The sequence below is a fragment of the Pseudomonas sp. TJI-51 genome, from assembly GCF_000190455.2.
Lineage (GTDB): Bacteria > Pseudomonadota > Gammaproteobacteria > Pseudomonadales > Pseudomonadaceae > Aquipseudomonas > Aquipseudomonas juntendi.
Genome location: NZ_AEWE02000131.1, coordinates 1 through 52,234, shown reverse-complemented (window position 1 = coordinate 52,234; position 52,234 = coordinate 1). Strand labels below are relative to the sequence as shown.

Below are 52,234 nucleotides of genomic sequence, written 5' to 3'. Positions count from 1 at the left end.
GCGCGGGCGGCGCTCGATCTCCCAAGCGCCGAGTCTCCAAAGGCGAACACCTATCAGCCCAAGCACGGATCCCCCGCTTAAAACCCGACACACCGCGACATATTGTCGGCTTGACTTTGCCTGTCCTCGCTAAATTGCTGTAAAGTTGACGTTCAGGTCAGCTTTCTGCAAGCCAGGCCCAGAATCAGAAGAAAGGGCAGACCCTCGACTGCCCAGAGGATCAAGCATGTCCAACCGTGATATTTCCAGGCGCGCCTTCCTGCAAGGCGGCCTGGTCGCTGGTGTCGGTGTGACCATGGCGCCACTTGGCAGCCAGGCGTTCGCCGCGCTGATGGAGGAACGCGTCACCGCTTCGCCGCAGAAGTGGATGAACCATGACGGCAAGGCGCGTTTCCGTAACGATGCGTTGTCCAAGGTCTGCGGCGACAAGGTGTTCGCCCGCGACATCCGTGCCAAGGACATGCCGGGCTGGCCGGTGCAACAGGGCCATGCCTTGTTGCTCAAGGCCACCAAGGCTGACCGCATCTATGCCGGGCATGACCTGAGCCTGCTGGGGGCAGACCTGCAACCAGACCGTGTCGTCACCGCCGCCGACCTGGAACAGGACGGCATCGCCTGGCCCGAAGCGCACTCGCCCGACCCGCTGCTGCCGCCTGGCAAGGTACCGATGTTCATCGGCCACCCCGTGGCAATCCTGATCTGGCACGATTTCGAGCGTTTCCGCCAGGCCAAGCGCAAGCTGCAGTTCAACGACCAGGCGATCCGCTACGGCGCCCAGGCGCCGCTGTACCAGCGTGACCCCTATGGCAGCTTCCGCTTCGTGCGGGTGGGCGGCGCCACGCCGTTCGACGACGATGAGTTCTCCAGCCTGAAGAATTCCATGCTGTTCCCCACCATCCTCAACCGCAAGCCGGTGTGGTCGAAACAGCCCAACCAGCATGGTGACCTGACCGAGCAGGGGCTGTTCTACGCCAACCGTATGGCCGAACAGCTGGACAACCCGCCCGAGGACTGGCTGGTGTTCGACGAGCGCTACAAGACGCCGTCCATCGAACCTGCCGCGCTGGAGCCGGACAACGGCAATGGCTGGTACGACCGGGCCAGCGGCACGCTGCACTTCGTGGTTGCCACCCAGTGCCCGTTCGAAGTGGCGCAGGAATGCGTGCACATGATCAAGCCGTCGCGGTTTGCCCTGAACACCCTGAACATGCACCCCGGCTACACCGTGGGCTACGGCTCCAAGGACAACAACATCTTCGTTTTCTACGCTGCCGTGGCTGCGTTGTACGGCGACGGGGTACCGGTCCGCCTGGCCAATGACCGCTACGAGCAGTTCCAGAGCGGCATCAAGCGCCATGCCTTCGATATCCGCTACCAACTGGCGGTGGACAAGAAAGACAACAGCTTCAAGATTTTCCGCGCCGACATGAGCTGCGACGGTGGCGGGCGCATCAACTACAGCCCGTCGGTGGCCGCAGTGGGTGCGACCGCAGCGCAGTCGATCTATTACATGCCGCAGAACGACCTGTCGGTGACTGCCTATTACTCGCGTGGCGTGGAGGCGGGCTCCATGCGCGGCTATGGCACCCTGCAGAGCATGGCGGCGACTGAAATGATGGTCGATGAAATCGCCGGCCGCCTGGGCGTGGATGCCATCGATCTGCGCCGTGCCAACGCGCTGAAGTCGGGCATGAAGAACACCCAGGGCGCGGTGCCGGCCGGCGCCCTGCGCCTGTACGAAATTCTCGACAAGGCCGCCGTGCACGACCGGTGGCGCAACCGTGACGCACGCAAGCAGCAGATGGATGCCAAGGACCAGGATCACTGGTACGGCGTGGGTTTCGCCATCTGCCAGAAAGACTTCGGGACGGGCGCGGAAGCGCCGATGGCCAGCGTCGAGTTCAGCCGCGACGGGCGCATCAGCCTGCGCCACATCGGTACCGAACTGGGCACTGGCATGTCCACTTCGCAGGCCCTGGTGGTCAGCGACTTCCTTGGCCGTTCGGCCGATGAGGTGCGCACTGCCGTTACCGAGTGGCCAGAGCTGCAACTGACCACCAGCGGCAACCCGTACCTGATCAGCCAGCCCGAACAGGACGCTGCCCTGCGTAACCCGCGCTGGGTGGGCAAGCTGGCGTCGCCATCGTCGGCGACCAACTCGGCGTTCTATTTCAGCCACGCTACCCGCGAAGCGGCACGTGTACTGTTCAACCACGGCCTGTGGCCGGCGGCCATGGCCATCTGGCGCCAGGGGCCTTACGGCGGGCAGGCCAACCCGCTGGTGGTGCGCCGCGAGAACGCTGTCTGGGTCAATGGTGAGCTGACCGGCAACGGCCTGGCTCCGATCCCGTTCGCCCAGCTGGCGCAAAAGGCCCATGACATGGGCCTGGTCACCGGTGTGAGCGTCCACGGCTTCAACCGCTGGAGCTGGGCCGAGGCCGACTTCGTCATCGACGGTGTGCGCGAGCGCTTCCCGCTCGACGCCGTGGCCGTGAAATACGGCGACGGCGCGGTCAACGCCAAGAAAGCGCAGATGAGCAGCCACGGTTATCACCTGCTCGACCGGCAGAACGCGGCGTACCCCGATACCCAGCTGAACAACGCCATGGTCACCTACTACAGCCCGGTGGCGACCATTGTCGAAGTCAAGGTCAACAAGGGCACCCACGAAGTGCAAGTGCTCAACCACCACAGCTGGGTCGAGTGCGGCCGGGCGCTGGTGCCGGAGCTGGTCAAAGGCCAGCTCGAAGGTGGCATCGCCATGGGTATCGGGCACGCCCTGACCGAAGAAATGCCAATGTACGAGGGCGGGCCCGGGGAGGGCGACTGGAACTTCAACCGCTACCGCCTGCCGCATGCGCGCGATGTGGCGGTGTGGCAGCAGACCAGCGAAATTCTGCCGCCGCTGTCACCCACCGACCCGTCCAAGGGCATTGCCGAAGTGGTGATGATCCCGGTCGTCGGTGCCATCGGCAATGCCGTTGCGCATGCCATTGGCAAGCGCGTGCGCGATCTGCCCATTACCCCAGCCCGTATCAAGGAGGCCCTCAATGGCTAACCGCCCACTGCAACTGACCCTCAACGGTCAACCGGTCGGCCCGGTCGAGGTCCCCGACGACCTGGCGATGCTCGACTACCTGCACGAATACCAGAACCTCACCGGTTCGCGCCTGGGCTGCGGCCAGGGCATCTGCCACGCCTGTGTGGTGATCGTGGACAACCCGGACGGCACCTGCGAAGAAGTGCGCACCTGCATCACCGGTGCCCACTACTTTGCAGGCAAGAAAGTGCGCACCATCGAAGGCCATGCCAGCAAGGACGAGGCCGGCAACCTGACGCTGAACCCGATCCAGCAGAAGTTCGTCGACCTGTTCGCCTTCCAGTGCAGTTACTGCGCACCAGGCTTCGTCAACGCCGCTACCGTGCTGGTGGAAACCGCCCAGCGCCAGCCGCTGAACAAGAGCGAAGTGCAAGACCGCATCGAGGCCAGCCTCGGGCACCACATCTGCCGGTGCACAGGCTACGTGCGTTACTACGACGCCACCCGCCAGGTGCTCAACGACCTCGGCCTGGTCAAGGAGGGTTGAACATGGGCTTCGTACGTAGCGCATTGGCGCTGGCGTTGGGTGTTGCCGTCAGTTCGGCGGCCCTGGCTGCCGATGAAGCGCAGGTCAAGCGCGGTGAATACCTGGCCCGCGCCGCCGACTGCATGGCCTGCCACACCGCCGAAGGTGGCGCACCGTATGCCGGCGGCCTGCCGATCCATTCGCCGTTCGGCACCATCTACGGCAGCAATATCACCCCGGACAAGCAGTACGGCATCGGCAACTACAGCGCCGACGAGTTTTTCGCAGCAGTCACGCAAGGCAAGCGCAAGGATGGTGCCAACCTTTATCCCGCGATGCCTTACACCTCGTACCACCTGATCAAGCGCGAAGACTCGGACGCGATTCTTGCCTACCTGAAAACCGTACCGCCGATCAACCGCCCGGCCCCGCAGACGGCGCTGCGCTTCCCGTTCAACGTGCGCATGGGCCTGAGCGGCTGGAACCTGTTGTATGGCAAGAGCGTGCAGCTGCAGCCAGCCGAGGGCAAAAGCCCGGCCTGGCAGCGTGGCCAGTACCTGGTCGAAGTCATGGGCCACTGTGGCGAGTGCCATACCCCACGCAATGCGATCGGCGCACTGCAGCAAGACCAGCGCCTGAGCGGCGGCCTGCTGGCGGGTTACCTGGCGCCCAGCCTGCTGGCGCAGGACCTGGCTGAGCGGGGCTGGACCCAGCCAGACTTGACCACCTTCCTCAAGCACGGCATCAGCGCCCAGGGCAGCATGTTCAACGAGATGTTCCCGGTGGTGCACCACAGCACCCAGCACCTGGAGGACGCCGACCTGGCGGCCATGGCCACCTACCTGCTGGGCGACCAGCCACCCGCGGCCAAGGTCATCCAGCCGGTTGCCCTGGCGCAGATGAGCGACAGTGCCCAGCGCGGCCACCAGCAGTACCTGAACGTTTGCGCCGGCTGCCATGGGGTCGACGGCGAGGGCAAGCCACACGTCGCCGTGGCCATGCAGGGCAATACCGTGCTGCGCCAGGCCGACTCGCGCAACCTGGTCAAGGTCATCCTCGAAGGCATCCGCGAACAACAGTTCACCGGCTTCGAGCGCATGCAGCCGATGCCTGGCTTCGCCGGTAAGCTGGATGACCAGCAGGTGACGGACATGGTCAACTACCTGCGCCAGGCCTGGGGCGGATTGCCCGGTGACCTGAAGGTACAGCAGCTCGCCGAGCTGCAGGCGGAGTAACCGGTGCAGCATCTCGATCTTCAGGTGATTCGCCAGGCCTTGCAGTGGTCGTGCAGCGGTCAGCAGGTGTGGTTGTGCACGGTACTCGCCACCTACGGTTCGGCGCCGCGTGCACCGGGGTCGCTGCTGGCGGTCAACGCCAGCGGCCAGTGGCTGGGTTCGTTGTCTGGTGGCTGCGTAGAGGACGACTTCCTGCACCGTGTGGCCTTGGGCGAGTTCGCCGAGCCGGTCACCCTTGTGCGTTACGGCGATGGCAGTGACCCCCGCTCGGGCATTCGCCTGCCGTGCGGCGGGGTGCTGGAAGTGCTGGTGGAAAACCTGGCGGCCGAGTGCGACGTGCAGGGCCACCTGCGCGAGTTGCAAAGCGCATTGCTGGGGCAGCGCCGGTTGTTGCGCGAAGTGCGCCTGCCCGACGGCAACCGCCAGTTGGTGCCTGACACCAGCCAGGGGCCGCGGGTGCAGCGTGAGCCCACCCATGTACGCCTGCGCGTCGGCGCCGCCCAGCGCCTGCTGCTGGCGGGCTATTCCAGCGTGGCGCACTGTTGCGCCGAGTTCGGCAAAGGCCTGGGCTTCGAAGTGATTCTCTGCGAGCCACGTGATGAAGTGCTCGACGGCGTGCACCTGGACGGCATCGAGCTACGCCGCGAGCTGCCGTCGGAATTTATCGCCAATGGCGGTTGCCATGCCGACACGGCGGTGGTTGCATTGACCCATGATCCGAAAATCGATGACCTGGCCATGCTTGAAGCGGTGCGTACAGAAGCGTTCTACATCGGCGTGATGGGCTCGAAGGCCACCTCTGACAAGCGTCGCGAGCGCTTGCAGCGCATCGGCGGCCTGAGTGGCGACCAGTTGGCGCGTATCCACGCGCCGATCGGCCTCAACCTGGGTAGCAAGACACCGGCCGAAATCGCCCTGGCGGTACTGGCCGATATCTTGCGCCTGCGCAACGGGATTGGGCGGGCGGCGCTGTGAGTGTGGTGGCGTTGGTGTTGGCGGCTGGCAGCAGCGTGCGCTTCGGCGGCGACAAGCGCCGGGCGCTGATGGCGGACGGTCGCAGCCTGCTGGTGCACAGTGTCGAACGTGCCTGCGCGGTGTTCGATGAGGTGCGGGTGGTGTTGCGCGCCGGCGAACGGGCAGAGGCGCTGGGTTTGCCATCGGCGTGCCGGGTCATTTCCAGTGTCGATTGCGCACAGGGCATGGGCCATAGCCTGGCAGCCGGCGCCGCCTCGCTGGCAGATTGCGAGGCGCGGGCGGTAGCGGTGGTGTTGGGCGACATGCCCTGGGTGGCGCCCGCCACGCTTGGCTTGCTTGCACGCCAGGCCGGTGCGTCAACGATAGTCCTGCCTTGGCATGCCGGGCGGCAGGGCCATCCGGTGTTGTTCGGCCGTGATTTCTGGCCGGCGCTTGCCCAGTTGCAGGGTGATGAAGGGGCGCGGTCGGTAGTGAAGGCTCATCCAGAAAGTTGCGTAAGGGTGCACGTGCAGGACGTCGGTGTGCTGCAGGATGTCGACAGGCCAGAGGCGCTGAGCTCGCCCAGCCCACCTGCAGAGGGTTCATAATCCCCCCTTAATCCCTTCATAGTGCAATGCCAGCCACACCACTGGGAGCCCACACCATGCACGTTCTGCTCTGCGAGGACGACGACCTGATCGCCGCCGGCATCTGCGCCGGCCTTACCGCCCAGGGCCTGACCGTCGACCGGGTGGGCAACGCCGCCGCTGCGCGGGCCATGCTGCAGGCGGCGCAGTTCGACGTGATGGTCCTCGACCTGGGCCTGCCCGACGAAGACGGCCTCAAGCTGCTGCGCCGCCTGCGCGAAAAAGGCGAGACCTTGCCGGTACTGGTGCTCACCGCGCGCGACGCCGTCACCGATCGCGTCGATGGCCTGCAGGCCGGTGCCGACGATTACCTGCTCAAGCCCTTCGACCTGCGCGAGCTGGCTGCACGCCTGCACACCCTGCTGCGGCGGGTGGCGGGGCGGGCGGTCAATGTGATCGAGCACGGCCCGCTGCGTTACGACCCCAGCAGTTGCGAGGCGACCCTGGCCGGCCAGCAGGTCGACCTTTCCCGCCGTGAACAGGCGCTGTTGCAGGCCCTGCTGCAAAACCCCGGGCGGGTGTTGTCCAGCGAGCAGTTGAAGGACTGCGTGTATGGCTTCAGTGACGAAGTGGAAAGCAACGCCCTGAACGTGCATATCCACCACCTGCGGCGCAAGCTCGGCAACGGTATCGTCGAGACCGTGCGCGGCCTGGGCTACCGCCTGGGCCCGGCGCAGGCACCGGAAGAGGCCGCACCATGAGCCTGCGGGTACGCTTGAGCCTGATCCTGGGCAGTGCCTTCATCATCATCTGGGTGCTGGCTGCGGCATGGATGCTGCGCGACCTGCGCCAGCAGATGATGTTTTCCCTCGACCAACGGCTGGTCGCCTCGGCGCGCATGGTCGCCGGGCTGATCGACCAGTTGCCGCAGCCATTGACGGCCAAGGGCGGCGAAGCGCATTTCTCGGCCGACCAGTTCAGCGTGCCGGACGGCATGGCCTGCCAGGTCAGCTCGCTGCGTGGCGAAATCCTCGCCAGCAACCACAAGCACGATGGGACCATGGATGACGAGCGCAGCGGCTTCCGCGACCAGACCATCGACGGCGCTTCGTGGCGCACCTTCACCTACAACCATGGGGATGTGCGCATCACCACCGCCGACCGGCATATGGAGCGTGAAGCGCTGAACCAGTCGATCCTGCTGGCGGCTTCGGCGCCGGTGCTGATGGCCCTGCTCGGTAGCCTGGGGTTGTTGTGGATCGGCCTGGGCAAGGGCTTGGAACCGCTCAACCGCATGCGCGATGCCTTGCGCCGCAGGCGCGCCGACAGCGTGGAGCCGTTGCAGGTGGCGGGCCTGCCCAGCGAGTTGCAACCGTTGCTGGACACCCAAAACCAGCTGTTCCTGCGCATTGCCCAGACCATCGAACGCGAGCGGCGCCTGACCGACGATGCTGCGCACGAGTTGCGCAGCCCGTTGACCGCAATCAAGACCCACCTGCAGGTGGCGCGCATGACCGATGGCGCCGTGCGCGAGCAGGCACTGGAGCATGCCGAGCAGGGCGCCGACCGCATGCACCGTACCCTTGAGCAGTTGCTGATGCTGGCACGGGTGGAGGGCAGCCTTTCGTTCGAGGATGGCGTGCAGTGCAGCGCCGAGCAGGTGGCCCGCCAGGCCGTACAGGACGCGGGCGGGGGTGACAACCGGCGTATCGTGTTGCGCCTGCCTGAAGAGGCCACGCAGATCTACCTGGGCATGCCGGCGCCGCTGGCAGTGGCCGCGCTGCGCAACCTGCTGGACAACGCCCTGCGCCATGGCGGCGAACAGGCAGTGGAGTTGGAGGTGCAGATGGCTGACGGGCAGGTGGGCTTCATGGTGCGTGACCATGGGCCGGGGATTGCCGAGGCGGATCTGGAACACCTTACCGAGCGTTTCTGGCGCAGCGGGCAGAGCGGTGGTTGCGGGCTGGGGTTGGCGATCGTGCAGGCGATCGTGCAGCGGTGTGCCGGTAGCCTCAGGTTCGACAGCAGTAGCGATGGCTTGCGGGTGTGGTTGCAAGTGCCGGCGCGTTCGAGCAGTTGATTTTCACTGCCTGTGCCGGCCCTTTCGCGGGCTTGCCCGCACCCACAGGTACTGCACAGGGCCTGACCCTGTGGGAGCGGGCAAGCCCGCGAAAGGGCCGGCACAGGGTGAGTAAAATCCAGTAACAACCGCTAAATCCTCCCAGCACTCAAGCGTTTTCCAAGCGACGAACACCCGCACTTTCGCTCGCTTGCGAGGATTTACCCATGTCCACCGCTTCCAGCCTTGCCCAGGTCCCGCCGGCCAGCGTGTCGCAGGCCCTGTACGAATTCACCGACTCACCGTTGCTGCAACGCCAGCAACAGCAGGAGTCCAACGCCCGCAGCTACCCACGGCGCATCCCGCTGGCGCTCAAGCGCGCCAGGGGTATCCACGTCGAAGACGTCGAAGGCCGACAGTTCATCGACTGCCTGGCGGGCGCCGGCACCCTGGCGCTGGGCCATAACCACTCGGTGGTGATCGAGGCGATCCAGCGTGTGCTGGCCGATGAGATCCCCTTGCACACACTCGACCTGACCACACCGGTCAAGGACCGCTTCGTTCAGGACCTGTACAGGATCCTGCCCGAGGCCCTGCGCCGCGAGGCCAAGGTGCAGTTCTGCGGCCCGACCGGGACCGACGCCGTGGAGGCGGCCCTCAAGCTGGTGCGCAGCGCCACCGGGCGCAGCACCGTGTTGGCCTTCCAGGGTGCCTATCATGGCATGAGTCAGGGGGCGCTGAGCCTGATGGGCAGCCATGGTCCCAAGCAACCGCTGGGTGCCTTGTTGAGCAGCGGCGTGCAGTTCATGCCATACCCGTACGACTACCGCTGCCCGTTCGGCCTGGGCGGTGAGGCCGGGGTCAAGGCCAACCTGCATTACCTGCAAAACCTGCTGCTCGATCCGGAAAGCGGGGTGCCACTGCCGGCTGCAGTCATCCTGGAGGTGGTGCAGGGCGAGGGCGGGGTGATCCCGGCCGATATCGAATGGCTCAAGGGCGTGCGCCGGATCACCGAGCAGGCGGGTGTGGCCTTGATCGTCGATGAGATTCAGAGCGGCTTTGCCCGTACCGGGCGGATGTTCGCCTTCGAGCATGCCGGCATCGTGCCGGACGTGGTCACGCTGTCCAAGGCCATTGGCGGCAGGCCGCCGGTGGGNNCCGTGGGCGGCCCCCTGCCGTTGGCGGTGGTGGTGTATCGCGACTGGCTGGACACGTGGAAACCGGGGGCGCACGCCGGCACCTTCCGCGGTAACCAGATGGCCATGGCGGCGGGTTCGGCGGTAATCGATTACCTGGTCGAGCATCGCCTGGCCGAGCATGCCGAGGCCATGGGGCTACGGTTGCGTGGGCACCTGCAGCGCCTGCAGCGGGACTACCCGCAGTTGGGTGATATCCGTGGCCGGGGCTTGATGCTGGGCGTGGAGCTGGTCGACCCGCAAGGCCAGCCCGATGTGCTGGGCCACCCACCGGCTAACCGCGACCTGGCGCCCAAGGTGCAGCGCGAGTGCCTCAAGCGTGGCCTGATTCTGGAGCTGGGAGGGCGACATGGTGCGGTGGTGCGCTTCTTGCCGCCGTTGATCATCAGCGGCGAGCAGATCGATGAAGTCGCGCAGCGCTTTGCCGAGGCGTTGATCGCGGCGGTCTGACTGATTGGCGGGGCCACAAAGCGGCCCCGCCAATAGCCTATCCATCACCGTCGCCGCTTCTCCAGCCACCAGGCGTGAAACCCACTGCTGGCGCTACTGATCTCTTCCCGCAGGGTTTCCATTCATAACCGCATGACGTCACCGTAGGCCAAGTTCGGCGCACGCATTTGAAGGCGCCCGGCCGCGCGGCTGCAGGGGCTAAATCGGCCTCGCGCAGTTTCGTCCTTGTGGGATGACTGGACCCTCTGGTCCCGCTTCCTATTGCTAAGGACGCATCGCATGAATGCCGAAGATTCGTTGAAACTCGCTCGCCGCTTCATTGAACTGCCGCCGGAAAAACGCCGTTTGTTCCTGGCCGCGCTGCAACGAGAGGGGGTGGATTTTGCCGTGTTTCCGATCCCGGGCAATGTCGCCGAGGCCAGCCGTGACCGGCTCTCGTATGCACAGCGGCGCATGGCGTTCTTGTGGCAGCTGGACCCACAGGGCGCGGCCTACAACCTGCCCATGGCCGTAAGGCTCAAGGGCGAGCTGAATCTTGTCGCGCTGCAAGCTGCGTTCGATCAGTTGGTGGCCCGCCACGAAAGCCTGCGCACACGCCTGCGGGCCGACGCCAACGAATGGCTGCAGGAGGTACTGCCGCCCGCTGCAGTGGCCATCACCCGCCACGACCTCAGCCTGCTCGAGGCCGGCGAGCGCGAGCAGCAGGTCCTCACGCTCGGCGCCGCCGAGGCGCAGGCGCCGTTCGACCTGGTGCAAGGGCCGCTGCTGCGGGTGCAACTGGTGAAGTTGCAGGCGCAAGAGCATGTGCTGATGTTGACGCTGCACCACATCGTCGCCGACGGCTGGTCGCTGAATGTACTGGTCGACGAGTTCGTGCAGCTGTACGACGCCGCGTGCAGCCAGGTACCGCTGTCGTTGCCGGCCTTGCCCATCCAGTACCGCGACTACGCCCTGTGGCAGCGCAGCTGGCTGGAGGCGGGCGAGCAGGAGCGGCAAATGGCGTACTGGCGCGACAAGCTGGGCGACGACCATGCGCCGCTCGACTTGCCGTTCGACCACCCGCAGCAAGCGCTGCCCAGCTTGCGCGGCAAGCGTGTGGAACTGCAGCTCGAGGCGGACCTGGCAGCGCGCCTGGCCAGCCTGGCCAAGGCCCATGGCGTGACCTTGTTCATGGTGCTGCTGGCCTCGTTCAAGTTGCTGCTGCAGCGCTACAGCGGCCAGCGGGCCATTCGCGTCGGCGTACCGGTCGCCAACCGCCACCGCAGTGAAGTGGAAGGCCTGATCGGCTGCTTCATCAATACCCAGGTGCTGCACACCGAGATCGACCCGCTGATGGACGTGGCGCAACTGCTGCTTCGGGTCAAGGACACCGCGTTGGGGGCCCAGGCCCACCAGGACCTGCCGTTCGAGCAGTTGGTCGAGGCCCTGGGCGTGCCGCGCAGTGCCAGCCATACCCCGTTGTTCCAGGTGCTGTTCAACCATCAGGCGGCCATCGCCGATGCAGGGCAGATTCAGCTGGTCAGCGGCCTGACCCTGGAAAAAGTCGCGCTGGACAAGCACAGCGCACGTTTCGACCTGTCGCTGGACACCTACGAGAGTGCCGGCCGCCTGCACGCGGTGTTCACCTATGCCGTGGACCGCTTCGAACCGCACACCGTGGCGACGCTCAGCCAGCACTGGCTGCGCCTGCTACAGGGCCTGACCGAGCGTGCGCAAGGCCCGGTGGGCGAGCTGGTGCTGGGCGATGAAGCGCCCTTGGTCGTGCCCCAGGCGTTTGACGCCCCCGCGGCGGTCCACACGCTGATCGATGCCGCTGCCGCACGCGATCCGCAGCAGTTGGCGGCAGTCAGTGGCAGCCAGCAGATCAGCCATGGCGCCCTGCAAACCCGCGCCGAGGGCCTGGCCCGGGTGCTGCTGGGCGCCGGCGCGCAGCCCGACGAGCGGGTGGCGGTGCTGGCCGATCGCTCCATCGACATGCTGGTCGCCATCCTGGCCGTGCTCAAGGCTGGTGCTGCCTACCTGCCGCTGGAGCCGGAGCAGCCTCAGGCGCGGCTGGATTTCATGCTGGCCGACAGCCAGGTCAAGCGGGTACTGGCCCCGGCGGGGCGGCTGGAACTGGCGCCCGGCATCGAGCGTATCGACCCCACGGGTGATTACCCGGCGGCGCCGTTGCCGCGCGTGCCTGTGCACGCCGACAACCTGGCGTACGTGATCTACACCTCCGGTACCACCGGCACACCAAAGGGCGTCGCCATCAGCCATGGCGCCCTGGCCAACTATGTGCAAAGCGTGGGCGAACGCCTGCGTATCGACGAACTGCGCAGCCTGGCGATGGTCACCACACCGGCGGCAGACCTGGGGCACACCATGCTCTTCGGCGCCCTGTGCAACGGCAAGACCTTGCACATGCTGGCCAATGATACGGTGCTGGACGCCCAGGCCTACGCGCACTACCTGCAACGGCATGCCATCGACGCGGTGAAGATGGTGCCCTCGCACCTGCAGGCGATGCTCGCCGCCGGCAGCGATGCCCTGCCTCGGCGCTGCCTGGTGGTCGGCGGTGAGGCCATCAGCCCAGCGCTGATCGCGCGCATCGCCGCGCTGGCACCTGGGCTGCGGCTGCTCAACCACTACGGCCCGACCGAAACCACGGTCGGTGTGCTGACCCATGAGGTCCACGGCCAGGCCTTGCTGGGGCGCCCGCTGGGCAACCTCAGCGCGCAGGTTTTCGACGCCTGCCTGCTGCCGGTGCCCGCTGGCGCGCGCGGCGAGTTGTACCTGGGCGGTGCGGGCCTGGCCAGGGGCTACCTGGGGCAGCCGGCGCTGACCGCCGAGCGCTTCGTGCCCGACCCTTCGGGCCAGGGCGGGCGCCTGTACCGCAGCGGCGACTGGGTCCGCCGTGATGGCCACGGCCAACTGGCGTTCGCCGGGCGCATGGACGGCCAGTTGAAGATCCGTGGCTATCGCGTGGAACTGGCGGAAATCGACAACTGCCTGCGCCAGTTACCCGAGCTGGACACCGCCGTGGTGCGCGTGGTCGGCGAGCAGGACAACCGGCAACTGGCCGCCTACCTGGTGCCCAGGGCGTGGCCTGCGGACGAGGCGGGCCGGCAGGCCTGCATCGACGCCACCCGCCAGGCGCTGCGCCAGACGCTGCCCGAGCACATGGTGCCGCGGTACCTGATGCTGTTGCCGCACCTGCCGGTGACAGCCAACGGCAAGGTCGACCTGCAAGCCCTGCCGCAGGCGGTGACCACCCAGGTGGACTACCGTGCCCCGGTAACCGCGCTGCAAGCGGAGGTGGCGGCAATCTGGGCCGAGGTGCTGCAAGTGGACCAGGTGGGCCTGGACGACAATTTCTTCGCGTTGGGCGGCCACTCGTTGCTGGCCACCCAGGTGGTGTCGCGGATCCGCCAGCAGTTGCAGCGGGAAGTGGCCTTGCGCGTGCTGTTCGATACCCGTGACCTGGAGGCGTATGCCCAGGTACTCGAAGGCCTGGAGCAAACCGGCGGCGGCGCCATCGCGCTGCTGGACCGCAGCGAGCGCCTGCCCGTCTCCCATGCCCAGTACCGGCAGTGGATGTTCTGGAAGCTCAACCCCGACAGCACCGCCTACAACACGCCACTGGCGGTGACCTTGCGCGGCGCGCTGGACCTGGGCGCCCTGCAGGCCGCCTTCGATGCGCTGGTCGCGCGGCACGAAAGCCTGCGCACCGTGTTCGCCGAGCACGATGGCCTGCCCTGGCAGGTGGTGAAACCGGCCGCGCCGGTGCTCATCGAGTCCCAGGACCTGATCGGTCTGTCACGCGATGCGCTCAAGCCTCACTTGGACCAGCTGTTCGCCAGCCCCTTCGACCTGGCCCAAGGGCCGCTGCTGCGCGTCGCGCTGTGGCGCACTTCCGCGCAGGAGCACCTGCTGGCCGTGTCGTTGCACCATATCGTCTCCGACGGCTGGTCGATGAGCGTGATGGTGCGCGAGCTGGCCGCCGCGTACAACGCCCGCACCCAGGGGCAGGCCGACCAGCGCCCGGCGCTGGCGGTGCAGTACGCCGACTATGCCGGCTGGCAGCGCCAGCGCCTGGCCGAGGGCCAGTTGCAGGCGCAGCTGGCGTTCTGGAAGGCCAACCTGGAGGACGATTTCGCGGTGCTGGAGTTGCCTGCCGACCGCTTGCGTCCACAGCAACAGAGCTACCGCGGCGGGCGCATCGACGTGCAACTGCCCGCCGAACTGACCGGCCAGCTGCGGCGCCTGGCGGTGGCAGCCAATGCCACGCTGTTCCATGTGTTCCTGGCCTCGTTCGCCCTGCTGCTGTCGCGCTACAGCGGGCGGCAGACCCTCAACATCGGTATTCCCGTCACCAATCGCAACCGCCTGGAACTGGAAGGCCTGATCGGCTTTTTCGTCAATACCCTCATTGCCCGGGTCGGCATCGTGCCCGCGCACACCTTTGGCCAGTTGCTGGCCGCGGTCAAGGAAACCACCCTTCAGGCCCAGGCCAACAAGGACATCCCCTTCGACGTGCTGGTCGAGCAGCTCAAGCCGGAGCGCGGCCTGGGCCACAACCCACTGTTCCAGGTGATGTTCAACCACCTGCTGGATGTGGGCGAGAAGGTCTCCAGTGACAGCGTGCAGGGCTTGCACGCGGAAGAAGTGCAGTGGCTGGAGCAGACCACCCAGTTCGACCTGTCGCTGGACACCCTGGAGCGCTCGGACGGTGTGACCGCGACCTTCAACTATGCCACCGACCTGTTCGATGCCGAGCGCATCCAGCGCCTGGCGGGGCACTGGCTGACCTTGCTGGCCAGCCTCGGTCAGGCCGAGGTGGCTGTTGCCGAGCTGCCGATTGTAGATGCCGCGCAGCAGCGCCAGCTGGTCCAGGACTGGAACCCGCTGCCCACCGCCACCGCACTGGCGCCTGACACCCTGCAACTGATCGAAGCCCAGGCCCAGGCACGGCCGCAGGCCACGGCGTTGGTGCTCGACGCCCAAAGCATGACTTACGGCGAGCTGAACCGCCGGGCCAACCGCCTGGCGCACCGCTTGCGCGAACAGGGCGTGGGCCCCGACGTGCGGGTCGGCATCGCAGCGCAGCGCAGCCTCGAACTGATCGTCGGCCTGCTGGCGGTTCTCAAGGCCGGTGGCGCCTATGTGCCGCTGGACCCGTCCTACCCGCGCGGGCGGCTGGTGCACATGCTCCAGGACAGTGGCATCGAACTGCTGTTGAGCCAGGCCGAACTGGCGTCGAGCCTGCCAGACCTGGCAGGCGTGCGCCGCATGCACCTGAGTGCGGCGCAGGAGGCATTGGCGGGCGGCAACGAGGGCAACCCGCAGCCGCTGACCGTGGCAAGCAACCTGGCCTATGTGATCTACACCTCCGGCTCCACCGGCAAGCCCAAGGGCGTGGCCATCGCTCGTGGCGAACTGTCGGCGTTCTGCCAGGTGGCCGCGGAGTATTCGCGACTCACCCCTGAAGACAAGGTGTTGCAGTTCGCCACCGTCAGCTTCGACGGCTTCGTCGAGCAACTGTACCCGGCGCTGTGCGTGGGCGCGCAGGTGGTGATGCGGGGCGAACAGCGCTGGGACATCGAGACGCTGACCGACACCATCGTCCGCCAGGGCGTGACCGTGGCCGACCTGCCCACCGCGTACTGGCGGCTGTTCGCCGCGCACATGCGCGGTGCGTCGTCCTGTGGCGCCCTGCGCCAGGTGCACGTGGGCGGCGAAGCCATGCCGCCCGAAGGCCTCAACGACTGGTTTGCCTCCTGCCTCACGGGCGTGCGTCTGCTCAATACCTACGGGCCGACCGAGGCCACGGTGGTGTCGACCGTGTTCGACTGCTCGGCCAGCGCCTTGCAGGCGTTGCCCAAGGCCAGCGTACCGATCGGCACGGCCATCGGTGGGCGTGCCACCTACCTGTGCGACAGCGGCTTCACGCTGGCGCCCGTGGGGGTGGTGGCAGAGCTGTTGATCGGCGGCAACGGTTGCCTGGCGCGGGGCTATTTCAACCGGCCGGCGCTGACCGCCGAGCGCTTCGTGCCCGACCCCTTCGACACCAGCCTGGCAGGCGGTGGGCGCCTGTACCGCACCGGTGACCTGGCGCGGTACCGCACCGATGGTGTGCTGGAATACAGCGGGCGGATCGACCACCAGGTCAAGGTCCGCGGGTTCCGGGTGGAAATGGGTGAGATCGAGGGCCACCTGCTGGGCCACGCCCTGGTGCGCGAAGCCGTGGTGCTGGCGCAGCCGACCGCCAACGGCGTGCAACTGGTGGGCTACGTGGTGCCTGCCGAGGCTGGGCAGGCCGGCGACCTGCAGGCCGAAGCGGCGCTGCGTGACACTTTGCGCGATGCGCTCAAGGGCAGCCTGCCCGAACACATGGTGCCGGCGTTCCTGCTCATCCTTCCGGCATTGCCGTTATCGCCCAACGGCAAGCTGGACCGCAAGGCGCTACCGGCGGTCGATGCCAGTCTGCTGCAACAGGCCTACCAGGCCCCGGCCAGTACCCTGGAGGCGCAGGTCGCCGACCTTTGGGCGCAGGTGCTCAAGCTGGACCGCGTGGGGCGCGCCGACCACTTCTTTGAGCTGGGCGGCCACTCGTTGCTGGCCACCCAGATGATCTCCCGGGTCCGTCAGGCCCTGAGCATCGACCTGCCGCTGCGCAGCGTGTTCGAGGCCCCAGTGCTGGCCGACTTCGCCGCGCTGGCCGGGGGCGCGGCGCGCGCAACCCCGGGCGGCATTCCCCAAGTGGACCGTGACCAGCCTCTGGCGCTGTCCTACGGCCAGCAACGTCACTGGTTCCTCTGGCAGTTGCAACCTGACAGTGCGGCGTACCATGTGCCGGCCGTGCTGCGCCTGACGGGGGCACTGCATGTGCCCGCCCTGCAACGCAGCTTCAATGACCTGATCGCGCGCCACGAGCCGCTGCGCACGACCTTCTGCCAGGACGGCGACCAGGTGCGCCAGGTCATCCACGCCAGCCTGCCACTGGCGTTCGCCGTGGAGGATGCGCAGGCCTGGGACGATGCCCAGGTGCAGGCGCGCATCGACGCGGAAATCCAGTGCCCCTTCGACTTGCAGCACGGGCCGTTGATGCGCGTGCGCCTGCTGTCGCGGGGCCAGGCCGAGCATGTGCTGATCGTCATCCAGCACCACATCGTCACCGACGGCTGGTCGGTGCCGATCATGCTCGACGAGTGGGTGCAACTGTATGAGGGGCACCGCCAGGGGCAGCCCGTGACACTGCCGGCGCTGGCGATCCAGTACGCCGATTTCGCCCAGTGGCAGCGCCAATGGATGGCGGGCGGCGAACGCGACCGCCAGCTGGCCTACTGGCGCGCCCAACTGGGCAGCGAGCAGCCGTTACTGCAACTGCCTACCGACCGGCCACGGCCCAACGTGCAAAGCCACGCTGGCGCACGCCTGGCGCTGCAGCTCGACGCACCGCTCACCCAATCGTTGCGGGCGTTGGCATCGGCGGCCGATGCCACGTTGTTCATGGTGTTGCTGGCGGGTTGGCAAAGCGTGCTGCAACGTTACTCGGGCCAAGCCGATATCCGTGTCGGCGTGCCCATCGCCAACCGCACGCAGGTGGAAACCGAGCAGTTGATCGGCTTCTTCGTCAACACCCAGGTGATGAAGGCCGAATTCGCCCCCGACACCACCTTTGCCGGCTTGCTGGCCCAGGTGAAACAGGCCGCCCTGGGCGCGCAGATGCACCAGGACCTGCCGTTCGAGCAACTGGTGGAGGCTTTGCAGCCCGAGCGCAGCCAAAGCCACAGCCCGCTGTTTCAGGTCATGTTCAACCATCAGGGCCAGGCCCAGGGCGACCGCCGCACGCTGCCGGGGCTGAGCCTGGAGTTGTGGCCGCATGCCCATGGCACCGCGCAGTTCGACCTGACCCTGGACACCGTCGACAATGGCACCACCCTGGCGGCGTCGCTGACCTATGCGACCGAACTGTTCGATGCCGCGACCGTCGAGCGCCTGGGGCGGCACTGGCTGCGGTTGCTGCAAGCGGTCGCCGCTGCGCCGCAGCAGGCAATCGCCCGGGTGGCGTTGCTCGATGCCGACGAACAGCGCCATACCGTGCAGGCCTGGAACCCGCGCACCGCGCACTATCCACAAGGCCATTGCCTGCACCAGCTGATCGAGCAGCAGGTGGTGCGCAACCCGCAGGCCATCGCTGTAACCCTGGGCCGCCAGCACTTGAGCTATGACCAGCTCAATCGCCGGGCCAACCGCCTGGCGCACCGCCTGCGCGAGCTGGGCGTAAGGCCGGATGTGCGCGTTGGTGTGGCGCTGGATCGCAGCCTGGAGATGGTCGTCAGCCTGTTGGCCATTCTCAAGGCCGGTGGCGCCTACCTGCCGCTGGACCCGCATTACCCGAGCGAACGCCTGGCCTACATGCTGGAGGACAGTGGCGTGCAGTGGGTGCTGACCCAGCCGCACCTGCAGCAGCGGCTGTCGGCCGGCCCGGCGGTGCAGTGCCTGGAGGTGGGCAGCGGCGAGGGCGCCTGGTCGGCCTACAGCGAGGCCAACCCCGACAGTGGTGCGCATCCGCAGAACCTGGCGTATGTGATCTACACCTCCGGCTCCACCGGCAAGCCCAAGGGCACCTTGCTCGCGCACCAGAACGTCACGCGCTTGTTCGCGGCGACCCAGGGCGATTTCGGCTTCGACGCCGGGGATGTCTGGACGGTGTTCCATTCCTACGCCTTCGACTTCTCCGTGTGGGAGCTGTTCGGCGCGCTGCTATATGGCGGGCGGGCGGTGATCGTGCCGCAGGACGTGGCACGCTCGGCCGAAGATTTCCATGAGCTGCTGGTGCAGGAGCGGGTCACGGTGCTGAACCAGACTCCTTCGGCGTTCAAACCGCTGATTCGCGCCGCCTGTGCCGGCGCCCGCGAGGGCAAGGCACTTGCCCTGCGCTATGTGGTGTTTGGCGGTGAAGCGCTGGATGTGGCCAGCCTCGCACCCTGGTTCGACCAGTTCGGCGATGCCACACCGCGGTTGATCAACATGTACGGCATCACCGAGACCACGGTACACGTCACCTACCGCCCGGTGACCCGCGCGGACTTGCAGGGCGGTGTGACCAGCCCGTTGGGCCGGGTCATCGACGACCTGACCTGGTACCTGCTGGACGAAGCGTTCGAGCTGGCGCCACAGGGTTGCCGGGGTGAGCTGCATGTCGGCCGGGCCGGCCTGGCCCGGGGCTATTTCAACCGCCCGGCGCTGACCGCCGAACGCTTCGTGCCCGACCCCTTCGACACCAGCGCGCAAGGAGGCGGGCGGCTCTACCGCACGGGCGACCTGGCCCGTAGCGCAGGCAATGGGGTGATCGAGTACAACGGCCGTATCGACCACCAGGTCAAGGTGCGGGGCTTCCGCATCGAGCTGGGGGAAATCGAGGCCCGGCTGGTGGAGCAGGCGGTCGTGCGCGAAGCCGCGGTGCTGGCCCAGGAAGGGCCGGGCGGCACGCAGCTGGTGGCCTATGTGGTGCCTGCCGAAGCGCTGCCCGGCAGCCTGGAGGCCCAGCAGGGCCTGCGCGACAGCTTGCGTAGCGCGCTCAAGGCGGTGCTGGCCGAGCACATGGTGCCGGCCCATCTGCTGTTTCTCGCCAGCCTGCCATTGACCGCCAATGGCAAGCTCGACCGCAAGGCGTTGCCGCAGCCACAGACCGACCGCCAGGGGCATGCCTATGTCGCGCCCGAGGGTGAGCGCGAGCAGCAGGTGGCGGCGATCTGGGCCCAAGTGCTGGACGTCGAGCGGGTAGGGCGCAGCGATGACTTCTTCGCCCTGGGCGGGCATTCACTGCTGGCGACCCAGGTGGTGGCGCGGGTGCGCCAGCAACTGGCGCCGGGCCTGAAGCTGCGTGCCCTGTTCGATCACCCGCGGCTGGACGCGTTTGTCGCCTGCCTGGGCCATGACGAACAGGCGCGGCCAGCGCTGCCGCTGTTGCAGGCCCGCGCCGTCAGCACCCAGGCGCCGCTGGCGCTGGTGCAGCGCCGGTTGTGGGTGGTCGAGCAACTGTCCCCAGGGAGTGCCGCCTATGGCATGCCCATGGCGTTGCGCCTGCGCGGCGAACTGTCGGTCGAGCTGCTGCGTGCCAGCCTGCAGGCTGTGGTCGGCCGCCATGAGGTGCTGCGCACCACCTATGGCCAGGACAGCGAGGGCGAACCGGTTGCCCTGATCGCACCACACCTGGCCGTAGACCTGCCATTGCACGACTGGTCGCAGTTGAGCCGCGCCGAACAGGAGGCCCAGGTGGCGGCCCAGGCGCTGGCCAACGAAGCCCATTCGTTCGTGCTCGATCAGGGGCCGCTGCTGCGTATGCAGCTCGCCCGCCTGGGGCCGCAGGAGCATGTGCTGTTCTATTCGATGCACCACATTATCTCCGATGGCTGGTCGATGGCGGTCATGGCCAACGAACTGGTGGGAATCTATGCCCGCCTGCGTGCGGGGGACCACACGCCGCTGCCGCCACTGGCGCTGCAATACTCGGACTTCGCCCACTGGCAGCAGGCGCTGCAGGACGCTGGCGTGCTGCAGCAACAGGCGCAGTACTGGGCACGGACCCTGGCTGGCTACTCCGGGCAGTTGCCGTTGCCGCTGCGCCAGCCGCGGCCTGCCAAGGCCAGCCATGAGGGCGGCACGGTCCCGTTCCGCCTGCGCGAAGGTTTGACCGCGGCACTCAACGCCTTGGCGGCGCAGGCCCAGGTCACCCTGTACAGCGTGATCCTGGCGGCCTTCCAGGCCTACCTGCACCGCCTGACCCGCAGTGACGATGTGGTGGTGGGCGTCGACTACGCCGGCCGCCAGCAGCCTGAACTTGAAGGGTTGATCGGTTTCTTCGTCAACGTCCTGCCGGTGCGCTCACGCCAGCTGCCCGGCAGCACCTTCGCCCAGTTCCTGGCGCAGGGGCGCGAGCAGTTGCTCAACGCATTCGAGCATCAGGACCTGCCGCTGGACATGATCGTCGAGGCCGCACGGGTACCTCGGCACAAGGGCATCAGCCCGCTGGTGCAGGTGCTGTTCGTGATGAACGACCTGCCACTGCCCACCGCGGGTATCGACGGGTTGAGCGTCGAGGCGCTGCCCAGCGTGTCGCAGCAGTCGAAATTCGACATGGCGCTGTTCGTCGAACAGGGTCAGCAGGCCGAGCTCAGCGGCCATTGGCAGTATGCCTCGGCGTTGTTCGAGCAGGCTGAGATCCAGGGGTTCGTGGACGGCTGGATCGCCGTTCTCGAGCAGATCACATGTGACCAGAGCGTGAGAGTGGAAGACATGAACGTGCCAATGCAACACGCGGCGGCCGGCCCGGCAGTACCTGCCGGCAAAGCCAACAAGCTGGACAAGTTCCTGAAAAAGAACCAGGCCCGTCCGGCAGGGCAAGCGCAGCAACCGGTGCGCGAGTCCCTGCTGGTGCCAGAGCAGGTGTTCCCGTTGCTGCTGGAACCGACTGACCCCGGCCTAGACGTGACCGGCTGGATCGCGGCCAACCGCGCCTGGGTCGAGGAAAAGCTGGTTCACCACGGTGGCATCCTGTTCCGCAATTTCAGCATCCCCGACAGCCAGGCGTTCGAGGCGTTCGCCGAGGCGGTGCAGCCAGGCCTGTACGGCAACTACGGTGATCTGCCGAAGAAGGAGGGCGGGCAGAACACCTACCGCTCCACGCCTTACCCCGAGAAGAAGATGATCCTCTTCCACAACGAAAGCGCCCACCAGGACAGCTGGCCGCGAAAGCAGCTGTTCTACTGCGAGCTGCCGTCGCCGGTCGGCGGCGCCACCCCGGTGGTGGATTGCCGGCAGATGTACCAGCGCCTGCCCACCGCCCTGCGTGAGCGGTTCGAGCGCAATGGCTTGCTGTACGTGCGCACCTTCACCGGCAAGCTCGACGTGTCCTGGCAGCATTTCTTCAAGACCGAACAGCGCGCCGAAGTCGAGGCCCGCTGCCAGGCCTCCGGTATCCAGTGGCAGTGGCTGGCCGATGACGGGCTGCAGATCCGCACGCCATGCCCGGCCATCATCACCCACCCGGTGAGCGGTGCGCGGTCGTTCTTCAACCAGGTGCAGTTGCACCACCCTTACTGCCTGGATGCCGACGTGCGCGAAGACCTGCTGACGCTGTTCGGCAACGAGCGTATGCCGCGCAACGTGTATTACGGCGATGGTTCGCCGATCGAGGACGAGGTGATGCAGCGCATCGGCGAACTGTACGAAGCCTGCGCGGTGCGTTTCGACTGGCGCAAGGGCGACGTGATCCTGCTGGACAACATGCTGATCGCCCACGCCCGCGACCCCTTCGAAGGGCCGCGCAAGATCGTCGTCGCCATGGGCGACATGCTCGACCGGGCCAGCCTGGCGGCGACCCAGGTACAGCCACAGGAGGTGGACGCATGAGCACGCCAATGTCTGAAAGCGTTGCCCTGTGCCCGCAACAGCAAGTGACCCTGAAGGCCCTGCAGCGCGCCACGACCTTCGCCCAGGCGTGCCGGCAGGTCACCCTGCACATCCAGGGCGAGCTGGATGTGCCGCGCCTACAGCGCGCCGTGGCCGCGCTGCCCGAGCTGCACCCCGAGCTGACCGCGCGGCTGCAGACGGTGCCGGGCTTCCACGGCCTGCGCTGGTGCCCTGGCGCCGACCGCGCGCCATTGGCATTGGCCGCGCACCTGTCGGCGTTGCCTGCCGAGGCGCTTGAGCAGCAGCGCCAGGCCTGGTTGGACTCGCCGTTCTCCCTGACCCAGGGCCCCTGGGCGCAAGCCTTGCTGCTGCGCCTGGACCAGACGCATTGGCAACTGACCCTGGCGGTGGCCAGCGTGCTGGTCGATGGCCCTGGCATGGGCCTGCTGGCCGAAGGGCTGATTACCCTGTACCGGGCACCTGATACACGCCAGGACGAGGCGGCCGGGTGCTTCGAGCAGTACCTGCAATGGCGTGCGGAAACGGCCATCGACGAGGATGCCGGGCAGGCCCAGCGTTACTGGCACGATCATCTTCAGGGTGAGGCGAGCGGCCATGCCAGGCTGGCGTATCGCCTCGGCGACAGCCGTGGAACGCCGGTGCAGCGGGTGCAGGTCGCACTCGACCCGGCGCTGAAGGCCGGCCTGCAAGGCCGGGCCGCCGCATTGCAGGTGGCAGTGCCAGCCTTGTTGCAGGCCGCCTGGTGGGCGCTGCTGGGGCGGGTCAGCGACCAACCCGCTTTCCTCGCTCAATGGCGCCATGACGGCCGCGAGGACTATGACTACTTTGCCCAGAGCGCCGGCGTGCTGGAAAAGGCCCTGCCGGTGCCGGTGCGTATTGATGAAAGCCAGCGCTTCGATGCGTGGGTGAGCGCGTTCGCCGCGCTGGCGGCGCAGCACGTGACCTGGCAGGAGTACTGGGCGGCGGCGCCTGACCAGGCGCTGCCCGCCCTGGGTTTTGCCGCTGTGCGTGAGTACTGCGTCGACGCCCCGTCGGGGTGGCGCCTGGAGCAGGTGGCGCAAGGCGCTGATGGCTGTGAACTGATGCTGCAGGTGCAGCTGTCGGCGCAGGGTGAATGCAAGGCACTGGCGCTCGATTTTCTGCCCGACTGCTACAGCGCTTCCAGCATGCAGCGTCTGCTCGAACAGTTGCTGATGTTGCTGCAAGGGGTTGTCGATGACGCCACGACCGCGATCGGCGCGCTTGACCTGGTCGGTGCGGCGGAGCAGGCACGCCTGCTGGCCCTCAACCCGGCAGTACCGACGTCGCCGGCGCCATTGCTGATGGCCCGGCTGGCGCAGTGGCTGGCACAGGCGCCGAGCCGCGATGCGCTGGTGCACGGCGAGCAGCGCCTGAGTTACGCCGGCCTGGGGCAGCGGGTCCGGCGACTGGCTGCCGGCTTGGCTGCCCAGGGTGTGGGGCCGGGGGCCCGGGTGGCCGTCGCCTTGCCCCGTTCGAGTGCCCTGGTGGAATCGATCCTGGCCACCTGGTGGCTGGGCGCGGCCTATGTGCCGCTGGACCCACATTGGCCACAGGCCCGCCAGGCCAGCATCGTCGGCCTGGCGGGCGCGGCCTGGCTGCTCGGCCAGCCCGCGCAGTCAGATCTGTGGCACGCGCAGGGTGTGCAGTTGCTCGACCCGGCGGCGCTGGTGGTGCAGCAGGCAGACGACGGTGCGCAAGCTTGCCCGTTGCAGGGCGACGAGGCGGCCTACGTGCTATTCACCTCCGGCTCCACCGGCGAGCCCAAGGGCGTGGTGATCGAGCATCGGCAGTTGGCCAACTACCTGGCCGGTGCCACGCAGCTCATGGGCCTGGAGCAGTGCTCGCGGTTCGCCTTCACCAGCGGCGTGGCGGCGGACCTGGGCAATACCACCCTGTTCGGTGCCCTGTACAACGGGGCTTGCCTGCTGGTGGCGGATGAAGACACCCTGCGCGACCCCGAACGCTTCAGGGACTACCTGGTGGCCGGCGAGGTCGATTGCCTCAAGATCGTCCCTTCGCACCTGGGCGCCTTGCTCGAAGCCGAACAACCACGCCTGCCTGGCACCCTGGTACTGGGTGGCGAGGCGCCAGCCCCTGGCCTGCTCCAGCGGGTCTTCCAGTTGCGCGCCGATTGCCGCGTGTTCAACCACTATGGCCCCACCGAGGCCACGGTCGGGGTGATGGTGCAGGTGCTGACGCCTGAGCCGCTCGGCCACGGGCCGGTCGGGCTGGGCAGCGTGCTGCCGGGCAACCAGGTGTACGTGCTGGATGCACGGCACCGCCTGGTGCCCCCTGGCGTGCTGGGCGAGCTCTACATCAGCGGCCGGCAGCTGTGCCGGGGCTACCTGAACGACGCGGGCGAAGCCTTCGTCGACCACCCGTTCGCGCCGGGAGAGCGGCTGTACCGCACGGGCGACCTGGCCCGTTACCGCGTTGATGGCAGCCTGGCCCTGCATGGGCGCAGGGACCAGCAGGTCAAGCTCAATGGCTTCCGGGTCGAGCTGGCGGAGCTTGAGGCCGAGCTGCAGCGGGTGGCCTGTGTGCGCGAGGCAGCGGTGGTCGCGGTACCTGCCGAGGACGCCCAGGCGGGGCTGCAGCCAGCGGCCTTCGTGGTGGTGCAGGCCGATGAGCAGAACCCGCAAGCCAGTATCCGCCGCGACCTGGCCTTGCGCCTGCCGGAGCCGTTGCTACCACGGCGTATCCAGGTGGTGGCGCAGTTGCCCCGGCTGGCCAATGGCAAGGTCGACCGCCAGGGCTTGGCGAAGCTGGCACCGCAGGCCCCGCAAACCGAGCAGCAGCCAGCCCGCACGGCGCTGGAACGCCTGCTGGCCAAGCGTATGGGGCAATTGCTGGAGCAGCCGGCGCTGGGCCTGCACCAGGACTTTTTTGCCGCAGGCGGTCACTCGTTGCTGGCAATCAAGCTGGTGGCGGGCATTCGCAACGTGCTGCGCCGCGAGGTGAGCCCGGCCATGGTGTTCGACAACCCGACCGTGGCCGAGCTTGCCCAGGCCCTGGGCGCATTGCCCGGCAGCGATGCGCAGGCGCTGGAAGCGCTGGCCCGTGCCCACTTGCAACTGGAGGCATTGCCGCCGGAGCAGCGCGCGGCACTGGAAGAAAAGGCCCGGCGCCTGCGCGAAACGCAGCGCTGAACCGAGGGCCCGGGTGCGTCCGCGCCCGGGCCTGTTCACAAAATTGCAAAAAACTCTAATTTCTCCTGAGCGTCGCTCGTCTCATCTACGCCTTCATCCAAGGCGTAGGTGCCGGCGCAGCTCGGGAAGGGGGCTGCGGGGCGTCATTTTTACGCCAACTATTAGAAAAAATCATCACAGCAAGGGGATTACAATGGGTTCCGTAGTACGGCAAGGGCGACGCAAGGCGTCTGCACTGCAAAAGAGCATGCTTTGCCTGTCGGTATCGGCGGTGCTGCTGGCCTTGGGGAACGCGGCCTACGCCAAAGAGGTGAAGGTCGATATTCCGAAACAGCCACTGGGTAGCGCCCTGCGCGCGTTCGGCGAGCAGACCGGCCTGCAGATCCTGTTCTCGCCCGAGATGATCGGCGATGCGCAATCGTCGCGCGTGTCTGGCAACATGGAATCGGAAACCGCCCTGCACATGCTGCTCGACGGCACCGGCTACAACTTCCAGATCGAGAACGGCGCGGTGATCCTGCTGCCGGCCACCAGCAGCACCAACGGCATCACCCTGCAGTCCACGGCCATCACCAGCCAGGGCATGGGCGAAATGACCGAGAACAGTGGCTCGTACACCACCGGTGCGGTAAGCGTCGGTTCCAAGACGCCGACCAGCCTGCGCGACACGCCACAGTCGGTGTCGGTGCTGTCCAGCCAGCTGATCGAAGACCGCAGTATCACCAGCCTGCAGGACGCGCTGAAAATGGCCCCGGGCGTCACGGTGCAGAAAACCACCAGCGACACCTACGAGTTCTACTCGCGCGGCTTTAACATCGACAGCATCCAGATCGACGGTGCCGCGCCCATGGCGTTGTCGTCGGTGGCCACCAGCTTCTATTCGCGCCGCCTGTACAACCTGGCTGAATTCGACCATGTCGAGGTGCTGCGCGGTTCGGGCGCACTGTTCGGCGGCGTCGGCGACCCGGGTGGCGTCATCAACCTGGTGCGCAAGCGCCCGCTGTCGGACTTCCAGCTCAAGCTCGAGGCCGCCGCCGGTTCGTGGGACAACTACCGCACCCAGGTCGACCTGACCGGCCCGCTGACCGACAGCGGCAACGTGCGTGGCCGGCTGGTCACGGCCTACAACGACCGCCAGTACTTCACCGACAAACTGGCCACGCAGAAGCCCACGGTCTACGGGGTGTTCGAGGTCGACCTCGGCCCGCAGACCATCTTCACCCTGGGCGGCATGTACGAAAGCACCCACTCCAACTCGTCGCTGGGCTTGCCGCGCTACACCACCGGTGCCGACATCGGCCTGGCGCGGCACACCAACCTGGGGCAGAACTGGTCCTACATGGACAATATCTCCCAGGAAATCTTCACCAAGATCGACCACTACTTCGACAACGACTGGAAGCTGAACGTCTCGTACACCAATACCCGTGACGCCGGCAAGGCGCTGGCGGCGGTGTCGGGCAACGCGGTCAACCCGGTGACCCTGGCGGGGCCAGTCTGGCGGGCCAGCTACAACGTTTATTCCACCAGCCAGGACCTGGTCGACAGCAACCTGTCCGGCAGCTTCGACGCCTTTGGCCGTGAGCACCAGTTCGTGCTGGGCGCCGACTACCAGCGCGTCACCAGCCGCTGGCAGGGCTCGGGGGTGTTTACCGGCACCGGCGTGCCGATCGACGTGTTCGACCCAGGCTACTGGAAGCCGACCACCACCTCGCTGGTGACCCCGCGCGACTACAGCCCCAACACCCAGGAGCAGTACGGCCTGTACGGGCGCCTGACCCTGCAGGTGAGCGACCCGCTCAAGGTCATCCTCGGTGGGCGCGCGGCCCGTTACCACTTCCAGCAGGTCTACACCAACGCAGGCGTGGTGCAGAGCGACATCGACATGCGCGAACCGACGCGCTTCGTGCCGTACTTCGGCGCCATCTATGACCTCGACGATCAATGGTCGCTGTACGGCAGCTACTCGAAGATCTACAAGCCGCAGCAGAGCTACCTGCGCGGGCCGTTGGGCAGCAACGATGTGCTCGAGCCGCTCGAGGGCAAGACCACCGAGCTGGGCATCAAGGGCGAGCTGTTCGACGGCCGCCTGAATACCAGCCTGGCGGTGTTCTACACCAAGCGCAAGAACGGCGCGGTGCAAGACACCAACTACCCGCAGGCGTCGGTGCTGTATGGCGGCAGCTGCTGCTACGTGAACCAGGGCGAGGTCGTCAGCAAGGGCATCGAGCTGGAAGCGACGGGCGAGATCCTCCCGGATTGGAACCTGATGGCCAGCTACGTGTACAACTACAACAAGAACGAAACCGACAGCACGGCCTTGAGCACCATCACGCCCAAGCATCAGTTCAAGGTGTGGACCACCTACCAGCTACCTGACGCGTTCAAGGACTGGACCGTCGGCGGTGGCGTCGATGTCCAGAGCGCCACTTACGTCAGCGGTACCACCGTACGCGTGGACGGCAATGGCAATGTGGTCGAGTCGAACATTCCGTTCGATTACAAGCAAAGCGGCTACGCCGTCTGGAATGCCCTGGTGCGCTACCGCGTGGATGACCACTGGACGGTGTCGCTCAACGCCAACAACCTGTTCGACAAGACCTACTATCAGACGGTCTCCAGTGCGGCGAACGGCAACTTCTACGGCGACCCTCGCAACTACATGCTGACCCTGCGCGGCGAGTTCTAAGCCCGCCAGCACCTGCCGACAGGCACCTGAAACCGGCCGATCCCTGCCCAGGGACCGGCCGGTTTCGTTTCGCCGGGCAGGCCGCCAGGGCGCCCGCTGCGGGCCGCCCAGCCGTGTAAATTTCGCCGCAAGCCTTTCGTCAACTGAGGACGACGCACTTCCCGCACCCTTCGACACGAGGCCGACACTGATGTCTTCCACCCCCTTGACCGACGATGACCTGCTGGCGCTGTTGATGGCTGACGACAGCGACGATCCCGGCGTCATTTGCCCCATGGGGCGGCCATTCACGTGTCAGGCTTCGTTCGCCCAGCAGCGTCTGTGGGTGCTGCAGCAACTGGACCCGAGCAGTTCTGCCTACCACCTGGCGCGCGCGCTGCACCTTGTCGGCCCCTTGCAAGTGGCGGTGCTGGAGGCGGCGCTGCAGCAGGTGGTGGCACGCCACGAGATCCTGCGCACCGGCTTCGAAGCGGTCGATGGCCAGCCCATGCAAGTGGTGGACAACGCGACGCGCCCGCTGCTGCAGGTCGAACGCCTGGCCGCGGCGGACGGTGCCGAGCGCCGGCAGCTGCTGGCCGCGCGCCTGCAAGCGCTGACCCTGCAACCGTTCGACCTGGGGCAGGCGCCGCTGCTGCGTTGCGTGCTGTTCGAGCTTGGCCCGCAGGAGCATGTGCTGTTCCTGAACATGCACCACATCGTCTCCGACGCCTGGTCCAACCCGATCCTGCTGCGTGACCTGACCCTGGCCTACACCCAGGCCCTGCAAGGCGACACCACGCCCTTGCCGGCCTTGCCGGTGCAATATGCGGACTACGCCCACTGGCAACGCCACGTATACCCCGGCACGGCGGAATACGGGCGAGCCCAGGCCTACTGGAAAGACTACCTGGCAGGGGACATCGCCCCACTGAGCTTGCCGGTCGATCGCGCGCCCCATGCCGCGCAGTCTGGCATTGCGGCGCTGCACCGGGTAAGCGTGCCCGCGGCGCTGATGGCCCGCCTGCACACCCAGTGCGAGCGCCTCGGGCTGACGCCGTTCGCCTTCGTGCTGGGCGCCTGGCAGCTGCTGCTGGCGCGCTACAGTGGCCAGGCCGATTTCTGCGTCGGCGTGCCCAATGCTGCGCGCAACCGCGCACAGATCCAGGACCTGGTCGGTTACTTCGTCAACGCCCAGCTGTATCGCGTGCAGGTTGACGGCGCGACCACGGGGCAGGCGTTCCTGCAGGGTATCCGGCGTCATTCCCTGGCGTTGCTGGAGCACGCCGACTGGCCGATCGAGCTGCTTGAGCAGCAGGGGCAGGCTGGCGCCACGTTCGAGACCTTGTTCAACTGGCGGGTGGATGGCGACCGGCCGGCAGCGCTGCGCCTGGGGGAGGTGGCCGTCGATTTCCTCGCGACCGGCCCGCAGCAGGCCAAGTTCGCCCTGTCGCTGGATGTCGACTACGCCCCCGAGGCCATGAGCGCGGTGTTGGAGTACGACGCAGGTCAATTCACCGGCGCAACCATCGAGCGCCTTGGGCGGCATTGGCTGCACCTGCTGGCAGGGCTGGCCGAGGCACCCGAGCGGCCCCTCGCGGAGCTCGCGCTGCTGGCGCCCGACGAGCAGCATCGGGTCATCGCCCAGTGGAACCCGGCGCTCACCGAATACCCGGCCGCGCCATGCCTGCATGTGGCCATCGAGGCGCAAGCGGCCAGGGTGCCGCAGGCTATCGCCGTGGTGGCGGGCGAGCAGCGGGTGACCTATGACGAGCTCAACCGACGGGCCAACCGCCTGGCGCACCTGCTGCGGGCAGCGGGTGTAGGGCCTGACGTGCGGGTGGGGGTCGCGTTGGAGCGGGGCGTGGACATGGTGGTCGGCCTGCTGGCGATCCTGAAGGCAGGTGGCGCCTACGTGCCAATGGACCCCGAGTACCCGGCCGAGCGGCTGGCCTACATGCTGGCCGACAGTGCCATCGCCTTGCTGGTGACCCACAGCCAGTCGCGTGGCCAGTTGCCCGAGGTCGAAGGCGTGAGCTGCATCGAGCTCGACCAGCCGGCGCTGCTGAACGATTACCCTGACAGCAACCCTGCCAATACCACCGACCCCGACAACCTGGCGTACGTCATCTACACCTCGGGCTCCACCGGCAAGCCCAAGGGCACCTTGCTGGCGCACCGCAACGTGGCCCGGCTGTTCCAGGCGACCCAGGCGGATTTCCGGTTTGACGAGCACGATGTGTGGAGCGTGTTCCACTCCTACGCCTTCGACTTCTCCGTGTGGGAGCTGTTCGGTGCCTTGCTGCATGGCGCCACCGCGGTGATCGTGGCGCGGGAGGTGGCGCGCTCGGCCGCGGACTTCCATGCCTTGCTGGTGCGCGAACGGGTCACCGTGCTCAACCAGACACCGTCGGCGTTCGGCCAGCTGATCCCGGTCGCCTGCGCGGCGGCCAATGCCGACCAGGCCCTGGCGCTGCGCTACGTGGTGTTCGGCGGCGAGGCCCTGGACGTCGCCAGCCTCAAGCCTTGGTTCGAGCGTTTTGGCGACCGCCAGCCACAATTGATCAACATGTATGGCATCACCGAGACCACGGTGCATGTCACCTATCGCCCGCTGAGCCGCGCCGACCTGGCGTTGCAAGGCGCAAGCCCGATCGGCACGGTCATCGAGGACCTCTCCTGGTACTTGCTGGACCGCGACTTCAACCTGGTCGCACCGGGGTGCCAGGGGGAGCTGCATGTCGGCCGTGCCGGCCTGGCCCGTGGTTACCATGGGCGCCCGGGGCTGACGGCCGAGCGCTTCGTGCCCGACCCCTTCGATGACAGCCCCGCGGGTGGTGGGCGCCTGTACCGTACGGGCGATCTTGCCGGTTATCGCACCGATGGCATCATCGACTACCGGGGCCGCATCGATCACCAGGTGAAGATTCGCGGTTTTCGCATCGAGCTGGGCGAGATCGAAGCCCGGCTGCAAGACCATCACGGCATCGCCAAGGCGGTGGTGCTCGACCGGGACGGGCCGGGCGGCAAGCAACTGGTCGCCTACCTGCTGACCGGCGACCAGCACGCGGTCAGCGCTGCGCAACAGGACACCCTGCGCAGCCAGCTGCGCGACTACCTGCGCGGGCTGCTGCCGGAGCACATGGTGCCTGCGCACCTGATGTTCCTGCAGGCGCTGCCCCTGACCGTCAATGGCAAGCTCGACCGCAAGGCACTGCCCCAACCAGAGGCCAGCTTCGGGGCCGGCTATGTGGCGCCCGAGGGTGACCATGAGCAACAGATCGCCAGGCTCTGGGCTCAGGTGCTGAAGCTCGAGCGTGTGGGGCGACACGACAATTTCTTCGAGCTGGGTGGGCATTCGCTGCTGGCGACCCAGGTGATCTCGCGCCTGCGCCAGGCCCTGGGCCTCGACCTGCCGTTGCGCGCCTTGTTCGAGAAGCCGGTGCTGGCCGATTTCGCGGCGCTGGCCGGGCAGGGCAGTGACGACGGTGCGCCGCCCATCGTAGCCGTGGACCGCAGCCAGCCGCTGAGCCTATCCTACGCCCAGCATCGCCAGTGGTTCCTGTGGCAACTGGACCCCGACAGCAGTGCCTACAACATCCCCGCGGCGCTGCGCCTGCGCGGGCAACTGAACGTCAGCGCCCTGGGCCGCAGTTTCGAGGCGCTGACGCTGCGTCACGAAACCTTGCGCACCACCTTCCGGGTCGAGGATGGCCAGGCGGTGCAGGTGATTCATCCGCACCAGGCGTTCTGCCTCCAGGCCGAGCCCGTCACCGCGCCTGCCGGCGATGCGCTGCAAGCCTGGCTCCAGGGCCTGATCGAAGCGGAAACACAGCGCCCCTTCGACCTGGCGCAAGGCCCGCTGCTGCGCGTGAAACTGCTGCGCCTGGCCGATGACGACCACGTGCTGGTCCTCACCCTGCACCACATCGTCACCGATGGCTGGTCGATGCCGATCCTGGTGGAAGAGCTCGAACAGCACTATGCCGGCCTGTGCAGCGGCCAGCCAGTGGCCTTGCCGGCGCTGGCGGTACAGTACGCCGACTACGCGGCCTGGCAGCGCCAGTGGATGCAGGCGGGTGAGCAGCAACGCCAGCTGGCCTACTGGCAGCAACAGCTGGGCGGCGACCAGCCGGTGCTGGAACTGCCCACCGACCGCCCGCGCCCGGCGGTGCAGAGCCTGGCCGGGGCCAACCACGACATCGTCCTCGACGACGGGCTGGCCGTGGCGCTCAAGCAATTGGCCAAGCAGCACAATGCAACCCTGTTCATGGTCCTGCTGGCCAGCTTCCAGGCGCTGCTGCACCGTTATACCGGGCAGCGCGACATTCGCGTCGGCGTGCCGATCGCCAACCGTAACCGGGCGCAGATCGAGCGGCTGATCGGCTTCTTCGTCAACACCCAGGTGCTGCGCGCGGATTGTGATCCGCAGCTGTCGTTCAAGGCGCTGCTGGGGCAGGTCAGGGATACCGCCCTGGCGGCGCAGGCCCATCAGGACCTGCCGTTCGAGCAACTGGTGGATGCCCTGCAGCCGGAACGCAGCCTCAGCCACAGCCCGTTGTTCCAAGTGATGCTCAACCACCAGACCCAGGTGCGTGGCGAGACCCGCGAACTGCCGGGCCTGAGCTTGCAGCGACTGTCCTGGGAGCGCCACAGCGCGCAGTTCGACCTGACCTTGAACACCTTCGAGCACGCCGATGGCCTGGGCGCTTCGCTGAGCTACGCCACTGCGCTGTTCGACCGGCAGACGGTGCAGGCCCTGGCCGACAACTGGCGGGTGCTGCTGCATGGCATCGTCGAGCAACCTGAAGCGCGCATCGCCGACTTGCCGCTGCTCGATGCCTACAGCCGCCAGCAGGTGATCCAGGCCTGGAACCCGGCACCGGTTCAGCACCCGGTCGAGCTGTGCGTGCACCAGGCCATCGAGGCCCAAGCTGCGCGTGCGCCGCAGGCCGTGGCCGTGACCTGCGAAGGTCGGCACCTGACCTACCGGCAACTCAACCAGCGCGCCAACCGCCTGGCGCGCCGGCTGCGCCACCTTGGCGTTGGCGCCGACGTGCGCGTGGGCCTGGCCATGGCCCGCAGCCTGGACATGGTGGTCGGGCTACTGGGGATCCTCAAGGCCGGGGGCGCCTATGTGCCGCTGGACCCGGAATACCCGCAGGACCGCCTGGCCTACATGATTGAGGACAGTGGCATCACCCTGTTGCTGACCCAGCCCGAATTGCTGGCGCAATTGCCCCTGGCCCCCGGTGTGCAGAGCCTGGTGCTGGAGCAGGACGAGCCGGCACCGGGCGATGACCAGCCTGACCTTGGCAACCAGACCTCGCCGCAGAACCTGGCGTATGTGATCTATACCTCGGGCTCCACTGGCAGGCCCAAGGGTACGCTGCTGCCGCATGCCAACGTGATGCGCCTGTTCCAGGCCACCCAGGACTGGTTCGGCTTCACTGCCGAGGACGTCTGGAGCGTCTTCCACTCCTACGCCTTCGACTTCTCCGTGTGGGAAGTGTTTGGCGCGCTGCTGCATGGCGCCCGGGCGGTCATCGTCCCGCGCGACGTGGCCCGCTCGCCGGAAGACTTCCACGCCCTGCTGGTGCGCGAACAGGTCACCGTGCTCAACCAGACGCCCTCGGCGTTCAAGGAGCTGGTGGCCATCGCCTGCCAGCCGAACCAGGACCCGGCGGCCCTGGCCTTGCGCTACGTGGTGTTCGGCGGCGAGGCGCTGAACGTCGCCAGCCTCAGGCCCTGGTTCGAGCGTTTTGGCGACCAGCGCCCGCAGTTGGTCAACATGTACGGCATCACCGAGACCACGGTGCACGTCAGCTACCGCCCGCTGTGCCTGGCCGATGTGCACCGCGAAGGGCTCAGCCCCATCGGCGAGGTCATCCCCGACCTGTCCTGGTACCTGCTGGACGCCAACCTGGAGCTGGCTGTGGCCGGCAGCCAGGGCGAGCTGCACATTGGGCAGGCAGGGCTCGCGCGTGGCTACCACCAGCGCCCGGCGCTGACGGCCGAACGCTTCATCCCCGACCCGTTCGACACCAGCCCCCAGGGCGGTGGCCGGCTGTACCGCACCGGCGACCTGGCACGCTACCGGGCCGAGGGCAGCATCGACTACGTGGGCCGTATCGACCACCAAGTGAAGATCCGCGGTTTCCGCATCGAGCTGGGTGAAATCGAAGCACGCCTGCAGGCTCACCCTCGGGTCGCGGAGGCGGTGGTGCTGGACGTCGACGGCGCTGCCGGCAAGCAGCTGGTGGCCTACCTGATCGCCGATCAGGCGCAGGCGCTGGACCTGGCTGCGCAGCATGCCTTGCGCGGCGAATTGCGTGACTATCTGCTGGCGAGCCTGCCGGACCACATGGTCCCGGCGCACCAGGTGTTCCTGGCCGCCTGGCCACTCACCGCCAACGGCAAGCTCGACCGCAAGGCACTGCCGGCACCCGATGCCAACCAGGTGCGGCAAACCTTCGTCGCCCCTGAAACGCCCCTGCAACAGCAGATCGCGGCGATCTGGGCCGATGTGCTGAAACTGGACCAGGTCGGCCTGGCAGACAACTTCTTCGAACTGGGCGGCGACTCGATCATCTCGATCCAGGTGGTCAGCCGGGCGCGTCAGGCCGGTATCCGCATCACCCCCAAGCAGTTGTTCCAGCACCAGACCGTGCAGGGGCTGGCCGCCGTGGCCACCCAGGGCGCAGCGGGCGACGTGCAGATCGACCAGGGCCCGGTCACCGGCCAGGCCGTGCTGCTGCCGATTCACCACTACTTCTTCGATGAGCCGATTCCCGCGCGGCATCACTGGAACCAGGCGTTACTGTTGCGTCCGGTCGAGGCGCTGGACGGGCAATTGCTGGAACAGGCGCTGCTGGCCCTGATCGCCCACCACGATGCCCTGCGCCTGAGCTTCGCCCAGGCCGATGACGGCCGTTGGGCGGGCCGGTATCGGGAGGTTGCGCAGCAGCCTTCGTGCTTCTGGCACGAGGCCGTGGCCGATGTTCCGGCCCTGGAGGCCGTGTGCGAGCGCGCCCAGCGCAGCCTTGACCTGGCCCAGGGGCCGTTGCTGCGCGCAGTATTCGCCACCTTGCCCGACGGCGACCAACGGCTGTTGCTGGCGATTCACCACTTGGCGGTAGACGGGGTGTCCTGGCGCATCCTTCTGGAAGACCTGCAGAACGCCTATGGCCAATTGCGCGCAGGGCAGCCAGTCAGCCTGCCGGCCAAGACCAGCTCCACCCGTGCCTGGGCCGAAAGCCTGCGCGGTTACGCCCAGGGCAGCGGCCGCGAGCAGTTGCCGTACTGGCAGGCCCTGTTGACCGATGTGCAGGCCGACCTGCCGTGCGACAACCCGTCAGGCTCGCTGCAAGGGGTACACCAGGCAGTTGCCCATACCCGCCTGGGCGCCGAAGACACCCGTGCCCTGTTGCAACACGCGCCGGCGGCCTATCGCACCCAGGTCAACGACCTGCTGCTGACCGCCCTGGCCCGGGTGATAGCACGCTGGACCGAGCAGGAGCACGTGCTGGTGCAGCTGGAGGGGCATGGCCGCGAAGACCTGTTCGACAATGTCGACCTGACCCGTACCGTGGGTTGGTTCACCAGCCTGTTCCCGGTCAAGCTCAGCCCGGCGCCGTCGCTGGCGCAGTCGCTCAAGCGCATCAAGGAACAGCTGCGGGCAATCCCCGACAAGGGGGTCGGCTTCGGTGCGTTGCGCTACCTGGCCGATCAGCCGGCCCGTGAGGCGCTGGCCGCCTTGCCGGTGCCGCGCATTACGTTCAACTACCTGGGGCAGTTCGACGGCAGCTTCGCCGAAGCCTCCGGCGCCGGGCTGCTGACGCCGGCGGTGGAAAGCAGCGGTGCCAGCCTGAGCGAAGCAGCCCCGCTGGGTAACTGGCTGTCGATCAATGGCCGGGTCTACGGTGGCGAGCTGAGCTTGGGCTGGAGCTTCAGCCGCGAGATGTTCAAGCCGGCGTCGGTGCAGCGCCTGGCGGATGAATACGCCGCCGAGCTCAAGGCCCTGATCGCCCATTGCGTCAGCGGCGAGGCGGCGGGTATCACGCCATCGGACGTGCCGCTGTCGGGCCTCGACCAGGCGCAACTGGACAACCTGCCGGTCCCGGCCGCGTACATCGAGGACATCTACCCGCTGTCGCCCATGCAGCAAGGCATGCTGTTCCACGCCAGCGAAGACGACCAGGCGGACCTGTACATCAACCAGACCAGCGTGCCTGTCACCGGGCTTGAGGCCGAGCGCTTCGTCGCCGCCTGGCAACAGGTGGTCGCCCATCACCCGATACTGCGCACCAGCTTCCACCAAGGCGCATCGCTGGCGGAGCCGGTGCAACTGGTGCAGCGCCAGGCGCAGCTGGACATCCGCCTGCTGGACTGGTCGACCAGGGCGGTGAGCGAGGATGACCTGGCGCAGCAGGTGCTGGAGGATCGGCGTCGCGGCTTCGACCTGGCCCAGGCGCCGCTGATGCGCCTGACCTTGATCCGCCTGGCGGATCGCCACCACCTGATCTGGACCAGCCACCACCTGCTGATGGACGGTTGGAGCGCCTCGCGGCTGATCGCCGACGTGCTGGCCAGTTACGCCGGCCACGCCCCCGAGCCCCAGGCCTGCCGCTACCGCGACTATATCGACTGGTTGCAGCGCCAGGACTTGCAGGCCGCCCAGCGCTTCTGGGAGGAAAAACTGGACGGCGAGGGTGCCGCGACCTTGCTCGCCAGCGTTCTGCCACAGCCCGAAACGCCGCTGCCCGGGCATGCCGCGCTGTACCTGAAGTGGGACCAGGCACGCACCCAGGGCCTGCAAGACTTCGCCCAACGCCAGCGGGTCACCCCCAACACCCTGATCCAGGCTGTGTGGCTGTTGCTGTTGCAGCGCTACACCGGGCAGGCGCGGGTGTGCTTCGGTGCAACCGTTGCAGGCCGGCCCGCCGACGTGGCCGGTGCCGACAAGCTGCTGGGCCTGTTCATCAACACCATCCCGGTCATCCAGCGCCCGCTCGCCACCCAGCCGGTGGCGCAGTGGTTGCAGGCGCTGCAGACCTACAACCTGGAGGCCCGTGACTTCGAGCACACCTCGCTGGCCGATATCCAGCGCTGGAGCGGCCGCAGCGGCCTGCCGCTGTTCGACAGCATCGTGGTGTTCGAGAACTACCCGATCGACGACCGCCTGCAGCAAGGCGTGGGTGGCCCCCTGAGCTTCGGCGAGGTGCAGTCGCGGGATGTGACCAACTACGCCATGGACCTGGCGGTGAACCTGGGCAACACTTTGAGCATCGAGTTCCTCTACCTGCGCAGCCGCTTCAGCGAGCCGGTGGTGGCGAACATCGTCGCCTCCTTCGAAACCCTGCTTGACGCCATCCTGGCCAACCCCGAGGCCTGCCTGGGCAACCTGCCCATGTGCGCCGCGGCAACGCCAGACGTTGCGCCCGTGACGCCGCAGCGCACGTCGGTCGCCGAGCTGATCGCGGCCCAGGCCCAGCGCCGGGGCGATGCCATCGCTGTGGTGTGTGGCGGGCAGCAGCTGAGCTTCGATGCCCTGGAGCGCTGTGCCAACCAGCTGGCGCAGGTGCTGGTGGCCCGGGGCATCGGGCCTGAGAGCCGGGTGGGCGTGGCCCTGGAACGGTCGGTGCAGAGCATCGTGGCATTCTATGCCGTGCTCAAGGCCGGTGCGGCCTACGTGCCGCTGGACATCGACTACCCCCGCGAGCGCCTGGAATGGATCATTCAGGATTCGGGCATGGCCCTGCTCCTGAGCCACTCTGCGCTGTTGCCACGCCTGCCGGTGACGCCCGGCTCCGAGTGCCTGGCGCTGGACGAACTGGACCTGGCGGCGCAGCCTGCCCGCGCGCTGCAAGTACCGGTGCAGGCGCACAACCTGGCCTACATGATCTACACCTCGGGCTCCACCGGCCAGCCCAAGGGCGTGGCGGTGGGCCATGGCCCGTTGAGCATGCACTGCCAGGCGATCATCGCCCGTTACGGCATGGACCGCGACACCCGCGAGCTGCTGTTCATGTCGTTCGCCTTCGACGGTGCCCAGGAGCGTTGGCTGTCGACGCTGCTGGCCGGTGGGCGGCTGGTGATGCGTGACAACCAGCTGTGGACCGCCGAGCAGACCCTGCGCACCCTGCGCGAGCAGGCGATCAGCATTGCCTGCTTCCCGCCGGCCTACCTGCAGCAACTGGCCGAGCAGGCCGCCCTGGAAACGGTGGCGCCACCTGCGGTACACACCTACTGCTTCGGCGGCGACGCGGTGGCCCAGGCCACCTTCGAGCAAGTCAAGGCCAGCTTGCAGCCGCGTTACCTGACCAACGGCTATGGCCCAACCGAAACCGTGGTAACGCCGCTGCTGTGGAAGGTCGCTGGCGATCAGCCTTGCGGCGGCCCTATCGCGCCGATCGGCGAAGCCGTGGGCGCCCGTGAGCTGTATGTGCTGGACGATCAGCTGAACCTGCTGCCAGATGGCGTGGCCGGTGAGCTGTACATCGGTGGCGAGGGCCTGGCCCGCGGTTATCACCAACGCCCCGGGCTTACCGCCGAGCGCTTCGTGGCCAGCCCGTTCCAGGCCGGCGGGCGGCTGTACCGCAGTGGTGACTTGGTGCGCCGACGCGCCGATGGGATATACGATTACCTGGGCCGCCTGGACCAACAGGTGAAGATCCGCGGTTTCCGTATCGAGCTTGGCGAAATCGAGGCGCGCCTGCGCGATTGCGAAAGCGTGCGCGATGCGGTGGTGAGCGTGCAAGGGGAGGGTTCCGACAAGCGCCTGGTCGGCTACGTGACCAGCACCGCCGCCAGCCCGGACATCGGCGAGGCGCTGCGCGAGCAGCTGCGTGCGGTACTGCCCGACTACATGGTGCCCGCCCGCATCCTGCTGCTGGATGCCCTGCCGCTCAACCCGAACGGCAAGGTCGACCGCAAGGCGCTGCCTGATCCGGACTGCAGTGAACCTGAAGCGCTATATGTGGCACCGCGCAACCTGTTCGAGGAGCAGCTGGCGCAGATCTGGGCCGATGTGCTGGGCGTCGAACGGGTGGGGGTGACGGACAACTTCTTCGAACGCGGCGGCGACTCGCTGCGCAGCCTCAAGGTGATCTCGCGGGTGCGCAGCCTGCAGCGCGAAGGGTTCGAGCTCAAGCTGCGCGACCTGATGAGCCGGCCGACGATTGCCGAGCTGTCCGGTTACAGCGAGCCGGCGGCGGGTGAACTCGACCCGCTGCTGTTGCTCAACGACCCGGTGAGCAACGTGCCACCGCTGTTCTGCCTGCATGCAGGCTACGGCACGGTGTTCGACTACGAACCCCTGGCCCGCCACCTGAAGGGCGAGTGCAGTGTCTACGGCGTGCAGTGCCGCATGCTGCTGGACCCGGACTGGCAGGACGAATCTTTGGCGAGCATGGCCATCGACTATGCCCAGTACATTCGTCAGAAGCAGCCCGACGGCCCGTACCGTTTGCTCGGTTGGTCGCTGGGTGGGGTACTGGCGGTGCTGGTGGCGGCCGAGCTGCGCCAGCAAGGGCAGGTTGTCGAGCACGTCTCGCTGGTGGACAGCTTCATCCCGCTGGAACCTGCACAGCAGGCGTCAGCCGAGGCCTTCGACTGGCGCGAGGAACTGGCCGGCTTCTGCCAGGTGATGAACGTCGCCCAGCCAGCGGGTTCGCTGCCCTCGAACTTCGAGGCGACAGCCTTGCCTTCGTTGCCACAGCTCACCGCCTACTTCGCCAGCGGCATTGCCGGCGGCACCGGCTTCGATGCCGAGGACCTGGCCCAGGGGTTCATTGTCGGGTTGCGCCTGCGCGACTTGTCATTGCAGGCCCTGGCCTTGCCGAAACTGGCTGGCCCGGTGAGTTTCTGGTGGGCGCACGCCGTGCCTGGCGCGGCGCAGGCCGGCTTCGAACGGCACGTGGCGGTCCAGGTGGCCCGGTTTGCTCTGGACAGTGACCATTACGGCATCCTCAGGCACCCGAGCTTGCTGGCGGGGCTGGGCGGCGCACTGGCGCGCAAGGTGTCCGCCTGACCGAGGCGCGCACAGGGCAGCTGCCCCCGGGCGCTGCCCTGGCTGCGCGGGCCCATTGATCCGACTGTGCCCCCACCCGGCGTCGCTGCGTGGGGGTTTTGTTTTTCACCGCTATGAAGTTCTTTTCAAGGAGAACCAAGATGTCGCTGCATCCCGATCTGGAAGCGTTTCTGGAACTGGTGGAGTTCGGCAGGGCTACCGGTAAAAGCCTGCCCATGCATGAGCAGAGCGTCGAACAGGCGCGCGCGGAATTCGAGCTGAGCGCCCTGTTGCTGGACCCGGCCCCGCCGCAGGATATCGCGGTCACCGCGCTGCACATTCCCGCGCGCGACGGCGCGCGGCTGTCAGCCCGGCTCTACCGCGCACCGGCCTGCAAGGCCCAGGCCCCGGTGATGCTGTACTTCCATGGTGGCGGTTACGTGGTCGGCAGCCTCGACTCCCACGACGTGGTCTGCCGTCGCCTGGCGCAAGCTACGGGGCATGCCGTGCTGGCCCCGGCCTACCGCCTGGCCCCTGAGCATCGCTTTCCGGTGGCGCTGGACGATGCCCTCGACAGCGCCTGCTGGCTGGCGGCCAATGCAGCGTCGCTGGGCCTGGACGCGTCGCGCCTGGTGGTGGCGGGGGACAGCGCCGGCGCCACCCTGGCTACCTTGCTGGCACACACCGCGGCCACGCAAGGCCCTGACGCCGGTTTCGCCCTGGCGGCGCAGATGCTGTTCTACCCGGTCTGCGATGCCTCGGTGACCTATGAATCAAGCCGTGCATACGCCGAGGGGTACCTGCTGGAGCACCAGACGATGGGCTGGTTCTACCAGCACTACCTGGGCGAGGCGGGCAGGCGTGACGATTGGCGGGTGTCGCCGTTGCTGGCCGACCATGGGCGGCCATTGGCCCCCGCTTACGTCAGCGTGGCGCAGTACGACCCGTTGCGCGATGAAGGGCTGGCCTATGCCGAGTTTCTAAAGCGTGGCGGCACGCCGGTGACGTTGCGGCTGGAGGAGGGGTTGACCCACGACTTCCTGCGGATGTCCGGGGTCCTCAATGGCGGGGTGGAGGGGCTGTACCAGGCTGCCGCCGACTGGTTGCGGCAGCAGGCCTGAAGCCTGACCGCCGGCAGCGCAGGGCTGCCGGCGGTGCGTTGGTTCACTCAGGCAACGTTCAGCTCGCAGAGCACCTGGCCGGCTTGCATGCGCACCAGCTGGTCGGCGACATCGAAGTATCGGTCGTCGTGGCTGATGACGATGATGGTCTTGCCCAGCTTCTTGAGCTCCGGCAGCAGCTCGGTGTAGAACACCCGGCGGAACGTCGGGTCCTGGTCTGCGGCCCATTCATCGAACACCAGCACCGGGCGCTCCTCCAGCCAGGCATTGATCAGCGCCAGGCGCTTGCGTTGCCCGGTGGACAGGTCGGTGGTGCTGAACACGCCGTCGCGCACGCTCACCTTGTGCGCGATCTCCAGGCGCTTGAGGTAGGTCTGGGCGCTGTCGGGGACCTGCTGTGGGCCCATGGCCGGGTCTTCGAACAGGTAGTAGTCGGCGAAGATGGTGGTGAACAGCTGACGGTAGTCGTCGCGGTGCTGCGCGTCGATGGCCTGGCCGTCGACGCGGATCTCCCCTTGCTGCGGCGCATACAGCCCCAGCAGCAGCTTGATCAGGGTGGTCTTGCCGCAGCCGTTCTCACCGACGATAAAGACGATGTCGCCCTGTTTGATTTCCAGGTTCACCGGGCCCAGGGCGAACGGTGCGCTGCCTTCAACCGGTGGGAATGCGTAGCGCACGTCGCGCAGTTCCAGGGTGGCAAGGCCGGTCATCTGGCTCTTGCGGTCCTGCAGCAGCAGGTGCGGCTCGGGCGAGGAAAACTGCTCGGACAGCTCGGCGATGCGGCGGAAGGCGATCTGTGCCCGGCTGACGATCGGCAGGGTGCCGACCAAGTGCTCCAGCGGGCCCTTCATGTACAACAGCACCAGCACGAAGCCACTCATCACCGAGGCGTCCGCGGCCGGCCACAGCGACTGCAGCACCAGCGCCACGCCGATCACCGCGAAGAACAGCATGGAGCCGAAGCTCTTGGCCACGACGAAGGTGTTGATCGAGCGGATCTGGGTGTCGCGGATGCGGTCGGCGGTGCCCTGGATGTGGCTGCTGAACATGCGCTGGCGGCGTGGCCGGTGGATGCGCAGCTCCTTGGCGCCGGCGGCGATGGCGTGGTAGTGCTTCTGCAGCTCGTCCTCGGCATCGCGCGCGGCCAGGAAGCCTTTCATGCCTTTGGCCCGGGCCAGGTACTGGGCGCCCGTGCCCAGGGCGATGGCCACCAGCATCAGCAGGAACATCGGCCATGACAGCAAGGCGAGGTAGCCAAGGCAGCCCAGGGTAACGGTCATGGATATGGCCAGGGGGGCGAAGGCGAAGGCGAAGTCGCTGATGGTGTCCACGTCATGGGTCAGTACCGGTATCAGGCGGTGACTGCGGTAACGCTCAATCTGCTCGATGGGCGCAGACAGCACCTTCTCGCCCAGTTCCTTGCGCAGCGAGGCGATGATCGACTGGCCGACGCGGTTGGTGCCAAGGTCGGAGAAGATCGAGCTGGCCAGCGCTACCAGGCACTGCCCGGCAAATAGCCACACCACCCCCTGGCCCAGGCCGCCCTGGGCATGCAGCGCGCGGTTGATGGTCGCCAGCAGGACGGTGATGCTCAAGCCACCGACTACGCCCAGCAGCACGGAACCCAGTACGGTGTATTTGAACGGGCGCAGCAGGGTGAACAACTCCCGTAGCGCGCTTTTAGGTTGCGGTGACATGGTGTACTCCTTGTGACGCATCAAACGCTGGTTAGCGTGCATAAGTGCCGGATCAGGCGTCAGGCCGCGGTCATGACCTGCTCGAAGGCCGCCAGAAACGCCTGCATCTGCTGCGGTGTACCCACGGTCACGCGCATCCAGTCGGGCCATGCCTGGAACACTCGCCCGACCCGGACCTTGCGCCGGGCCAGGGCTTCGATGACCGGTTGCGCAGGGCGCCCGAGCTGCACCATGAAGCAGTTCGCCTGGGCGTCCGTGCAGCGGTAGCCGGCGGCGCGCAGGTGCTCGGTGGTGCTGTGCAGGATCTGCTGGTTGGTGCGTTTGCGTTCGCTGACCAGGTCGGCCTGCTCCAGGCTGGCGATGCCGCCCAGGGAGGCTGCCAGGGAAATGAAATTGCGCCCGTTGAAGCGCTGCAGCGCGGTCAGCACGGCAGGCCTGGCGATGGCCAGGCCCAGGCGTGCGCCGGCCATGCCATACAGCTTTGAGAAGGTGCGCAGGACCATCACGTCGTCGTGCTGCACGGCCAGGTCCAGGCAGGGCGGGGCATCGCTGAAGTGGATATAGGCCTCGTCGATGATTGCCAGGCAGCCGGCGGGCTTGTGCGTGACCACCTGCTCGATGTCGGCGCGTGGGGTCAGGGTGCCCGTGGGGTTGTTGGGGTTGCACAGGTAGATCACCCCGGCATTGCGGTCGGCGGCCAGCATGGCGCGTGCATCGTGGGCGTGGCGGGCATCGAGGGGCACCTCGTGCACGGCGGCGCCGACGCTGCTGGCGCCGGCCGCCACCGAGTCGTAGGTCGGCGCGGCGGTGACCACGCTGCGCGGGCCTGCGTATTGGGCCAGCGCGTATTGCAGGGGGGGGCGCGAGCCGCAGAACACCGCCACGTGATCCTCGGGGATGCCGTTCTGCCGGGCGAACAGTTCGATCAGGCGGACCTGTTGTTCGTAATAGTAACGCCCGCTCTGGCGGCCGCCCTGTTCCAGGGCCTTGACCGCCAAAGGGCTCGGGCCGTACGGGCTTTCGTTGTAGTCCAGGCGCACGATGTCGTCGCCAAAGACCGGGTCCGGCACGGGGCCGGCAGGCAGTTGCGCGGCCCAGGCAGGCAAGGCGGGGGCGGCACTGGCCAGCGCAGCGGTGGTGACGAAGCGTCGTCGGCTCAAAGCACTCATGGGGTTGCTCCTCGGGTCAGTCCTGGTGGTCAACGTCCAGGTCGCGGGCTACGCGAAAGCCCAGCCAGTCACCGCGCACCTGAGGTTCGCGTTCGTTGCGGTTGCCGGAGCGCGAGAAAATCGCCGGCTCGCTATAGTCGTTGCCGCGGATCTGCCGATGCCCGCAGTTGCCGCCGGTGGTCCAGGCGCTGCCATCGGTGGGTGCGCCGACATAGTCGGTGTGCCAGCAGTCTTCCAGCCATTCGTAGACGTTGCCGTGCATGTCGTACATGCCGAAGGCGTTGGGCGGGAAGCTGCCGACCGGCGAGGTGAACGAGAAGCCGTCGGCCGGGCCGTAGACGTTGGCGTGCTTGCTGATGGTGTACTCGCCTTCCTTGTCGAACGGGAAAGGGAACGAGCCCGTGGAGCCGGCACGGGCGGCGTATTCGCGTTCCGCTTCGCTGAGCATGCGGTAGGGCTTGCCGGTGGTCTTGGCCAGCCAGGCGATGTAGTCGCGGGCCTCGAACCAGGTCATGCACACGGCCGGTTGGCGCGGGCCCTGGGCATAGCGGGGCTTGCCGTTCTGGCACAGGCGGCCGGGGCGCAGGTCACCATCGGGCAGCACGGTCTTGGTGGCCTTGGCATAGGCTTGCCACTGCGCGGCGGTGATGGTGAAGCGGCTGACCGCGAAGGGGCGGGCGAAGGTCACCGTGTGCAGGGGATTTTCGTCGTCCTGCTTGCCGACTTCGTCATCGGGGGTACCCATGACGAAGCTGCCGGCGGGCAGCACGACCATTTCCGGGCAGTTCTTTTTGCAGTCGGTGAAGACTTTGCCGGGTTCGGTCGGGTCGGCGGCCAGCGCATGCGCCGACAGCGAAAGGCATCCTAGGGCGAGCAGCAGGTCAAGGCGTTTCATGGGTGTCCTTGTAGTTGAGTGACAGGCGTGTTGGCCGGCTTGGCGGCCCTCTGGACGGTGTCCCACACACGCAGGAAGTTGCCGCCCCAGAGCTTGGCGATGTCTTCGTCGGAATAGCCGCGCTGGATCAGCTCGGCGGTGACGTTGCGGCTTTCGCCGACGTTCTGGTAACCGATCACGCCGCCGCCGTCGTTGAAGTCCGAGCTGATGCCGACGTGGTCGATGCCGATCTTCTTCACCGCGTAGTCGATGGAATCGACGTACTCGGCCAGGGTGGCCTCGGGTTCCTGGCCGAGGATGTCGTAGAAGGGGGTGAGGAATTCGCCGAACTTCTTCTCTGGCCAGATCGAGAACACCGGGTCCGTGGTGGTGCCCATCTGCGTCTGGTTCTGCACGTCGGGCAGACCGTAGCGTTCGCGCAGGGCGTTCATCCGGGCGATGGTTTCGCGCGAGAACGGCTTGAGGTACTTGGAGTAGGCGACGATGTTGACCAGGCCGCCGGTGGCCTTGATGTGGGCCAGGTCGGCGTCGCTGAGGTTGCGGCGGATGTCCATCATGCCCTGCACACCCGTGTGCGAGGCGATCACCGGGGCGTGGCTGAGCTGGGTGACCTGGGTCAGGGCCTGGCTGGACATCTGCGATACGTCGATCACCACGCCCAGGTCGTTGAGCTTGGCCACGGCGCGGCGGCCCAACGGTGACAGGCCGCCCAGCGGGTCGGTCGAATCGCCCAGGAAGGGCAGCGGGCGTGCCGAGTCCACCCAGCTGTTGTTGCCCACGTAGCCGGGGCCGAACACCCGCACGCCGCGCGCGGCCCACAGGTCGAGCTTGTCGACGTCGTCGCCCAGCGGGGCGGCGTTGAGCATGCTGATGACGATGGCGAACTTGCCCTCGTCGGCCAGGCGGCGGAAGTCTGCCGGGGTGTAGGCGATGCCGGCCTGGTTGGGGAAGTCGCGGGCGATGCCGGTGATGATCTTGTAGCGCACCTCCAGCTCGTTGGCCATGGCGGCCTGGAAGCCGGCAGTGGGGCGGTGCGGCCAGTTCGGCCCGCTCCAGAACTCGGGCCAGGACCAGATGGCGATCGAGGCGCCGCGCAGGCGTGCCTTGCCGGCCTTGACCAGGTCGAACTGGGTTGGGCCGTCGCGGTTGGCCTCACGGCCATCGGTGCCATAGTTCAGGGGAACGTCCAGGTGCCCGTCCAGCGCCAGGATGCGTTCCTGCAGGGCGTTGGCGCGCTGCACGATGGCGCGGCTGTAGGGGTGTGCCGGCAGGTACACCCAGTACCACCAGGCGCCGCTGCCCGCAGCGGCCAGCAGCAGGACCAGGGCCAGCAGCCACGGCCACTTGCGCGAGAAAAGGAGGTGTTTCGTCATTGCCATTTCGACCCGCCTGGACGACGGCCCCATGCCGTTCGAACTTGTTGGGTGATACGAGTCGATGGCGGAAGAATTTACCAAACGCCTAAATCGCCTTTGTGACCATTCGTTTTCGCTGGAGTAGTCACGTCATGAGTACAGTGGATGAAGGTGTCACGCCGAGGAATGCTGGCAGGGCTTGTGGCCGCCGGCGCAGTGCTGCCCACGGGTTATTTCGCCTGGCAGAAATGGGACGAAGCCCAGGAGGCGGAGCTGGCCTCCGACGAACCGGCGGTGCCGGTGGACGATGTGCCTAATGCGCTGCTGGGCGAGCGCCTGACGGGTATCTGGGAGTGGCACCTGGTGGCGGGCGATGCGGCGCTGCCCGAGCTGGTGCGGCCGCTGGAACTGCTGCTGGACGTGGGGCAGGGGGCCCGGGCCGTGCGCGGCTACCTGGGCCTGCCGCCCTATGCCGACGGCATGCAGGTGTATGCGCCGCTGGCCGCCGAGCGCCTGCCGCACCTGCGCCTCAAGCTGATCTCGACGAGCGGCCAGGGTTACGACTGCGAAGCGGTGCTCGATGAGATCTGGGGGGACTGGAGCCAAGGCGGTGGCGGTGCCACCCTCAGCGGCCAGGTACGCCTGGCCGGTGTCCAGGCGGGGTTTTCCGGGCCCCAGGGCCGCTTCGTCGCCCGTCGTCGGCCTTTCGTGCCGGCGCGAGAGCGGCTGGCCTTCGTTCCGGCGCTGCACGAGCAACTGATTTCGCCGGGCTGGCGCTACTTTCACCAGCTCTGGCATGCCACCCGTGACCGCTGGCACCGCATTGACGAATCCCGGCGCCAGGCCGTGCGTGGCCTGGGCTGGCAGGCCGGGCCGCTGGGCAAGGAGCGCAATGCCCGTGGCCATGACCGCCACCTCAACGGTTCGGGCGAGGACTTCCTGTTCATGCACCGGCACATGCTGCATGGCGTGCGCCAGGCGCAGGACCTGCGTTCGTGGCCGTGCCTGCCGGCGCCGCGCCCTTTTGTGGGCGAGAACCGGCAGGCGTTCGCCGACTACATGAACAACGTCACCGGCTACAGCGTGCCGCCTTGCTGGCAGGCCGACGACGATGACCACTTCAACCAGTGGCTGTACTACATCAAGAGCCGCGAAGGCCTGTACGCCAACTTCCAGCTGTGGGAAGCGCAACTGCACGACCCCGAGTACCTCAGCACGCTGTGCCTGGGGGAGCTGGGCTCGCGCATCGAACTGGGCATCCACGACTGGCTGCACATGCGCTGGGCGGCCATGGCCCAGGACCCGAACACCGGCTGGCCGATGGCCTATGCGCGGCGCAACCATGACTTTTCCGAGCGCTGGTTCGGGGCGAGCAACGATTTTCTCGGCGACCCGTTCTCGTCCCATGTGAACCCGGTGTTCTGGGCCTTCCATGGCTGGCTCGACGACCGCCTCGAGGACTGGTTCCTGGCCCATGAACAGGCACACCCAGGGGAAGTGCGGCGCTTGACCGTCAACGGCATTCCCTGGTTCGCGCCGGGGCGCTGGGTACGCGTGGCCGAGCCGTGGCTGGGGCCGTCCAGCGAAGGCTGCGGTGCCTGGGGCAAAGGCAATGGTGGTGGCAGCCAGCTGGACATCGAGACCATGAAACTGGCGCTGCAAGTGATCTTCAGCCCGGACCAGGAGGCCGAGCGGCTGATGAAGCGTGTGCCGCCAAGCCGGCCGTGGTTCGCCCGGTACCTGGCGCCGGGGCCGCGCAAGGATGGGCTGTAGCCGCGGCTGGCGCGGCCACCGCCCGGGCCTCACCGTTGCTGTGTCGCCCAGCCGCCGCCCAGGGCCTTGTACAGGGCCACGCTGGCTTGCAGGCGGTCCCTGCGCAGCTGCACGCGCTCGGCCTGGGCGTCGAACAGGCTGCTTTGCGCCTGCAGCACGCTGAGCAGGTCTTCTGCCCCGGCGCGGTAGCGGCTTTCGGCCAGGTCGAAGGCGCGCTGCGCCTGTTGCAGCGCTTGCTGTTGCCAGCGGGCCTGGCGGTCCAGGCCGTCGACACTGTTGAGCGCCTTCTCCACTTCGCCGAAGCTGGTGACCAGCACCCCGCGGTACGTTTCCAGCAGTTCTTCGTGACGCGCCAAGGCCTTGTCGCGCTCGGCGCGCAATTGGCCGTTGTTGAAGATCGGTGCGGTCAAACCCGCGCCCAGGTTGAGCACCGGGTTGCGCAACAGGTCGGCGGCCTGACGGTCGCCGGTGGCCAGGCTGGCGCTCAGGGTCAGCGTGGGGAACAGGGCCGCGCGGGCCACGCGCACGTCGGCCTGGGCCGCGGCCAGGCGCGCTTCGGCTGCGGCGATGTCGGGGCGGCGCGTGAGCAATTGGCTGGGGATGCCGGCATCGATGGCGGGGCCTTGCAGCTGCTCGAAGGGCAGTGCCTCCAACTGTAGGTTCTGCACCGGCTCCCCGAGCAAGGTGGCCAGGGTGATCAGCGCGTCGCGGGCCTGCTGCCGGTACAGCGGCAACTGGCGCTGCTGGCCGGCCACCAGGCTCTGCTGCCGGGCCAGCTCCAGCGCGGTGGCGGAGCCGGCTTGGTAGCGGGTGCGGACCACGTCGAGGATTTTCTGCGCATTGCCCAGGTTCAACGTGGCGATACGGGTCTGCTCCTGCGCCGCCAGGGCTGCCAGGTAGGTGTCCGCGACCTGGCCGGCCAGGCTCAGCTCAAGGGTGTCGCGGTCCAATTCGCTGGCCTGCAGGCTGTGGCCGGCGCTGTCGCGCGTGGCCGCGTTGCGCCCCCAGAAGTCCACTTCATAGCTGGCCGTGAGTGCCGTGTTGAAGTAATGGTAGGTGCGCTCCCTGCTGGAAGCGTCCAGTTCGCTGTAGCCCTGGCCCTTGAGCAGGCGCTGGCGATAGGCGTTGGCGCTGGCATCGAGCCGCGGCAGCAGTGTGCCGCCGGCGATGCGCACATCGGCGCCGGCCTGGCGCACCCTGGCCATGGCCGCCTTCAGGTCGTGGCTGCCTTGCCGGCTCTGGTCGATCAGGCGCGCCAGCTGCGGGCTGTTGAAGCTCGCCCACCAGCGCTCGATGTCCACGGCCTGCGCCTGGGGCACGGCCGGGCTTTGCCAGCCGGGCGGTGGGGCAACCGCGTTGTCCACCGGGGTGGTCTGGCTGCAGGCGCCGAGTAGCGCCAGCAGGGGGATCAAGGCAAACGGGGCTTTGGTCATGGGTTCATTCACTGGACAGGGCGGCCACCGGGTCGAGCCCGGCGGCCTTGCGGGCTGGCATGAAGCCAAAGATCACACCGGTGGCGACCGAGCAGGCAAAGGCACCGAACATGGCCAGGGCGGAAAACGCCACGGCCACCTTGGCCAGGTTCAGGCCTGCCCCGATCAGCAGGGCCAGGGCCACGCCGGTGACGCCACCGACCAGCGACAGCACCACGGCTTCGGTGAGGAACTGGCGCAGGATGTCGCGCTGGCGGGCCCCGGTGGCCACGCGGATGCCGATCTCGCGGGTGCGCTCGCGCACGGTCATCAGCATCACGTTCATCACCCCGATACCGCCCACCAGCAGCGAGATGGCGGCGATGGCCCCAAGCATCAGCGACAGGCCGTTGCGGGTCTGTGCTTCGGCCTGAATAAGGGCGGCGCTGTTGTCGATCTCGAAGTCCTGGATGCCACCGTGCAGGCTGGTCATCAAGCTGCGGATCGCCTGTTCCGCCTCATGCACCAGGGTGCTGTCGGTGGCGGCGATGATCACATATTCGGGGTACTCGACGCCGGACAGGCGGATGCGCGCAGCCGAATAGGGAATGGCGATGCGCAGGTCGTTGCGCTGGTTGGCGCCGCTGGAACCTTTGCTGGCCAGCACGCCGATGACCTGGAAGGGCACGTTCTCCACCAGGATGTAACGGCCGATCGGGTCCTGGCCGTCGGCGAAGAGCTTCTTTTTGACTTCGGAGCCGATGACCGCGACGGCAGCACCCGTGGCCATGTCGGTTTCGTCGAAAAAGCTGCCCTCGGCCACCGGCCAGTTGAGGATCGATGGAAACGCCGGGCTGTAGCCGCCGATGGTCGAGGTCATCTCGCCGTTGCCGTAGCGTACCTGGGCCTGCAAGGTGGTCGCGGCCATGATCGACTTGACCTGGGGCAGCTCGGCCAGGGCCTGCACGTCGCTCAGGCGGATATGGCCTGGTGGCGCGCGCGGGGTGGCCGGGGCGCCGTTCATGAACATGATGTTGGACCCGAAGGCGCCGATCTGCGCCATCACCTGGCGCTTGCTACCTTCGCCCACGGCCAGCATTACCACCACCGAGGCCACGCCGATGATGATGCCCAGCAGCGTCAAGGCGGTGCGCGTGCGGTTGGTCCACATCATCCGCCAGGCGGCCACCAGGGCGTCGCGGGTTTCGCCGAGCCAGGGGCTGCGCGCCTGGTTGGCGTGGGCCAGGCGCTGGCGCAGGGCGTCGGCCTGCAGGGCGCCGGGTTTGGCTGCAGGGGGCGGCTGGCCGACGGCGCTGTCACTGACCACCGCGCCGTCGCGCACCTCGATGATGCGCTGTGCGCGGGCAGCGACGTTGCGATCGTGGGTGATCAGGATCACCACGTGGCCTTGCTGCGCCAGCTCGTCGAGCAGGGCCATGACCTCCGTGCCGCTGTGGCTGTCCAGCGCACCGGTGGGCTCGTCGGCGAGGATGATGTGCCCGCCGTTCATCAGCGCACGGGCAATCGACACTCGCTGCTGCTGGCCACCGGACAATTGCCGCGGGCGGTTGCCGGTGCGTTCGCCCAGCCCCAGGCGCCGCAGCAACACCTGGGCGCGTGCGGCGCGCGCGGCGGCGGGGGTGCCGGCGTAGATGGCCGGCATTTCGACGTTTTCCTGGGCCGAGGCCGAGGGGATGAGGTGGTAGCCCTGGAACACGAAGCCGAAGGCTTCACGGCGCAACCAGGCCAGTTGGTCGTCATCGAGCTCGGCCACGTCCTGGCCAGCGAAGCGGTACTGGCCGGCGCTGGGCCGGTCCAGGCAGCCGAGAATGTTCATCAGGGTCGACTTGCCGGACCCCGAGGTGCCGATGATGGCGATGAATTCCCCGGCATGGATGCTCAGGTCGATGCCGCGCAGCACCTCCACGGTGGGGCTGTCGCCGCCGCCATAGGCCTTGCGGATGCCGCTCAGCTGGATCAGCGGTGTAGGCATGCTCAACTTCCGTTGCCGGTTGGGCCGATCAGCAGGCGGTCGCCTTCCTTCAGGCCATCGAGGATCTGAACCCGCAGGCGATCGCTGAGCCCGATGCGCACGGCGCGTTGCTGGACCTGGCCGTTGTCGGCGAGTACCTGGGCGGTGCGCTGGTCGGGTTGGTCTGGCTTGCCTGCCAGGGCGGCGACCGGGGCGGTGAGCACGTTCTGGGCACTGCCGGCGACGAAGAAGACCTGGGCGGTCATGTCGGCCATCAGTGCATTGTCGGCGTTGTCGACGTCCAGCAGCACGGTGTAGAGCACCACGCGCCCGGCGCCGCTGCTGGTGCCGCCGCTGGCCCCGGCCGGTGCTGGGCTGCCACCGCCCTGGCTGAGCTGGTCCAGAGGCTTGGGTGGGATCGGCAGGATCTGCCGCACGGTGCTGGTCCAGCGCCGGCCACCGCCACTGAGGGTGGTGAAGTAGGCTTGCATACCTGGCTTGACCTGGCCGATGTCGGCTTCCGAC

21 protein-coding genes are annotated in these 52,234 nt (G+C 67.4%); 14 read left to right on the top strand and 7 right to left on the bottom strand.

Features of this window, described 5'->3' with window-relative positions:
- Nucleotides 1-226 precede the first annotated feature (226 nt).
- The 13 genes from G1E_RS24060 (at nt 227) to G1E_RS24000 (ending at nt 41,436) form a co-directional block, all read left to right on the top strand.
- On the top strand, nt 227-3,058 hold the full coding sequence (locus G1E_RS24060; RefSeq protein ID WP_009684800.1) for a xanthine dehydrogenase family protein molybdopterin-binding subunit: 2,832 nt from the start codon (nt 227-229) through the stop codon (nt 3,056-3,058).
- Nucleotides 3,051-3,587 carry a (2Fe-2S)-binding protein gene (locus G1E_RS24055; protein ID WP_009684799.1) on the top strand — a complete coding sequence of 179 codons (537 nt, stop codon included), beginning with the start codon at nt 3,051-3,053 and terminating at the stop codon, nt 3,585-3,587. The genes G1E_RS24060 and G1E_RS24055 overlap by 8 nt, the downstream gene beginning before the upstream one ends.
- 2 nt (nt 3,588-3,589) lie before the next feature.
- Entirely contained in the window at nt 3,590-4,801 is a 1,212-nt protein-coding gene (locus tag G1E_RS24050) for a cytochrome c (RefSeq protein WP_047150167.1), read from the top strand.
- Between the two features lie 3 nt (nt 4,802-4,804).
- Entirely contained in the window at nt 4,805-5,776 is a 972-nt protein-coding gene (locus G1E_RS24045) for an XdhC family protein (protein ID WP_009684797.1), read from the top strand.
- Nucleotides 5,773-6,363: an NTP transferase domain-containing protein gene (locus G1E_RS24040; RefSeq protein ID WP_009684796.1), complete on the top strand. Its 591-nt coding sequence runs from the start codon at nt 5,773-5,775 to the stop codon at nt 6,361-6,363. Before G1E_RS24045 ends, G1E_RS24040 begins: the two co-directional genes overlap by 4 nt.
- Nucleotides 6,364-6,419: 56 nt before the next feature.
- Nucleotides 6,420-7,103, top strand: coding sequence for a response regulator transcription factor (locus tag G1E_RS24035; protein WP_009684795.1), 684 nt, complete (start codon nt 6,420-6,422; stop codon nt 7,101-7,103).
- Nucleotides 7,100-8,422: an ATP-binding protein gene (locus G1E_RS24030; RefSeq protein ID WP_009684794.1), complete on the top strand. Its 1,323-nt coding sequence runs from the start codon at nt 7,100-7,102 to the stop codon at nt 8,420-8,422. The genes G1E_RS24035 and G1E_RS24030 overlap by 4 nt, the downstream gene beginning before the upstream one ends.
- A gap of 206 nt (nt 8,423-8,628) precedes the next feature.
- On the top strand, nt 8,629-10,047 hold the full coding sequence (locus G1E_RS24025) for an aspartate aminotransferase family protein (RefSeq protein WP_047150166.1): 1,419 nt from the start codon (nt 8,629-8,631) through the stop codon (nt 10,045-10,047).
- Between the two features lie 279 nt (nt 10,048-10,326).
- Nucleotides 10,327-22,449 carry a non-ribosomal peptide synthetase gene (locus G1E_RS24020; RefSeq protein WP_052960519.1) on the top strand — a complete coding sequence of 4,041 codons (12,123 nt, stop codon included), beginning with the start codon at nt 10,327-10,329 and terminating at the stop codon, nt 22,447-22,449.
- Nucleotides 22,446-25,640, top strand: coding sequence for an amino acid adenylation domain-containing protein (locus G1E_RS24015; RefSeq protein WP_009684747.1), 3,195 nt, complete (start codon nt 22,446-22,448; stop codon nt 25,638-25,640). The genes G1E_RS24020 and G1E_RS24015 overlap by 4 nt, the downstream gene beginning before the upstream one ends.
- Before the next feature lie 193 nt (nt 25,641-25,833).
- Complete coding sequence (locus tag G1E_RS24010; protein WP_047150165.1) at nt 25,834-28,329, top strand: TonB-dependent receptor; 2,496 nt, start codon at nt 25,834-25,836, stop codon at nt 28,327-28,329.
- A 190-nt stretch (nt 28,330-28,519) separates the two neighbouring features.
- Nucleotides 28,520-40,336, top strand: coding sequence for a non-ribosomal peptide synthetase (locus G1E_RS24005; RefSeq protein ID WP_052960518.1), 11,817 nt, complete (start codon nt 28,520-28,522; stop codon nt 40,334-40,336).
- 140 nt (nt 40,337-40,476) lie between these two features.
- Entirely contained in the window at nt 40,477-41,436 is a 960-nt protein-coding gene (locus G1E_RS24000; protein ID WP_047150164.1) for an alpha/beta hydrolase, read from the top strand.
- A 47-nt stretch (nt 41,437-41,483) separates the two neighbouring features.
- Here the strand turns inward: G1E_RS24000 and G1E_RS23995 are convergent, their stop codons facing one another.
- The 4 genes from G1E_RS23995 to G1E_RS23980 are packed head-to-tail and all read right to left on the bottom strand — an operon-like array spanning nt 41,484 to nt 46,570.
- Nucleotides 41,484-43,133, bottom strand: a complete 1,650-nt coding sequence (locus tag G1E_RS23995) for a cyclic peptide export ABC transporter (RefSeq protein WP_009684741.1) — start codon at nt 43,131-43,133, stop codon at nt 41,484-41,486.
- 59 nt (nt 43,134-43,192) lie between these two features.
- Complete coding sequence (locus G1E_RS23990) at nt 43,193-44,302, bottom strand: pyridoxal phosphate-dependent aminotransferase (protein WP_047150163.1); 1,110 nt, start codon at nt 44,300-44,302, stop codon at nt 43,193-43,195.
- Nucleotides 44,303-44,318: 16 nt separating this feature from the next.
- Nucleotides 44,319-45,197, bottom strand: a complete 879-nt coding sequence (locus G1E_RS23985; protein WP_009684738.1) for a formylglycine-generating enzyme family protein — start codon at nt 45,195-45,197, stop codon at nt 44,319-44,321.
- Entirely contained in the window at nt 45,194-46,570 is a 1,377-nt protein-coding gene (locus G1E_RS23980) for a dipeptidase (RefSeq protein ID WP_175442614.1), read from the bottom strand. The genes G1E_RS23985 and G1E_RS23980 overlap by 4 nt, the downstream gene beginning before the upstream one ends.
- Before the next feature lie 147 nt (nt 46,571-46,717).
- Here G1E_RS23980 and G1E_RS23975 point away from each other — a divergent pair, with 147 nt between their 5' ends.
- Entirely contained in the window at nt 46,718-48,325 is a 1,608-nt protein-coding gene (locus tag G1E_RS23975) for a PvdJ/PvdD/PvdP-like protein (RefSeq protein ID WP_084728220.1), read from the top strand.
- A gap of 29 nt (nt 48,326-48,354) precedes the next feature.
- Here the strand turns inward: G1E_RS23975 and G1E_RS23970 are convergent, their stop codons facing one another.
- The 3 genes from G1E_RS23970 to G1E_RS23960 form a co-directional block, all read right to left on the bottom strand.
- Nucleotides 48,355-49,758 (bottom strand): efflux transporter outer membrane subunit, encoded by a 1,404-nt coding sequence (locus G1E_RS23970; RefSeq protein WP_047150162.1) that lies wholly within the window; start codon nt 49,756-49,758, stop codon nt 48,355-48,357.
- Between the two features lie 4 nt (nt 49,759-49,762).
- A complete protein-coding gene (locus G1E_RS23965; RefSeq protein ID WP_009684732.1) occupies nt 49,763-51,730 on the bottom strand; it encodes a MacB family efflux pump subunit in 1,968 nt (655 codons plus the stop codon).
- Between the two features lie 2 nt (nt 51,731-51,732).
- A partial coding sequence (locus tag G1E_RS23960) for an efflux RND transporter periplasmic adaptor subunit (RefSeq protein ID WP_047150161.1) occupies nt 51,733-52,234 on the bottom strand: 502 nt, incomplete at its 5' end.

What these genes read in the sequence shown, in the direction of transcription:
- G1E_RS23990 (WP_047150163.1), bottom strand. Translation starts at nt 44,302, where the DNA reads ATGAGTGCTTTGAGCCGACGACGCTTCGTCACCACCGCTGCGCTGGCC.
- G1E_RS24055 (WP_009684799.1), top strand. Translation starts at nt 3,051, where the DNA reads ATGGCTAACCGCCCACTGCAACTGACCCTCAACGGTCAACCGGTCGGC.
- G1E_RS24050 (WP_047150167.1), top strand. Translation starts at nt 3,590, where the DNA reads ATGGGCTTCGTACGTAGCGCATTGGCGCTGGCGTTGGGTGTTGCCGTC.
- G1E_RS24000 (WP_047150164.1), top strand. Translation starts at nt 40,477, where the DNA reads ATGTCGCTGCATCCCGATCTGGAAGCGTTTCTGGAACTGGTGGAGTTC.
- G1E_RS24030 (WP_009684794.1), top strand. Translation starts at nt 7,100, where the DNA reads ATGAGCCTGCGGGTACGCTTGAGCCTGATCCTGGGCAGTGCCTTCATC.
- G1E_RS24035 (WP_009684795.1), top strand. Translation starts at nt 6,420, where the DNA reads ATGCACGTTCTGCTCTGCGAGGACGACGACCTGATCGCCGCCGGCATC.
- G1E_RS23965 (WP_009684732.1), bottom strand. Translation starts at nt 51,730, where the DNA reads ATGCCTACACCGCTGATCCAGCTGAGCGGCATCCGCAAGGCCTATGGC.
- G1E_RS23975 (WP_084728220.1), top strand. Translation starts at nt 46,718, where the DNA reads ATGAAGGTGTCACGCCGAGGAATGCTGGCAGGGCTTGTGGCCGCCGGC.
- G1E_RS23980 (WP_175442614.1), bottom strand. Translation starts at nt 46,570, where the DNA reads ATGACGAAACACCTCCTTTTCTCGCGCAAGTGGCCGTGGCTGCTGGCC.
- G1E_RS24020 (WP_052960519.1), top strand. Translation starts at nt 10,327, where the DNA reads ATGAATGCCGAAGATTCGTTGAAACTCGCTCGCCGCTTCATTGAACTG.
- G1E_RS24005 (WP_052960518.1), top strand. Translation starts at nt 28,520, where the DNA reads ATGTCTTCCACCCCCTTGACCGACGATGACCTGCTGGCGCTGTTGATG.
- G1E_RS23985 (WP_009684738.1), bottom strand. Translation starts at nt 45,197, where the DNA reads ATGAAACGCCTTGACCTGCTGCTCGCCCTAGGATGCCTTTCGCTGTCG.
- G1E_RS23970 (WP_047150162.1), bottom strand. Translation starts at nt 49,758, where the DNA reads ATGACCAAAGCCCCGTTTGCCTTGATCCCCCTGCTGGCGCTACTCGGC.
- G1E_RS24060 (WP_009684800.1), top strand. Translation starts at nt 227, where the DNA reads ATGTCCAACCGTGATATTTCCAGGCGCGCCTTCCTGCAAGGCGGCCTG.
- G1E_RS24010 (WP_047150165.1), top strand. Translation starts at nt 25,834, where the DNA reads ATGGGTTCCGTAGTACGGCAAGGGCGACGCAAGGCGTCTGCACTGCAA.
- G1E_RS23995 (WP_009684741.1), bottom strand. Translation starts at nt 43,133, where the DNA reads ATGTCACCGCAACCTAAAAGCGCGCTACGGGAGTTGTTCACCCTGCTG.
- G1E_RS24015 (WP_009684747.1), top strand. Translation starts at nt 22,446, where the DNA reads ATGAGCACGCCAATGTCTGAAAGCGTTGCCCTGTGCCCGCAACAGCAA.